The organism is Modicisalibacter sp. MOD 31.J (genome assembly GCF_020147985.1).
Lineage (GTDB): Bacteria > Pseudomonadota > Gammaproteobacteria > Pseudomonadales > Halomonadaceae > Modicisalibacter > Modicisalibacter coralii.
Genome location: NZ_JAGXFF010000004.1, coordinates 441042 through 497129 on the forward strand (window position 1 = coordinate 441042; position 56088 = coordinate 497129).

General features: G+C 67.2%; 52 protein-coding genes and 5 tRNA genes (2 of these 57 running past the window's edge). 24 read left to right on the forward strand and 33 right to left on the reverse strand.

What is annotated here, in order from left to right:
* On the reverse strand, window positions 1-303 hold the 5' portion of the coding sequence (locus KGR00_RS15975; RefSeq protein ID WP_267899203.1) for an integration host factor subunit beta. Its footprint begins 54 nt before the window's first position; only the first 303 of its 357 coding nucleotides appear in the window; its start codon is at window positions 301-303; its stop codon lies off the left edge, out of view.
* 179 nt (window positions 304-482) lie between these two features.
* Between KGR00_RS15975 and KGR00_RS15980 the strand changes: the two genes are divergently transcribed.
* Both KGR00_RS15980 and KGR00_RS15985 read left to right on the forward strand, forming a co-directional pair.
* Window positions 483-761, forward strand: a complete 279-nt coding sequence (locus KGR00_RS15980) for a succinate dehydrogenase assembly factor 2 (protein ID WP_129138847.1) — start codon at window positions 483-485, stop codon at window positions 759-761.
* A gap of 19 nt (window positions 762-780) precedes the next feature.
* Window positions 781-1119 (forward strand): hypothetical protein, encoded by a 339-nt coding sequence (locus KGR00_RS15985; RefSeq protein WP_224419636.1) that lies wholly within the window; start codon window positions 781-783, stop codon window positions 1117-1119.
* Here KGR00_RS15985 and nadB read toward each other — a convergent pair.
* The 8 genes from nadB to uvrY form a co-directional block, all read right to left on the reverse strand.
* Window positions 1090-2670 (reverse strand): L-aspartate oxidase, encoded by a 1581-nt coding sequence (nadB, locus tag KGR00_RS15990; protein ID WP_224419637.1) that lies wholly within the window; start codon window positions 2668-2670, stop codon window positions 1090-1092. The two genes, KGR00_RS15985 and nadB, sit on opposite strands and share 30 nt — an antisense overlap.
* A complete protein-coding gene (locus KGR00_RS15995; protein WP_224419638.1) occupies window positions 2657-3838 on the reverse strand; it encodes an FUSC family protein in 1182 nt (393 codons plus the stop codon). The genes nadB and KGR00_RS15995 overlap by 14 nt, the downstream gene beginning before the upstream one ends.
* 143 nt (window positions 3839-3981) lie before the next feature.
* Window positions 3982-4068: transfer RNA gene (locus tag KGR00_RS16000), tRNA-Leu, on the reverse strand.
* Window positions 4069-4100: 32 nt separating this feature from the next.
* Window positions 4101-4174: transfer RNA gene (locus tag KGR00_RS16005), tRNA-Cys, on the reverse strand.
* A 220-nt stretch (window positions 4175-4394) separates the two neighbouring features.
* Window positions 4395-4469, reverse strand: a tRNA-Gly gene (locus KGR00_RS16010).
* 58 nt (window positions 4470-4527) lie between these two features.
* The gene (pgsA, locus tag KGR00_RS16015) at window positions 4528-5076 is read right to left on the reverse strand and encodes a CDP-diacylglycerol--glycerol-3-phosphate 3-phosphatidyltransferase (protein WP_129138843.1); all 549 of its coding nucleotides are present in this window, start codon (window positions 5074-5076) and stop codon (window positions 4528-4530) included.
* A 61-nt stretch (window positions 5077-5137) separates the two neighbouring features.
* Complete coding sequence (gene uvrC / locus KGR00_RS16020) at window positions 5138-6952, reverse strand: excinuclease ABC subunit UvrC (RefSeq protein WP_129138842.1); 1815 nt, start codon at window positions 6950-6952, stop codon at window positions 5138-5140.
* 67 nt (window positions 6953-7019) lie between these two features.
* On the reverse strand, window positions 7020-7667 hold the full coding sequence (gene uvrY, locus KGR00_RS16025) for a UvrY/SirA/GacA family response regulator transcription factor (RefSeq protein WP_129138841.1): 648 nt from the start codon (window positions 7665-7667) through the stop codon (window positions 7020-7022).
* 201 nt (window positions 7668-7868) lie between these two features.
* Here uvrY and KGR00_RS16030 point away from each other — a divergent pair.
* Both KGR00_RS16030 and KGR00_RS16035 read left to right on the forward strand, forming a co-directional pair.
* Window positions 7869-7944, forward strand: a tRNA-Ala gene (locus KGR00_RS16030).
* Between the two features lie 237 nt (window positions 7945-8181).
* Window positions 8182-8439 carry a hypothetical protein gene (locus tag KGR00_RS16035; RefSeq protein WP_129138840.1) on the forward strand — a complete coding sequence of 86 codons (258 nt, stop codon included), beginning with the start codon at window positions 8182-8184 and terminating at the stop codon, window positions 8437-8439.
* Between the two features lie 153 nt (window positions 8440-8592).
* Here KGR00_RS16035 and KGR00_RS16040 read toward each other — a convergent pair whose 3' ends face one another.
* The 3 genes from KGR00_RS16040 to KGR00_RS16050 form a co-directional block, all read right to left on the reverse strand.
* Window positions 8593-10458 (reverse strand): TRAP transporter large permease subunit, encoded by a 1866-nt coding sequence (locus KGR00_RS16040; RefSeq protein ID WP_129138839.1) that lies wholly within the window; start codon window positions 10456-10458, stop codon window positions 8593-8595.
* A gap of 78 nt (window positions 10459-10536) precedes the next feature.
* Window positions 10537-11529, reverse strand: coding sequence for a TRAP transporter substrate-binding protein (locus tag KGR00_RS16045; protein ID WP_224419639.1), 993 nt, complete (start codon window positions 11527-11529; stop codon window positions 10537-10539).
* 88 nt (window positions 11530-11617) lie between these two features.
* The gene (locus KGR00_RS16050; RefSeq protein ID WP_224419640.1) at window positions 11618-12382 is read right to left on the reverse strand and encodes an SDR family oxidoreductase; all 765 of its coding nucleotides are present in this window, start codon (window positions 12380-12382) and stop codon (window positions 11618-11620) included.
* Between the two features lie 302 nt (window positions 12383-12684).
* Here KGR00_RS16050 and KGR00_RS16055 point away from each other — a divergent pair, with 302 nt between their 5' ends.
* Together KGR00_RS16055 and KGR00_RS16060 are read left to right on the forward strand one after the other, a co-directional pair.
* Window positions 12685-13401 (forward strand): GntR family transcriptional regulator, encoded by a 717-nt coding sequence (locus KGR00_RS16055; RefSeq protein ID WP_129138836.1) that lies wholly within the window; start codon window positions 12685-12687, stop codon window positions 13399-13401.
* A gap of 113 nt (window positions 13402-13514) precedes the next feature.
* Complete coding sequence (locus tag KGR00_RS16060; protein ID WP_162500813.1) at window positions 13515-13691, forward strand: hypothetical protein; 177 nt, start codon at window positions 13515-13517, stop codon at window positions 13689-13691.
* A gap of 270 nt (window positions 13692-13961) precedes the next feature.
* On the opposite strand, the gene KGR00_RS16065 is transcribed toward KGR00_RS16060, so the two are convergent.
* From KGR00_RS16065 to bioB, 8 genes are all read right to left on the reverse strand, one after another.
* On the reverse strand, window positions 13962-14252 hold the full coding sequence (locus KGR00_RS16065; protein ID WP_224419641.1) for a hypothetical protein: 291 nt from the start codon (window positions 14250-14252) through the stop codon (window positions 13962-13964).
* Between the two features lie 357 nt (window positions 14253-14609).
* Complete coding sequence (locus KGR00_RS16070; RefSeq protein ID WP_224419642.1) at window positions 14610-16325, reverse strand: PilZ domain-containing protein; 1716 nt, start codon at window positions 16323-16325, stop codon at window positions 14610-14612.
* Between the two features lie 427 nt (window positions 16326-16752).
* A tRNA-Leu gene (locus KGR00_RS16075) sits at window positions 16753-16837 on the reverse strand.
* A 45-nt stretch (window positions 16838-16882) separates the two neighbouring features.
* Window positions 16883-17566: a dethiobiotin synthase gene (gene bioD, locus KGR00_RS16080; protein ID WP_224419643.1), complete on the reverse strand. Its 684-nt coding sequence runs from the start codon at window positions 17564-17566 to the stop codon at window positions 16883-16885.
* Entirely contained in the window at window positions 17563-18375 is an 813-nt protein-coding gene (locus tag KGR00_RS16085) for a methyltransferase domain-containing protein (protein WP_224419644.1), read from the reverse strand. Before KGR00_RS16085 ends, bioD begins: the two co-directional genes overlap by 4 nt.
* Window positions 18372-19088, reverse strand: a complete 717-nt coding sequence (locus KGR00_RS16090) for an alpha/beta fold hydrolase (protein ID WP_224419645.1) — start codon at window positions 19086-19088, stop codon at window positions 18372-18374. Before KGR00_RS16090 ends, KGR00_RS16085 begins: the two co-directional genes overlap by 4 nt.
* On the reverse strand, window positions 19085-20263 hold the full coding sequence (gene bioF, locus KGR00_RS16095; RefSeq protein ID WP_224419646.1) for an 8-amino-7-oxononanoate synthase: 1179 nt from the start codon (window positions 20261-20263) through the stop codon (window positions 19085-19087). Before bioF ends, KGR00_RS16090 begins: the two co-directional genes overlap by 4 nt.
* A gap of 2 nt (window positions 20264-20265) precedes the next feature.
* Window positions 20266-21360 (reverse strand): biotin synthase BioB, encoded by a 1095-nt coding sequence (bioB, locus tag KGR00_RS16100; protein ID WP_224419647.1) that lies wholly within the window; start codon window positions 21358-21360, stop codon window positions 20266-20268.
* Window positions 21361-21457: 97 nt separating this feature from the next.
* Between bioB and KGR00_RS16105 the strand changes: the two genes are divergently transcribed.
* The 4 genes from KGR00_RS16105 to KGR00_RS16120 all read left to right on the forward strand — a co-directional run bounded on the left by KGR00_RS16105 (window position 21458) and on the right by KGR00_RS16120 (window position 25324).
* A complete protein-coding gene (locus tag KGR00_RS16105) occupies window positions 21458-22138 on the forward strand; it encodes a ComF family protein (protein WP_224419648.1) in 681 nt (226 codons plus the stop codon).
* Window positions 22139-22193: 55 nt separating this feature from the next.
* Window positions 22194-23177 carry a serine/threonine protein kinase gene (locus KGR00_RS16110; RefSeq protein ID WP_224419893.1) on the forward strand — a complete coding sequence of 328 codons (984 nt, stop codon included), beginning with the start codon at window positions 22194-22196 and terminating at the stop codon, window positions 23175-23177.
* 88 nt (window positions 23178-23265) lie between these two features.
* Window positions 23266-23817 carry a DUF4190 domain-containing protein gene (locus tag KGR00_RS16115; RefSeq protein WP_224419649.1) on the forward strand — a complete coding sequence of 184 codons (552 nt, stop codon included), beginning with the start codon at window positions 23266-23268 and terminating at the stop codon, window positions 23815-23817.
* A 49-nt stretch (window positions 23818-23866) separates the two neighbouring features.
* The gene (locus KGR00_RS16120) at window positions 23867-25324 is read left to right on the forward strand and encodes an NAD-dependent succinate-semialdehyde dehydrogenase (protein ID WP_129138764.1); all 1458 of its coding nucleotides are present in this window, start codon (window positions 23867-23869) and stop codon (window positions 25322-25324) included.
* A 172-nt stretch (window positions 25325-25496) separates the two neighbouring features.
* Here KGR00_RS16120 and purH read toward each other — a convergent pair whose 3' ends face one another.
* The 7 genes from purH to dsbD all read right to left on the reverse strand — a co-directional run bounded on the left by purH (window position 25497) and on the right by dsbD (window position 33848).
* Window positions 25497-27089 carry a bifunctional phosphoribosylaminoimidazolecarboxamide formyltransferase/IMP cyclohydrolase gene (gene purH, locus KGR00_RS16125; RefSeq protein WP_224419650.1) on the reverse strand — a complete coding sequence of 531 codons (1593 nt, stop codon included), beginning with the start codon at window positions 27087-27089 and terminating at the stop codon, window positions 25497-25499.
* A 92-nt stretch (window positions 27090-27181) separates the two neighbouring features.
* On the reverse strand, window positions 27182-27481 hold the full coding sequence (gene fis / locus KGR00_RS16130; RefSeq protein ID WP_224419651.1) for a DNA-binding transcriptional regulator Fis: 300 nt from the start codon (window positions 27479-27481) through the stop codon (window positions 27182-27184).
* Window positions 27478-28500, reverse strand: coding sequence for a tRNA dihydrouridine synthase DusB (gene dusB / locus KGR00_RS16135; protein WP_129138761.1), 1023 nt, complete (start codon window positions 28498-28500; stop codon window positions 27478-27480). Before dusB ends, fis begins: the two co-directional genes overlap by 4 nt.
* Before the next feature lie 115 nt (window positions 28501-28615).
* On the reverse strand, window positions 28616-29521 hold the full coding sequence (prmA, locus tag KGR00_RS16140) for a 50S ribosomal protein L11 methyltransferase (protein WP_224419652.1): 906 nt from the start codon (window positions 29519-29521) through the stop codon (window positions 28616-28618).
* Between the two features lie 25 nt (window positions 29522-29546).
* On the reverse strand, window positions 29547-30887 hold the full coding sequence (gene accC / locus KGR00_RS16145) for an acetyl-CoA carboxylase biotin carboxylase subunit (protein WP_129138759.1): 1341 nt from the start codon (window positions 30885-30887) through the stop codon (window positions 29547-29549).
* Between the two features lie 28 nt (window positions 30888-30915).
* A complete protein-coding gene (gene accB / locus KGR00_RS16150; protein WP_129138758.1) occupies window positions 30916-31395 on the reverse strand; it encodes an acetyl-CoA carboxylase biotin carboxyl carrier protein in 480 nt (159 codons plus the stop codon).
* 518 nt (window positions 31396-31913) lie between these two features.
* Window positions 31914-33848: a protein-disulfide reductase DsbD gene (gene dsbD, locus KGR00_RS16155; protein ID WP_224419653.1), complete on the reverse strand. Its 1935-nt coding sequence runs from the start codon at window positions 33846-33848 to the stop codon at window positions 31914-31916.
* Between the two features lie 141 nt (window positions 33849-33989).
* Between dsbD and KGR00_RS16160 the strand changes: the two genes are divergently transcribed.
* Window positions 33990-35345, forward strand: a complete 1356-nt coding sequence (locus KGR00_RS16160) for a DUF2333 family protein (RefSeq protein WP_224419654.1) — start codon at window positions 33990-33992, stop codon at window positions 35343-35345.
* A gap of 289 nt (window positions 35346-35634) precedes the next feature.
* On the opposite strand, the gene ppa is transcribed toward KGR00_RS16160, so the two are convergent.
* Together ppa and KGR00_RS16170 are read right to left on the reverse strand one after the other, a co-directional pair.
* Window positions 35635-36165 carry an inorganic diphosphatase gene (gene ppa, locus KGR00_RS16165; RefSeq protein ID WP_129138756.1) on the reverse strand — a complete coding sequence of 177 codons (531 nt, stop codon included), beginning with the start codon at window positions 36163-36165 and terminating at the stop codon, window positions 35635-35637.
* A gap of 199 nt (window positions 36166-36364) precedes the next feature.
* Complete coding sequence (locus KGR00_RS16170; RefSeq protein ID WP_224424453.1) at window positions 36365-37219, reverse strand: outer membrane protein OmpK; 855 nt, start codon at window positions 37217-37219, stop codon at window positions 36365-36367.
* A gap of 367 nt (window positions 37220-37586) precedes the next feature.
* On the opposite strand from KGR00_RS16170, the gene KGR00_RS16175 reads away from it, so the two are divergent.
* Window positions 37587-39308 (forward strand): bifunctional protein-serine/threonine kinase/phosphatase, encoded by a 1722-nt coding sequence (locus tag KGR00_RS16175; protein WP_129138754.1) that lies wholly within the window; start codon window positions 37587-37589, stop codon window positions 39306-39308.
* 99 nt (window positions 39309-39407) lie between these two features.
* On the opposite strand, the gene KGR00_RS16180 is transcribed toward KGR00_RS16175, so the two are convergent.
* Window positions 39408-40667, reverse strand: coding sequence for a 6-phosphofructokinase (locus tag KGR00_RS16180; RefSeq protein ID WP_129138753.1), 1260 nt, complete (start codon window positions 40665-40667; stop codon window positions 39408-39410).
* 198 nt (window positions 40668-40865) lie between these two features.
* Between KGR00_RS16180 and mpl the strand changes: the two genes are divergently transcribed.
* The 3 genes from mpl (at window position 40866) to KGR00_RS16195 (ending at window position 43597) form a co-directional block, all read left to right on the forward strand.
* On the forward strand, window positions 40866-42233 hold the full coding sequence (gene mpl / locus KGR00_RS16185; protein ID WP_224419656.1) for a UDP-N-acetylmuramate:L-alanyl-gamma-D-glutamyl-meso-diaminopimelate ligase: 1368 nt from the start codon (window positions 40866-40868) through the stop codon (window positions 42231-42233).
* Entirely contained in the window at window positions 42226-42849 is a 624-nt protein-coding gene (locus KGR00_RS16190; RefSeq protein WP_224419657.1) for a flavin prenyltransferase UbiX, read from the forward strand. Before mpl ends, KGR00_RS16190 begins: the two co-directional genes overlap by 8 nt.
* 124 nt (window positions 42850-42973) lie before the next feature.
* Window positions 42974-43597 (forward strand): LysE family translocator, encoded by a 624-nt coding sequence (locus KGR00_RS16195; protein WP_203234779.1) that lies wholly within the window; start codon window positions 42974-42976, stop codon window positions 43595-43597.
* Between the two features lie 14 nt (window positions 43598-43611).
* Here the strand turns inward: KGR00_RS16195 and KGR00_RS16200 are convergent, their stop codons facing one another.
* Genes KGR00_RS16200 through KGR00_RS16210 form a run of 3 tightly spaced genes read right to left on the reverse strand, consistent with a single transcriptional unit; the run spans window position 43612 to window position 46820 of the window.
* A complete protein-coding gene (locus KGR00_RS16200; RefSeq protein ID WP_224419658.1) occupies window positions 43612-45018 on the reverse strand; it encodes a bifunctional DedA family/phosphatase PAP2 family protein in 1407 nt (468 codons plus the stop codon).
* Complete coding sequence (locus tag KGR00_RS16205) at window positions 45015-45959, reverse strand: diguanylate cyclase (protein ID WP_129138749.1); 945 nt, start codon at window positions 45957-45959, stop codon at window positions 45015-45017. The genes KGR00_RS16200 and KGR00_RS16205 overlap by 4 nt, the downstream gene beginning before the upstream one ends.
* The gene (locus KGR00_RS16210; protein ID WP_224419659.1) at window positions 45960-46820 is read right to left on the reverse strand and encodes a hypothetical protein; all 861 of its coding nucleotides are present in this window, start codon (window positions 46818-46820) and stop codon (window positions 45960-45962) included.
* A gap of 157 nt (window positions 46821-46977) precedes the next feature.
* Between KGR00_RS16210 and KGR00_RS16215 the strand changes: the two genes are divergently transcribed.
* The 9 genes in view from KGR00_RS16215 to KGR00_RS16255 are tightly spaced (at most 54 nt apart) and all read left to right on the forward strand, a layout consistent with a single transcriptional unit that may run on beyond the window.
* Window positions 46978-48255, forward strand: a complete 1278-nt coding sequence (locus KGR00_RS16215) for a glutamate-5-semialdehyde dehydrogenase (protein WP_224419660.1) — start codon at window positions 46978-46980, stop codon at window positions 48253-48255.
* The gene (gene nadD, locus KGR00_RS16220) at window positions 48236-48907 is read left to right on the forward strand and encodes a nicotinate-nucleotide adenylyltransferase (RefSeq protein ID WP_129138746.1); all 672 of its coding nucleotides are present in this window, start codon (window positions 48236-48238) and stop codon (window positions 48905-48907) included. Before KGR00_RS16215 ends, nadD begins: the two co-directional genes overlap by 20 nt.
* Before the next feature lie 54 nt (window positions 48908-48961).
* Window positions 48962-49324, forward strand: coding sequence for a ribosome silencing factor (gene rsfS / locus KGR00_RS16225; protein ID WP_129138745.1), 363 nt, complete (start codon window positions 48962-48964; stop codon window positions 49322-49324).
* On the forward strand, window positions 49321-49788 hold the full coding sequence (rlmH, locus tag KGR00_RS16230) for a 23S rRNA (pseudouridine(1915)-N(3))-methyltransferase RlmH (protein WP_224419661.1): 468 nt from the start codon (window positions 49321-49323) through the stop codon (window positions 49786-49788). Before rsfS ends, rlmH begins: the two co-directional genes overlap by 4 nt.
* A 54-nt stretch (window positions 49789-49842) precedes the next feature.
* Complete coding sequence (mrdA, locus tag KGR00_RS16235; RefSeq protein ID WP_224419662.1) at window positions 49843-51735, forward strand: penicillin-binding protein 2; 1893 nt, start codon at window positions 49843-49845, stop codon at window positions 51733-51735.
* Window positions 51722-52867 carry a rod shape-determining protein RodA gene (rodA, locus tag KGR00_RS16240; protein WP_129138742.1) on the forward strand — a complete coding sequence of 382 codons (1146 nt, stop codon included), beginning with the start codon at window positions 51722-51724 and terminating at the stop codon, window positions 52865-52867. The genes mrdA and rodA overlap by 14 nt, the downstream gene beginning before the upstream one ends.
* Before the next feature lie 32 nt (window positions 52868-52899).
* Window positions 52900-53931: a lytic murein transglycosylase B gene (mltB, locus tag KGR00_RS16245; protein WP_224419663.1), complete on the forward strand. Its 1032-nt coding sequence runs from the start codon at window positions 52900-52902 to the stop codon at window positions 53929-53931.
* Window positions 53928-54977 (forward strand): septal ring lytic transglycosylase RlpA family protein, encoded by a 1050-nt coding sequence (locus KGR00_RS16250; protein ID WP_224419664.1) that lies wholly within the window; start codon window positions 53928-53930, stop codon window positions 54975-54977. Before mltB ends, KGR00_RS16250 begins: the two co-directional genes overlap by 4 nt.
* Window positions 54978-55019: 42 nt before the next feature.
* A protein-coding gene (locus tag KGR00_RS16255) for a D-alanyl-D-alanine carboxypeptidase family protein (RefSeq protein ID WP_224419665.1) crosses the window boundary here: on the forward strand, window positions 55020-56088 show its 5' portion. Its footprint extends 164 nt past the window's final position; only the first 1069 of its 1233 coding nucleotides appear in the window; its start codon is at window positions 55020-55022; its stop codon lies off the right edge, out of view.

The following is a 56088-nucleotide window of genomic DNA, read 5'->3' on the forward strand; positions in this document are numbered from 1 at the left end:
CTTGAAATGTGGCACGAACTTGCCATCCAGGTCGACCGGGTCGCCGGTCTTGGGGTTGCGACCGACACGCGGCTCACGGTAATGCAGCGAAAAGCTGCCGAAGCCGCGAATCTCGACACGACCGCCGTCCGCCAGGGCATTGGTGATGTCGTCGAGGATCAGCCGCACGGCAGATTCGACTTCCTTGATCGACAATTCGGGCTGTCGCATGGCGATCTGTTCAATCAACTCTGATTTGGTCATCGGTCGTCTCCACACGAGGCCTGCCGGCGGCAGGGCGCGTCTTCTTGTTTTTGTCAGCATACTTGGCAAATCGTGAGAAAACAACGCACTAGGTTGGGGAGCCGCGCTGCCATCGGGAAAGGCGACAAGCGCTGACCGAGCGCGCCAGCGCCGGCCGTGCCCCGACCGGGTCCGTGTCGTCGGCTTCCGGGCTCGGGTATACTGCCGGCTCGTCAATTCGAGTCATGCGAGGTTCCCCGGTGAGTGAAGATTCCACGCTCAAACGTCTCTACTGGCACTCCCGTCGCGGCATGTGGGAGCTCGACCTGCTGCTGGTGCCGTTTCTCGAGCATCGTTATGCCTCGCTGGACGCGGCCGACCAGGCGGCGTATCGGGAATTGATCGACCAGGAGGATCAGGATCTGTTCATCTGGTTGATGCGTCGCGAGTGGCCCTCGGACGACGCCCTGCGGCGTATCGTCAAGTTGATCGTCGAGTATGCGGAAACGACCGATAACGATCAGTATCGCACCCTCTAGATGGGGGCGCGGCCTCTCCGTGGCCTTGGGAGCGGCCGTCGTTTCTCTGCTGATCGCCTTCGCGCCCGGGTGGCTGTGGATGCTCAGCCTGGCCGCTCTGGTGACGGGGCTGGCCGTCGAATGGCGCGGCGAGACCCCGATCCAGCTGCGCTGGGTCCCCGGTGCCGCCCCCGGCTGGCAGCGCCGGCGGGACGGCGAGTGGCGTTCGGCGAGTGTCGATGGCTTCTACCTGGGGCCCTGGCTGGCCGGCCTGCGTATCGACGGGCAGTGCCGCTGGGTCTGGCCCGACAGCGCGGGCCCTCGGCAGCGCTGGCATCTGCGGCGGCTGTTACTCTGGCGGGGCGAGGCGGGAGCGTGAGGCCCGCGCCGGGCCGGGTTGCCGGTCCGGGCAGTCGCGGTTGTAGTGCAGTCCGCGCGATTCACGACGCCGGCGTGCGGCCTGCATCAGCAGGATCGCCAGCCGGGTGGCGTGGTGCAGGCGTGCCGATTCGACGCTGGGTCGCTGGCGTCGCCAGAACGGGGCGTAACGCTCGGCCAGTGCCTCCAGCGCCCGGAGCCCTTCGTCCATGCCGGCATCGTGGCGCACGATGCCGGCATGGGCGCTCATGAGGCTGCGCAGTTCCTGCAGTCCTGCGTTGGCCTCGGCAGGGGGCATCGGTGCCTCGCCGCCGGCGCGGTGGGTCGCCGGGTCGCCGGCGATCTCCCGTGACGTGTCCTCGCGCAGCGCGCGCGCCGCCGCGCGGGCGAATACCAGGCATTCGAGCAGCGAGTTGCTGGCCATGCGGTTGGCGCCGTGCAGGCCGGTGCAGGCGACTTCGCCGATCGCGTACAGATGGGGCACGTCGCTGGCACCGTTGAGGTCGGTGGCGACGCCGCCGCAACTGTAGTGAGCCGCGGGAACCACGGGAATCGGCTGACGGGTGATATCGAGTCCGCGGGACTGGCAGTGGGCCTGGATGGTCGGGAAATGATGGGCGATCTGCGCGGCGGGCAGGTGGGTGACGTCCAGCAATACGTGGGAGGCGCGGGTGCGCTGCATCTCCGCATGGATCGCGCGGGCGACCACGTCGCGCGGCGCGAGTTCGGCGCGGCTGTCGTAGTCGGTCATGAAGGCCCGCCCGTGGATGTCGCGCAGCCGTCCGCCCTCGCCGCGTACCGCCTCGCTGATCAGGAAGGGGGCGCCCGCTGGGTCATAGAGGCAGGTGGGGTGGAACTGCTGGAATTCCAGGTTCATCAGGGTGGCGCCGAGCGCGGCGGCCATGGCCATGCCTTCGCCACAGGCCGGCGCGGGGCTGGTGGTGTGCCGGAACAGGCCGCTGGCCCCGCCGGTGGCAAGCACCACGTCACGGGCGGCGAGCGTGACCGGATTGCCCGCGGCGTCGAGGCACAGGGCGCCACAGCAGGCACGCTGCGCGTCGGCGAGCAGCTCGATGGCCTGCAGGTCGTCGCGCACCTGGATGCGCGGGTCGCCGAAGACGCGCTCGAGCAGTGTCTCGATCAGTGCCTGTCCGGTGGCGTCGGCGGCGTGGATGATGCGCCGGGTACCGTGCCCGCCTTCGCGCGTCAGGTGAAAGGGGTAGGGGGCGTCCGGCGTGGGGTCCGGGGTGAAGGGCACGCCGAGCGCTACCAGCCATTCGATCGCCGCGGTGCTGTGGGTGACGGTGAAACGCACCGCCTCCTCGTCGCACAGGCCGTCACCGGCGATCAGGGTGTCCTGGACATGGTCCTCCACCGCATCCCGCGGGTCGAGAACCGCGGCTATTCCGCCCTGGGCCCAGCGGCTGGCGCCGATGTCGTCCTGCACCGGTCGGAGCAGGGTGACCTGCCGATGATCGGCGAGTTCGAGGGCCAGGGTCAGGCCGGCGACGCCGCCGCCGACGACGAGAACATCGTGCTCACTGCGAGTCATGGCGTTCGTTTCTTCCTCCGTGGTTCTCGTGGGGCGTATCGGCGTTGCCGATGGCCAGGCGGCGGGCATCGCTGATCAGGGTATGACGACTGGCGCGTCGCCGCAGGCGACGGCTGGGCAGGCGCCGCAGCCGGGCCAGGCGCAGGCTCATCTCGCGGGTCAGGCGTGCCAGCTCGCGATTGAGCCACAGATAGCCGCTGGGGCTGAACAGCATGCGACCATCCGCGCCGCGGGCGGTCGTCGCCTGGTCGGCATAGCGTTGCGGGTCGAAGCGGGTCACGCTGACCCGGATCGCCTGGCCGGTGCGGACCTGGAAGGCCAGCGTGCCCAGCCCGCGGGCCAGGCGGTGCTGCTCGTCACGCAGGCCGTCCATGGCGTCGATGCGGTCGTGGCCCTCGCGGGTGGTCCAGTGAGTTTCCAGCAAAAGCTCGACGGTGGAAAGCATTCGCCGCTGCAGGGACAGGATGTCCTCCAGGGCATCACGGCGCAATCGCCGCTCGCGGTGAATGGCGTCGACCAGGCTGCGCTGCTTGACCAGTTGCGCGGTCGTCGTCTTCAGCAGTTCGCGGGTGTCCAGGTCGTTGTCGGCGGAGGCGCTGCTGGTGTGAGCGTGATAGAGCCGCGCCAGCTTGTCGAGATTGTCGGCGAGCAGAAAGCGAAAGGTGTCGGTGGCCTTCTGGGGCAGCACCAGCAGCGTGACGCCGATGCCGATGAGGGTGCCGAGCAGGACGTTGGCCGCCCGCCACAGTGCCACGCTCAGGTCGTTGTCGCCGCTGCCGACCACCAGCAGCAGCGAGATGCCGAACATCAGCGCGCTGTAACCGTAGCGGGTGGCGAAGGTGGCGTGGGTGGCGACGGCGATGCTGATCAGGGTCCAGGCGGGGACGACGCCGGGTGACGGTTCCGGGATCAGAATCAGGAGGATGCCCCAGAGCGCGCCCAGCACCGTGCCCAGCAGGCGCTGCAGCCCCTTGTCGAGAACGCCGCCGATGTGCGGCAGATTGCCCATGACCATGAGACTGCTGACCAGCGCCCAGCTGCCGTGGGGCAGGGCCAGGCTGCGGATCAGTGCATAAGTGATCACCAGCGCCAGGCTGGTGCGCAGAACGTGCAGCCGGTGGCGATGAAAGTAGTTGAAATAGGGGTCGCGCAGGCGTGGCAGTTTCATCGGACGCGGCCTTGTCGAGTGCCGAACGGGCTCGCTGGGGGTGGCGTATTCGCCCCGAGGGAGCATGCCATGAAACCGCAAGCGGCAGGGGGCGTTGCGTGATGAGTCGGTTGCCGCATGGAGGCCGGTGGAATCGAGGTGCCTGGTGCCCGGAGCCGGGCTCGAACCGGCACGGTGTTACCACCGAGGGATTTTAAGTCCCTTGCGTCTACCAATTTCGCCATCCGGGCAGGAAGGAAGGTGCCGGTTTCAGGCGGGGAAATGGAGGCTGGAGTCGGAATCGAACCGGCGTACACGGAGTTGCAGTCCGCTGCATAACCACTCTGCCATCCAGCCATATCGAACATTTCGATAATTGGAGCGGGAAACGGGATTTGATCGGGTGGCGTTCCACCGGGCTGGCGCTCCAGCTCGCGACCCTCGTTTTCCAACTCCTGATTCGAACGATAGTCCGAATCGAAGTCTGGAGCGGGAAACAGGATTCGATCGGACTGGCGCTCCAGCTCGCGACCCTCTTTTCCAACTCCTGATCCGAACAATAATCCGAATCGAAGTCTGGAGCGGGAAACGAGATTCGAACTCGCGACCCTCGCCTTGGCAAGGCGATGCTCTACCACTGAGCTATTCCCGCTCGACTCGAGTGCGCATTATACGGATAAGTGCGTGACTGTCAAACGTTTATGGTCCGCTCACAGCGAGCGGGTGAGGTGCGGCCAGGCGGCGCGCAGGTATTGGATCATCGACCACAAGGTCAGGATCGCGGCCAGGTAGAGCGTGACGACGCCCAGGTCGGAGAGCCAGGTACCCGGCGGCGAGGCCAGCAGCAGCAGCAGGGCGACCATCTGCAGGGTGGTCTTGATCTTGCCGATCCAGGAGACGGCGACGCTGGCTCGCTTGCCCATTTCCGCCATCCATTCGCGCAGGGCCGAGATCACGATCTCGCGGCCGATGATCACCAGGGCGGGCAGTGTCAGCCAGGCCGAGTCGAAGCGCTCGATCAGCAGGGCCAGGGCCACGGCGACCATCACCTTGTCGGCCACCGGGTCGAGGAAGGCGCCGAAAGGCGTGCTCTGATCCCAGCGGCGGGCCAGGTAGCCGTCCAGCCAGTCGGTGACGGCGGCCAGGGCGAACAGGGCGGCGGTGACCAGAAAGCTCCAGGCATAGGGCAGGTAGAAGAGGATCACCAGCAGCGGGATGAACACGATACGGGCCATGGTCAGGATATTGGGGATGTTCATCGCTCAGCAGGGGTCCCTTGCCGGTTTACGTAAAGCTGCATTCTACCCGCGCGATGGGGCTTCATCCATGCAGCGCCTGATGGATCGACGCCGCCAGGCTGGCGCTGATGCCGGGCACGCGAGCGAGTTCCTCGCGGGTGGCGCGGCGCACCCCCTGCAAGCCGCCGAAGAAGCGCAGCAGTTCGCGGCGGCGCTTGGGGCCGACGCCCGGGATGTCCTGCAGCGTCGAGGTGCGACGCGCCTTGTCGCGACGCTGGCGGTGGCCGGTGATGGCGAATCGGTGCGCCTCGTCGCGCACGTGCTGGATCAGGTGCAGGGCCGGCGAGCTGCCCTCGAGGGTCAGGCTGCGATCGACCGTCTCGAGGAACAGCGTCTCGAGGCCCGGCTTGCGGGTAGTGCCCTTGGCGACACCGATCAGGCGCACGCCGGCCACGTCGAGCGACTCGAAGACCTCGCGGGCCATGTTGAGCTGGCCCTTGCCGCCATCGACGAGCAGGATGTCGGGGCATTTGCCCTCGCCTTTCTGCAGACGCTTGAAGCGCCGCTCCAGGGCCTGGCGCATCGCCGCGTAGTCGTCGCCGGCAGCCACGCCCTCGATGTTGAAACGGCGGTAGTCCGATTTCACCGGACCGTCGTGATCGAAGACCACGCAGGAGGCGACGGTCGCCTCGCCATGGCTGTGACTGATGTCGAAACACTCGATGCGCTCGGGCGGCGCGTCCATGGCCAGGGCTTCCTGCAACGACTCGAAGCGCCGCGACAACTGGCTGCGATTGGCCAGCTCGGTGGCCAGGTGCTGTTCGGCGTTGGTACGGGCCAGCTGCAGCCACTGGGCGCGATGACCACGCACCTGGTGGGCGATGCGCAACCGTCGGCCGGCCTTCTCGGCGAGCGCCGACTGCAACAGGGCGACATCGGGCAGCGCATGACTGGTCAGCACCTCCTGGGGCAACTCGCGTTCCTGACCGAGATAGTACTGGCTGACGAATTCGCCGAGCAGCTCGGCCTCGCCGAGGTCGAGGCCATTGTCGGGGGCGAAGTGACGGGCCCCCAGTACCCGCCCCTGGCGCACGGTGAGCAGACTGATGCACAGGCCGCCCGGTCGCTGGGCGAGAGCGAAGACGTCGGCCTCGCCGCTGCCGGTATCGACGATCTGGCGCTCCTGCAGGCGGCGCAGCTGCTGGATCTGGTCGCGCAGGCGTGCCGCTTCCTCGAAGTTCAACGCACGGCTCGCCGCCTCCATGGCGGCGGTCAACTGCGCGGTGACCTGCTCGCTCTTGCCTTCGAGACACAGCACGGCGTGCTCCAGGTCGCGGCGGTACTCGGCCTCGCTGATGTAATCGACGCAGGGGGCACTGCAGCGATTGATCTGGTACTGCAGGCAGGGGCGCGTGCGGTGAGCGAAGACGCTGTCCTCGCAGTTGCGGATGCGAAAGATCTTCTGCATCAGCGCCAGGCTCTCTCGGACCGCGACGGAACTCGGGAAAGGCCCGAGATAGCGGCCGTCGTTGCGCTTGTGGCGCACCCGCTTGAACTCCAGGGCGGGGTAGGGGTGGCGGTCGCTGGCGAAGACGTAGGGGTATGACTTGTCGTCGCGCAGCAGGATGTTGTAGGGCGGGCGCTGCTCCTTGATCAGCGTCTGCTCGAGCAGCAGCGCCTCGGTCTCGCTGCGTGTGATGGTGACCTGGATATCGGCGATCCGCGCGACCAGCGCCTGGGTCTTGGCATTGAGCGCGCCGCGGAAGTAGCTGGCCAGACGGGCCTTGAGCCGCTTGGCCTTGCCGACGTAGAGAATGTTCTCCTCGGCATCGAGCATCCGATAGACGCCCGGCGCTTCGCTGACCGTCTTGAGAAAGTGCTTGGCGTCGAAACTCATGGGCCGTTCGATTGACTGGAAAAGGCCCCGAGGATAGCAAATTCACCGGCGGGTGGCGTCGGACGAATCAGCCCGGCGCCGGATAGTCCTCGATCAGGCCGAAGCGCAGTCCCAGGTGAGTCAGCTCGACGTCCGACTGGACACCGAGCTTCTCGAAGATGCGATAGCGGTAGGTGTTCACCGTCTTGGGACTGAGAAACAGGCTGTCCGAGATTTCGCTGACCTTGTGGCAGTTGACGATCATCATCGCCACCTGCAACTCGCGGCTGGAGAGTTGATCGAAGGGGTTTTCCTGACTGTCGAGCTTCGCCAGAACCAGTCGCTGGGCGATGTCGGGACTGATGTAACGCTGGCCGGCATGGACGCAATGAATCGCCCTGACCATCTCGTCGAGTTCGGTGCCCTTGCTGATGAAACCGCTGGCCCCGGCGTCGAGAAGACGCTGGGCGAAGGTGTCCTCGAGGTAGGCAGTGAGTACGATCACCTTGATGTCGGACATGCCCCGGGCGATCTTGCGGGTTGCCTCCAGGCCACCGATCCCGGGCATGCGGATGTCCATGAGGACGAGATCGGGACGGGTGTTTCGCGCCTGGCTGATGGCTTCTTCGCCGTCGGCGGCTTCGCCGACGACGCGCAAGCCTTCCTCCGCGTCCAGCATGCGCGCGATGCTGGTGCGAACGAGGTGATGGTCGTCTGCGACTAGAACCCTGATCAAGTGCTCGCTCCTGGCATCTTTTTCTTTCTGGCGTAGTGAGTGCGAGAATCCGTTATCGGTTCCGGCGCGGTCAGTTTACTGTTTTCTGATATGGGGACGCCAGCCACCGGGTCTAACGCGAGTACTTGACGGGGAAAGGGTGGTCGCGTACTATTCGTGCCGTTGCCAAGCAGGCCGACACGGCAGGCAGGTAACGCGATTGGGGCCTTAGCTCAGCTGGGAGAGCGCAACACTGGCAGTGTTGAGGTCAGCGGTTCGATCCCGCTAGGCTCCACCAAGATTCTCGAAAAGCCGTCCGGCATTGCCGGGCGGCTTTTTCGTTGTGTGCTGCCGGTCGATTCCTCCAGTTGGATCCCGTCGTCGCCACGGCGTCGCTCTCCGATCGTGCGTCGCCGCCCTTGTATAAGTTCACGGATGTCTTATGCTAGAGACTCGTTAGTCGCCGAAGGAGTCGGCGCGACGGGATACTCGGGCCAGGGTGGCTCGAGATCGCTCAATCTGGCAGGAGGCCATCATGTTCAATCGTACCCGGCAAGTCACGTGCCCGCATTGTCAAGAAGCCAATTTCTGGACCGGTAATCCGGGGCTCACCGACGAGCTCTATTGCCGCGCCTGCGAAGGCTTCGTCACCCTCTACGACGACTACATTCGCAACGCCATCCATGCCGAGGCGGAGCGAGTGCTCGCGCAGTTCACCGAGGCGAGCACCGCCGCGGACGTCGCTCATCTCAAGCAGGTGCTGGCCGAGCCCGAGCAACGGCTGAGCGCCTAGGCGCCCTCGTCAGGCCCGGCGGCCTGATGCGCGCCCTCGGGCGCCGCGTCCTGCTGGTCGTGCTGATGGAGAAGAGACAAAAAGGCCGGTCTGCCCGAAGGGGGCAGGCCGGCCTTTTTTCGTCGCCGCTAGCGTGAGCCCTTTGCCGGGCTCTTATTCCATCAGCTCCCAGATGCCCAGGGTGAGTCCCGGAAAGAGGCACAGCAGCAGCACGACCCCCATCGCGGCGGCGATGAACGGCGTCACGGCGCGGAACACCGCGGAGGGCGAGACCTTGGCGATCTGCGAGGAGATGAACACCAGCAGCCCCACCGGCGGCGAGACACCGCCCAGTTGCAGAGTGATGATCATGATGATGCCGAGCTGGACCGGATCGACGCCGGCGTTGGTCATCATCGGCAGGAACAGCGGGGCGATGATCAGCATCGCCGGGGTCAGGTCGAGGAACATCCCGGCGGCGGCCAGTACCAGCAGCAGGATGACGAACAGGCCGAACTGGCCGTCGGCGATGCTGCCTGCCCAGGCGACGATGGTCTGGGGCACCTGTTCGGCGATCAGGATCCAGGCGAAGGGCACCGAGGCGGCGATCAGAAAGCCCACCAGTGCGGCGTCGGTGCCGCATTCCGCGAAGGCACGATAGAAGCGGCCCCAGCCGTAGGCGCGGAACACCCACTTGCCGAGCACGAAGGTCCAGATCAGCGCCACGACACCGGCCTCGGTGGCGGTGATGACGCCGAAGCGGATGCCGCCGAGGACGCCGACGGTGATCACCAGCACCGGCAGGGCGCGCAGGAAGGTGCGCCAGATCTCGCTACCGGGCGCCCTTGCCGTGGCCGTCTGGTAATGGCGACGTACCGAGATCAGGTAGGCCACCCCCATCAGGGCGCCGGCGCAGAGGATCGCCGGCAGGATGCCGGCCATGAACAGCCGGGCGATGGACACGTTGGCCACCGAGGCGTACACCAGCATGGCGATGGCCGGCGGCACGACGTTGGGCAGGATCGCCGAGGAGGCGGTGACGGCGCACGAGAACGCCGGCGAATAGCCGCGCCGGACCATCTCGGGAACCAGGATCTTGGTGCTGCTGGCGGCGTCGGCGCTCGACGAGCCGGAAATGCCGCCGACCATCAGGCTGTTGAGCACGTTGACGTGGGCCAGGCCGCCGCGCAGGTGGCCGACCAGGCTGGAGGCGAAGTCGATCAGACGTGTGGACAGCCCGCCCAGGTTGAGCAGATAGCCGGTCGACAGGAAGAACGGAATCGCCAGCAGGATGAACTTGGTCGACCCCGTCACCATGTTTTGGACCACCGCCGGCGCCGGCAGAATGAACGAGGCCGAGCTGGCCAGAAAGACGCCGAACATCAGCGAGAACGACACTGGCACGCCGACGCTCAAGGCGACGAAGAAGGCCACCAGCATGATCAGGCTGGGCGAGAGGCCCTGAAGCGGACCCAGCAGGCCGTGGTCCATGCCCAGATAGAGCAGGCCGGCCAGCACCAGCGCCAGGAGGTTGCGCAAGAGCACCCGCAGGGTCCCGGCGTCGCGGGCCAGCAGGAAGACCAGGCTGATCACGCCGAACAGCGGAATGACGGCGTACTTGTAGGCCTTGGGCCATTCGAGGCTGGCGCTGACGCCGCCGACCAGGGTGGCGAGCTGATAGCCGCCGAACACCATCATCAGCACCGTCAGGGCCATGATCAGGCTCTGCGCGAAGCCGAGCGAGCCCGACAGCCAGCCTGGCAGATTCTGCGGCAGGAAGTCGGCGGCGACGTGACGCTGGTAGCGGATGCCCAGCGCTGCACCGAGGAAGATCAGCCAGGTGAACGACCACACCGCGAATTCGGCCGTCCAGGAAAAGGCATCGTTGAACACGTAGCGCGAGACCACGCCGGCGAACACATCCAGTGTCATCGCCAGAAGGTCGACGAAGATCAGCAGGCGCACCGCCGACTCCAGACCGGTCGCGATACGGCCGATCCCCAGCGACGGCAGGGCGAGAGAAAGACGAAAGGCGGACATCCGGTAGGCTCCAGAATGGCAATGCCATTGGAAGGGAAACGCAGGGGCCCCGTCGTCATGACGGGGCCGTCGACTGGCTCAGTCGGCGTTCTCGATCAGCGAGACCAGTGCCTTGCCGTCGGGAATCTTCTCGATGTACTCCGCCTTGACCGGTTGCATGGCCTTCTTCCAGGGGCCCTTGTCGTCGATCTCGATGACGGTGGCACCATCCTCTTCGGTCTTGGCCAGTGCCGCCTGGTCATCCTTCTGGCGCATCGCCGGCAGTTTTTCCTGCACCTCGTGAGCGGCCTCGGTGATCGCCTGCTGGTACTCCTCGGGCAGGCGCTGCCACCAGCTCTGCGACACCACCCAGGTGCCCATCGCGTAGACGTGGCCGGTCTTCACGTAGTAGGGCGCGACTTCGTAGAAGCGGTTGGTCAGATAGTTGGTCGCGGTGTTGTCGAAGAAGTCGATCACCCCGGTCTGCATCGAGTTGTAGATCTCGGGCGCGGGGATCGGCGTCGGATTGGCGCCGGCGGCGCGCCACATGGCGACGTGCAGCGGGCTCTGGATGACGCGCATCTTCTTGCCCTGAATGTCTTCCACCGAGTGGATCGGGAAGCTGCTCATCAACTGGCGGATACCGTTGACCGAGAACCCCAGCAGGTGGAAGTTCTGTTCCGCGAACTTGGGTGCCAGCTCGTCGGTGAGGGGCTGGTTGATCGCCACGGCCTGTTCGTCGCTGTTGATCAGATAGGGCAGGTCGAGGACCTGAACCTCGGGCACCCAGGAGGTCAGCACCGAACTGGTGATGATGCCCATCTGCACGGAGCCCAGGCGGATGCCTTCCGCGGACTCGTTCTCGCCGCCGAGCACGCTGTTGGGAAACAGCTTGATGTCGACATCCTCGTGGGTCTTTTCGCGCACCAGGTCGGCGAACTGCTTGGCGGCCACGTACTTGGTGTTGCCTTCCGGAACATCGAGCGACAGCTTGGCGTTGTAGTCGGCGGCCAGTGCGCTGCCGCCGAAGGTCATGGCCGCCCCGAGCAGTGTCAGTGCAGGGAGCTGGCGAAGGCGTTGCTTGATCGACATGTCGTGAACCTCTTGTGTTGTTCGTCCGGTCGTCGGTGGAGGGTTGTCGTTGTGGGTGGGGCCGCCGTGGTCGGTCGGCGCGAGTCGCTCAGAGGACGGCGAGCATGCCGCCGTCGACGTAGATGATCTGCCCGTTGACGTAGCTCGAGGCGGGCGAGGCGAGATAGACCGCCGTGCCGACCAGGTCGTCGGGCGTGCCCCAACGCCGGGACGGCGTGCGGCCGATGATCCAGTCGTTGAACGCCTTGTCGTCGACCAGCGGCTGGGTCATCTCGGTGATCATGTAGCCGGGACCGATGGCGTTGGCCTGGATGCCGTGTTCCGCCCACTCGGCCGCCATCGACTGGGTCAAGAGACGAATGCCGCCCTTGGCGGCGGTATAGGGCGCCACCGTGGGGCGGGCCACCGAGCTCATCAGCGAGCCGATGTTGATCACCTTGCCGCCCTGGCCACGCTCGATCAGGCGACGGGCAACCTGACGGCCGACGAGAAAGGCACTGGAGAGATTGGTATCGATGACCTTCTGCCACTCGTCTCGTTCGAGGTCGACCATCGGCTTGCGCAACTGCATGCCGGCATTGTTGACCAGGATGTCGATCGGAAGGCCGTTCTCTTCCAGTGCGTCCAGTGCCTCGGCGATGCCACTTTCGTCGGTGACATCGAAGGACGTAATGGCCGCTTCGTGACCGGCATCGCGTAGCGATTGCTGTGCCTTCTCGAGTTTTTCGGCGTCGCGCCCATGCAAGACGATGCGCGCCCCGGCCTCGGCCAGTCCCCGCGCCATGGCATGGCCCAGGCCGCCCGAGGAGCCCGTGACGAGGGCCGTCTTTCCGGAAAGGTCGAATAGGTTCATCGGTCGTTTCTCCTCCTGAGTGGGGCCGATTCTTGAAATGTTGTGGTGTACTGGCACCCCGTCCGAAGGGCGTTCACGCCGCAAGTCATGTCTGGCTTCGCAGGCCATTCCGCGCCGGGATGGCGCGATTATCCGGCGGATTCGGACAGCACACAGCCGGGATGATTGGCTGACGATGTGTCGTGAATTAGGGGGCTCGACTCAAGCGCCTGTTAAGAAATATATTGGTCAATACCTTGATATACCATGATACTTATGGCTAATGCGTAAGCGCACTTCACCAGTGAAGAATTGTTAAGACCATGAAAACAGAGTCATCAGGACTGTCTCAGGGCGAGCTGGCCTACGAACGGCTGGAGACCCTGATTGCCCATCTGGAGCTGAAACCGGGCGCCTTCATGACCATGGCCGACCTGCAGGAGCGGGTGGAACTGGGGCGCACGCCGGTGCTGGAGGCGATCAGAAAGTTGTCGGACGACACGCTGCTGGAAGTGCGTGCCGGGCGTGGGGTGCGGGTGACGCCCATCGATCTGGTTCGCGAACGCCGCCTGCTCGAAATCCGCCGGCACCTCGAGTGTTTCGTCGTCGGCCTGGCGATCGACAATGCCAGTGGGCTGGTTCGCAACCAGATGCACTATCTGGCGCGTGCGCTGCGGGAGGTCGAGGCCAGCCAGGACATGCGCCAGTTCAACGAACTCGACAAGCGCATGGACCGATTGTTGCTCGATGCCTGTGCCGAACCCTTCGTCGAGCGCTCGTTGCGGCCCCTGCACACGATCTTTCGGCGGCTGGGCTTTCTCTATCAGAGCCACCTGGGCACCGACGACAGCGTGCACGACAACGTGCAACTGCATGTCCATATTCTCGAGGCGATCATTGCCCGTGACAGCGAGACGGCCGTTACCGCCACGCAGCGGTTGATGGACTTCATGGACGACATGTTCGCGCCGCTGGAAAGGCAACTGGAGCCTTACCATTTCGACGTGAGCATCGAGCCGCTGACCCATGACCTGAGTTGAGCCTCTCGAGCGTCCCGCGATAGCCGTAGTCTATGGGGGCGATGAAGCGAAGGGGTTAACGAAAGGGCTGGAATCGGCTATATTGATAGCAAGCTAATAGATAGGAGGCTGTCATGCCGTATCTCAACAAGGTTCTCTCGCCGATTGCCGCCGTGGTGCTCTCGGCCCTGATGCCGTTGACCGCCGTGGCGGAAAAGGATGAACGTCAGTTGATCGACGGGACGATAACCGGGGTCAGCAGCTATCACCTGGGGCAGGGTGGAAACGCGCATCCCGAACGCGAGGCCTGACCCGCTGGGTGGCCTGCCGGTAACCGGGCCCCGGCAGCATCCACTGTCACGTTTCCACGCAACGGGTAAAAGCGGCGGCACTCAGGGAAACGCTGCATAAATGCCTGCGCGAGCGAATCGCTTCGTTGCGTGGTACTCGAAAACTCGCCTAACTTCATGTTATGCCTCATTTTCTGCGTTCCATGCGCCTCGCGCTTCATCCCGCTCGTCGATTTATTCAGCATTTCCTCAGCCGGCGAGGAAGTCGGGTGACAAACGAAGGGGCGAGCCTCAATCCCAGTCCGCCCACGCCACCGGCGCCGAGTCGTTGTCCCACCAGGCGCATCGCAGGAATACCCCGATCGGGGCGCCCGCATAGATGGCCAGCGCCGGCTCGTATCGCGCCTCTAGCTGGTCGTGGCTGACGCGCTCGAAATGCAGTTCGTCACTGTCGCTGCGCAGGAAGCACGCATTCACGCAGGCTTGATCCGGGGCTCCGACGGGGCCGCCCGCGGTGTCGCTTGTCACTTCCTTGTAGCCGGCATTGAGCATGGCCACGAAGCCCAGTTCCAGATCCGTCACGTCTGCCTCCCGCGGTCCTGTCGTTGTCCGTCCGTATCGGGCGAGCCCTCGATGCTTGTACGGCAACAACGCGGCACCCCTCAATACGCCAAACGTTCAATCAATGACTGCCATCGGCGTTTTATGGGTGAGGCGGGCTTCAGGCCCTGGCTCGCCAAAACGTACCCATGAGTTGCCATTCCGTCTTCCATGCGATCGAGCCCCCTGCTGCTAAGGAAACGCTGCATAAATGCCTGCGCGAGCGAATCGCTTCGTTGCGTGGTACTCGAAAACTCGCCTAACTTCATGTTATGTCTCGTTTTCTCCGTTCCATGCGCCTCGCGCTTCATCTCGCTCGTCGATTTATTCAGCTTTTCCCTAACGGGAAATATCGTAGTCGGCAGGATTGACGATGCTTTCGAGCTTGCCGATCTGGCCGAAGTCGTTTTGGGTCAGGTTGATATCCAGCGAGGTATCGGAGAAGTGCAAGTTCTTGACGACGTGTACCTTATTAGGCAAGCCCTTGAGGTCGACATCGACGATCCAGGCCAGAAAGCCCTGCGAATACCGGGCCAGCATGCCGATCGGATAGAGCCCGTAGGTCTGGATGTACTCGACCAACATCGACCGTTCGTAACACTGCGAATGTTCGTTGACCCAGCGGTAGGCATCGATCGGCGGCTGGGGCGGCGCCCCGTTACGGGGATGGGTCAGCTTGTCGATGATCTTGACGACGGCCATATAGCGGGCTTCATCAGAAAGCGCGTCACCGCGCTTGCCGGCCGGATAGCCGCTACCGTCCAGGCGTTCGTTGGCGTTGACAATCACGTCAAGGCAGATGCTACCCGGCTGCCAGTCTATCTCGTCGAACTTTGCGAGCAGCGCCGTGACATGCCCCCGCAGTATCTCCTTCTGCGTCGGAGTCATGCAGACCTTGAGCGAGGGCAGGTCGCGGTTGAGCAGCAGCGACTTGCCCATGACGTGCAGCAAGGAGCCGACTATGGCCCCGCGCGCCTTGTGGGCAAGCGCAGGGCTAGCCAGCATGTAATCGGCCAGGCGGACGCTGGTCACCAGGGTGTGACGGACCCAGTCTGGGGCGCTCGTCAGGTAGGAGAGCGCATAGAGGAGCTGCTTGCGCTCCTTGGACAACAGATAGAGAAGCGTATCCGCACAATCGTAGATAATCTCCTGAGGGAAGTCGCGATGGTTTTTCAGGAACATCAACGACAATTGTAGCCGTCTGGCGACTTCGCGAACCCCCTGAACCATGGGCGGTAGCTTGGTAGCCTTGAGATGCTCCCGACGCTCTTTCTGAAGCATCTGGCGCGTCTTCCCGCTGGCAATGAAAAGCGCCGAAGTGGCGATCTCGAGAGGCTTGAGACCGGTTCGACGGGCAGACTCGCGTTCGCACTCGTTGACAAAGTGACTGAGGTCCTTCTGCAGCTCGGGAGATATGTCGAGAAATTCGATGCCCACCGCGGCTTGCAACCCTCCACCTAGCGGGCGCATGTGGCGTACCCTTGCATGGCTGGTGAAGGATTGACAGTTGGGGAATTCGATATGCACCTCGGCCAGGTCCTGGCCGACGGAGAGCGCCGTGCTGTCCTCGATGGCAACTTCCAGCAGGCATCCACCGATCGACAAGTTCTTGACGCTGCCCGCGAGGGACATTCCTCCTTCATAGACGACGATATTGGCCTTGGCTTTCATGCCGAGAACGAAGGGGATGCGCACACTACCCCGGGCTTCCTTCACGAAGATCGAGTTGGGTAGTTGGCAACTCAGTCGATAGGTGTCACCCGATTTCTTGGAGGCCGATGCCTGAATCCGTTCCAGGCTGAGAGTCTCGGGTTCATCTTCCTCCTTCATTATTTCGATGTCGATATTGATCTTGCCGTTCCAGACGAAGCGCTCGAGCTTGTCCTGATCGAAATGTGCTTCTATAAGAAGCTTACCAGTGGCGGCGTCGACTTCCAGAATGGTGGCCGGGAGAGTCTGTGGTTCGTATTTTGACAAGATATAGACATTATGTCCCTTGTTGAGGATCGTTTCGATGGCATAGGCAAAATTATTGTATCCGGTCAAAAATGGCATGGGCATTCCCCCGTGTGACCCATCGGCTCTCATGTTTTTATTGTAGTTTCCTGGAATATCCATTCGGTGGAAGTCTAAGTCAATATTGGTTTTTTTTGCTGTTTTGCTAAGTCATTGAGCGCCTTTTCTTTTTGCTTTGTGTGGTTTTGTAAGGTCAATTGATAGGGGGTGAAATATTAACTGGCGAAGTTTATGCGGGGATTACACTATGGCGACGATATTCAGCGTTGCAGTGACCAGCAGCAGAAAGAACGCCCGATCGAACAAGAGGCATCCAGATGGGATGGGGCTGGCAGGTGACTGGCAGGTGAAGAGTGCGGCCAATATGGGGCGCGGAAAAGCTGACCAAGGCATGCCAAGAACTGACCATGGTTAGCCGATGCCGGCTATGTCTTGTTCGGCAATATATTGATTTTGAACGGGTTTTTGGTGCGGATGGGGAGACTCGAACTCCCACGCCTCTCGGCACTAGAACCTAAATCTAGCGTGTCTACCAATTCCACCACATCCGCAGGGGGGCAGGAAACGCCCGTATTCTACGGACGTGACCGAACAAGTCAATCGAGATCCTTGGGCAGCCTCAGGTAGGCGGCTGCCCGCTCGGGCGTGGCGTGCTGGCCCAGCCAGGGCACGATGCCCAGGCAGGGGGCGTCGAGCCACGCCGCGAGCGTGTCCAGCGTGCCCTCGTGACCGTTGAAATTCGCGTCGACCTGATTGGCGACCCAGCCGGCCAGGTAAAGGCCATCGGCGCGAACCGCCTCCTGCGTCAGCCGGGCGTGACTGATGCAGCCCAGGCGCACCCCGACCACCAGAATCACCGGCAGGTCGAGTGCGCGGGCCAGGTCGGCGAGGTCCTGAGTCTCGTTGAGTGGCACCCGCCAACCGCCGGCACCCTCGATCAGCGTCAGGTCGCGTCCGGCCGCCAGCGCCTGGGCCATCAATGATACCAGTGTCTCCAGATCCGGCACGTTGCCGGCCCGTGCCGCGGCCAGGTGCGGGGCGATGGCGGGTTCGAAGGCGTAGGGATTGACCTGCGCATAGCTCACCGCGGGCTCGCTCTGGCGCTGGAGCATCAGCGCATCGCGGTTGCGCAGGCCGTCCGGTGTCATCTCGCAGCCCGAAGCGACCGGCTTGAGACCCAGCGTGCGCCGGCCGCGCTCCTTGGCGCGGGCCAGCAGGGCGGCGGCGACCAGGGTCTTGCCGGCGTCGGTGTCGGTGCCGGTGACGAAGTAGCGATTCATGGCGTTGTCTCTGGTGGCCGGACGAGTTCGAGTGTCAGGCGGTGGTAGGTCACGGGCAGCCCCGCTGAGTTGCGCAGCGTCTCGAAGCGCGCCTCGGCCCGGCTGATGTCGCCGCGACGCAGGCGGGGGCCGCTACGGGCGACCTGGGCGCCGACACCCTTTATCGAGTCCATGACCGCGGGCAGGTCGGGATAGTGGAAGCATTGGTGAGCCGCGTCGACGGCGACGTCGAAACCCGCGTTACGGGCCAGGGCGCGATAGGTGCCGGTGTCGATGAAGGGCTCCAGCGCCGCCGGGCAGCCGGGCTGCGACCAGGCGTGAGCGACCTCGGCGAGGGTATCGGGGCCGAGGGTGTTGATCAGTGCCCGCCCGCCGGGGGCGAGCACGCGGTGGAGTTCCTCGAAGAGTGCCGGCAGGTTCCGGCACCACTGGACGGCCAGGTTGGAAAAGACCAGGTCAATGCCGGCACTGGCCAGCGGCAATCGGGTGGCGTCGGCGCACAGCCAGTGGCCCTGGCTGCCGTGGGACCGGCGCGCCTGTTCGAGCATGGCCGGAGCCAGATCGACGCCGAGCGCGGTGGTCGCATAGCGCTCGGACAGCCGCCGCGTCCAGTCGCCGGGGCCGCAGCCCAGGTCGAGTATGTGCGTGGCCCGCGCGGGGAGGCGTCGCCAGAGATGCTCGCCGAGGCGGTGCTGGACCACGGCGCGACGGCGATAGTACGGTGCCGCCCGGTCGAAGGCCCGCGCCACGCGACGCTGCCAGACGGCATCGTGAGGCGCCGAGACGGGCGTGACGCTGACGGTGTTCATGTCAGCTCCGAGGGCTGTACGCGATCGGCCAGGCTGGCGAGCCGCGCGGCCAGGGCATCCGGGGCGCCGAGTTGCGGGCAGTGCCCGGCGTCGGCGAGCCGTTCGATATCGACCTCCCGAGGCAGCAGCGGGTCGTGTTCGCCGGTGAGCCGGTGAAGCGGGCATGGCGCCGAGGCCAATGGCGGGGTCAGGTCGAGACCGGCGAGCTGATCCAGCCCCGCGGCCAGTGTCGCCGTATCCGCTGGTGGCTGGCCGCCGAGCAGGGCCGACAGGGACTGCCATTGCTGGCCCGGCCGTGGCTCGCCGCGGGTCTGCCAGCGCAGGAAATGGCGCCAGGTAGTCTCGGGGCGGCGTTGGAAGGCACTCCGGAACTGGTCGAGCTGGTCGCGGGAGACGCCGCCCGGGCGGGCATCGGTGAAGCGACCGGTGGTGCCGAGCAGGATCAGGCGGCGTGGCGGCGGCAGGTGATCGAGCAGGGCACCGGCCAGCAGCCCGCCCAGCGACCAGCCGACCCAGACGGCGTCGCGGGGCAGGTCGTCACGCATCGCCTCGGCGAGGGCAGCGTGATCCTGCGGGTCGTCGAGGGCCGGCCGGTGGCGATAACCCGGCCAGTCCGGCGCGCTGACGTGCACGCTCGACGGCCAGTGGGGAGCGAGGGGTTGCCAGATGCGCGCGTCGATCCCCCAGCCGGCGAGCAGAACCAGTCTCGTCATGAAGCCACCTCTTGCGGTTCGCGGCTGGCCAGTTCCGCCAGCGCCTCGAGCAGGGCGTCGAGTTCGTGGCGCTCGTGGGTGGCACTCAAGGTGATGCGCAGCCGCGCCTGATGGCGGGGCACCGTCGGCGGGCGAATCGCGCCGACCAGGAAGCCTCGCCGCCGCAGAGCGTCACGCCAGCGCAGCGTGCGGATGCAGTCGCCGAGCAGCAGCGGCTGGATGGGCGTGTCCGAGGCCATCAGCGGCAGGCCCAGCGCGGCGGCGCCCTGGCGCCAGTAGGCGATGTGGTCGTGCAGTCGCCGGCGGCGCTCGGGCTCCTCGGCGAGAATGTCGAGCGCGCGCAGCGTGGCACAGGCGACCCCCGGTGGCTGCGCGGTGGTATAGATGTAGGGGCGGGCGAACTGGATCAGGGCGTCGATCAGCGTCGCGTCACCGGCGACGAAGGCCCCCGCGCTGCCCAGCGCCTTGCCCAGGGTGCCGGTCAGCACGGGCACCCTCGTACTGTCGTGCTTGTGGCCCACGCAGCCGTCGCCGTGGTCGCCGAGCACGCCGATGCCGTGGGCGTCGTCGATGGCCAGGCAGGCGCCGTGGCATCGTGCGATCTCGGCCAGCCCGGCGATGTCGGCGACGTCGCCGTCCATGCTGAACACGCCGTCGCTGACGATCAGTCGTGGCGTCTCGGCGTTGACTCGCTCCAGCAGGCGTTCGAGGTCGCCGAGATCGCCATGATGGAAGCGCCGCGAGCGTGCCCCGGCGAGCCGTGCGCCATCGAGCAGCGAGGCGTGATTGAGCCGGTCCTGAAGCAGTGTCGTGCCCTCGCCGAGCACCTGGAGCACGGCCAGATTGGCCATGTAGCCGGTCGAGAACAGCAGCGCCCGCGGACGCCCGACCAGCGCCGCCAGCCGCTCTTCCAGGGCGTGGTGAGGCGCGAGGTGGCCGCTGACCAGGTGCGAGGCGCGTCCGCCGGCGCCGTGACGCCGGGCCCCCTCGGCCTGGGCCTCGGCCAGCCGCGGGTCGCGGGCCAGGCCCAAGTAGTCGTTGCCGGCGAAGTCGCGCAGGCACGTGTCGTCGTCGCTCGGGGAGCCCGCGCCCCGCGCCTCGACGATGGCGCGCTCACGCCATAGCCCGGCACGGCGTTGCTCGGCGAGGCGTCGCTCGAGGGGCTCGTGCCACATGCCTAGCCGACCCGGGCGGGGGCGGACCGGGGCACTGCCGCATCGTGGTAGAGGGGGGCGGCGGTGGCGTTTGCGGTGTCGGCCAGGGCGGCATCGGTGCGTGCCGCCAGGCGGTGTTCGTCGGCGAGCGTGGTCTCGCGGGTTTCCGGGGCCAGCCCGAGCCGGTCGAACAGTCGGCGGTCGCGATCGACCTGGGGGTTGTCGGTGGTCAGCAGCTTGTCGCCGTAGAAGATCGAGTTGGCACCGGCGAGAAAGGCCAGCGCCTGGGTCGAATCGCTCATCGTCTCGCGCCCGGCGGACAGGCGCACGTGGCTGTAGGGCATGAGGATGCGGGCCACGGCGATGGCGCGCACGAAGACCAGCGGGTCGAGATCCTCGGCATCTTCCAGTGGCGTGCCGGGCACCTTGACCAGTTGATTGATGGGTACCGATTCGGGATGCGGCTCGAGATTGGCGAGCTGCTGCAGAAGCCCGGCACGATCGCGGGGCCCTTCGCCCAGCCCGAGGATGCCGCCGCTGCAGACCTTCATGCCGGCCTGGCGCACGTTGGCCAGGGTCTCCAGGCGATCGGCGTAGGTGCGGGTGGTGATGATCTCGCCGTAGAATTCCGGCGAGGTATCCAGATTGTGGTTGTAGTAATCGAGCCCGGCCTCGGCGAGCCGGTCGGCCTGGTCGTCGTCGAGCATGCCCAGCGTCATGCAGGTCTCCAGCCCCAGGGCCTTGACCCGCCGGACCATTTCCAGCACCACGTCGAGGTCGCGTTCACGCGGGCGGCGCCAGGCGGCACCCATGCAGAAGCGGCTGGCCCCGGCGTCGCGGGCGGCACGCGCCTGCTCGACCACTTCCTCGATCTCGAGGAGTTTCTCCTTGTCGAGCCGGGTGTTGTAGTGTCCCGACTGAGGGCAGTACTTGCAGTCCTCCGGGCAGGCGCCGGTCTTGATCGACAGCAGCGTCGAGACCTGCACGGTATTGGGCGTGAAGCACTGTCGATGGATCCGCTGGGCCTGCCACAGCAGGTCGTTGAAGGGCAGGGCGAACAGCGCCTCGATCTCGTCGAGGGTCCAGTCGTGGCGAACGGCGGGGGCGGTCACGGGCATGGCGGGGTCGTCGCGATTGGTGAACGTTATGGAAACCGGAAGGTTAACCTCTTGGGCTGGACGCTTGTCAACTAAAGCTTTTCTAAAAGTTGACAAGTTGCTGCGCCAGACACTTCCCGGGCCCTGTGCCTTCTGCCTCGGCCCGTGCCCGCCGGAGACGCCCTGGTGCCCGGCCTGCCTGAGAGCGCTGCCGTGGAATCGCCATGCCTGCCGGCAGTGCGCCGAGCCGCTGCCGGAACATGCCGCCCCGCTGTGCGGGCACTGCCTGAAGGCCCCGCCGGCCTTCGGCGAGGCGCGGGTCGCGCTGCGCTACGAGCACGAAGTGGCTGCCTTGGTACATCGCTTCAAGTTCTCGGCCGAGCCGCGCGCCGGGACCCTGCTGGTGGCGCTGATGGTCGAGTCGTTGGTCGGGCTCGAGCGGGCGGACATGCCGACGTTGCTGGTGGCGTTGCCGCGGCATCGTCAGCGTGCCCGGGAGACGGGCTTCGATACCGCTCCCTGGCTGGCGGCACGCCTGTCCCGGCAGTTGGGGATCCCCTGGTATTGTGCCCGCCGCGTGAAAGCCACCCCGACACAGCGCGGCCTGGACCGCCGGGCCCGACAGCGCAACCTGCGCGGGGCGTTCGCCGTCGACCGACGTCTGCCCGCGCACCTGGCCCTGGTCGACGACGTGATGACCACCGGCGCCTCGCTGGATGCCCTGGCGCGCGTCTGTCGCGATGCCGGGGCGCAACGCATCGAGGCCTGGGCGGCGGCCCGCACCCCGTTGATCGGGTGACGCCGAGGTCGGGCGATCTGCTAGCATGCGGGCATCGCTTGCCAAGGACGCGCTCATGGTCTCCGACCCGCACCCGTTCGATACGCTCTCCCCGCAACGCATCGTCGCCGCCGTCGAGTCGCTGGGGTTCTTCCTGCCCGGCGAACCCTTCGCGCTGAACAGCTACGAGAACCGGGTCTTTCTGCTTCACGACGACGAGCGACGCCGCTGGGTGGTCAAGTTCTACCGGCCCGGGCGCTGGAGCGATGCACAGATCCACGAGGAACACGCGCTGCTCTTCGAACTGGCTGAGGCAGACGTGCCGGTGGCCGCCCCCTGGCGCGATGCGCGCGGCGAGAGCCTCCACCATTTCGAGGGCTTCCGGCTGGCGCTGTTCCCCCACGTCCCCGGCCAGGCCCCGGAGCTCGAGAACCCGGCGCATCTGTTCGCGCTGGGCGAGCTGATCGGGCGTGTGCATGCGGTCTCCCGTCGCGCTGCCTTCCGTGAGCGCCCGGTGGTGGAGCCGGTCGCCATGGCGGCCCGCAGTCGCGAGCAGGTGCTCGCCGGTGGCTGGCTGAACCGCCGCCAGCGTCAGGCCTATCTGCGTATCAACGAGGCGCTGGAAAAGGCCCTGGCACGGGATACCTGGTCGGGCGATGCCGCCATCCGCGTCCACGGCGACTGTCACCTGGGCAACATTCTCGGCCGCGACGAGCACTTCGCGCTGGTCGATTTCGACGACTGCTGCATGGCGCCGGCCGTGCAGGATCTGTGGATGATGCTCACCGCCCAGAGCGAGCCTGAGTGGCAGATGCAGCTTTCGGAACTGCTCGAAGGTTACGAGCAATACCACGACTTCGACCGCCGCCAGCTCGGCTGGATCGAGGCCCTGCGCACGCTGCGCCTGATTCGCCACAGCGCCTGGCTGGTGGCGCGCTGGGAAGACCCGGCGTTTCCGCGCGCCTTCCCCTGGGTGGCCAGCGAGGATTACTGGGATCAGCATATCCGCACCCTGGAGCAGCAGCGTCTGGCCCTGGAGTCGCCGCGCTGGCTCGCCTGATGCGGCCGGCGGACACCGGCGGCCCTTGTTGGTGTCGTCGCGGCGAAACGCTTAGCATGGAACCCTAGCCATCGGGTGGGAGGGAGCCTTGGACGGCGACATCATCGCCTTCGACGACACGACCCAGGCGGGCGTCATCGAGACCCCGAAAGGGCAGCGCTTCACGTTCGGGCTGCCGGAATGGCGCGGTCGCGGCCTGCCGGGCCCGGGTATCGCGGTGCGTTTCGACGTCCGCGAGGCCCGTGCCGTGCAGGTCATGAACCGTCCCGAGCCCCAGCAGCGGGCCCGACCGCGGGCCTCCGTCCCCGCGGCCGGGGCGAGTACCACGCCGACCTCGGCCCCGCGCTACGCGCATCCGGCCGTGGTCGCCGTCGGCGTCGCGATCCTCGGCCTGTTCTTCGATCGTCTCGCCCCGGCGTTCGCCCTCGTCGCGGGCCTCTCCGCCCTGCTCGGCCTGTGGCAGATTCGTCGTGCGCCACGGCGTTACAAGGGCCGTGGCCTGTGCTGGGGCGCGCTCACCCTCGCCATCGTCGTGGCTGCGCTATCCTTGCTGGTGGAAGCGCCGACGGCGGCGCCGGGCAGGCCAGTGTCATTCGATCAGTCGCAAACCCACGTCGTGCCCGGTGCCAGTCCCGGGTGACAGTCCGGGGCGCTCGTCCGTGCGGGCGCCCCTATGGAAGGAGAACACCATGGAATCTCTGCAGGACAGCCCGCTGTTTCGCCCCTTCGCCTATATCGACGGCAGTTGGGTGGCGGCCGATAGCGGCGAGCAGATCGAGGTCGACAACCCGGCGACGGGCGAGACCATCGGCAGGATGCCGCGCATGGGCCGTGCCGAGACCCAGCGTGCCATCGAGGCCGCCGATGCCGCGCTGCCCGCCTGGCGCGCGCATACCGCCCAGGAGCGTGCCGACATCCTGATGAAGTGGTACGACCTGATGCTGGAGCATCAGGACGAGCTGGCGCGCATCATGACCCTCGAGCAGGGCAAGCCGCTCAAGGAGGCGGCCGGCGAGATCGTCTACGCGGCGAGCTTTCTGCGCTGGTTCGCCGAGGAGGCGCGGCGAATCTACGGCGAGACCGTGCCGGCGGCCAAGAGCAACCAGCGCATTCTGGTCACCAAGCAGCCCGTGGGCGTGGTCGGGGCGATCACGCCCTGGAATTTTCCGGCGGCGATGATCACCCGCAAGGTCGGCGCGGCACTGGCGGCGGGGTGCACGACGGTGGTCAAGCCGGCCAGCCAGACGCCGTTCTCGGCCACCGCCATGGCGTTGCTCGCCGAGCGCGCCGGCGTGCCGCGCGGGGTGTTCAACGTGGTTTCCGGCTCCGCCGGCGAGATCGCCGGCACCCTGACCGAGTCGCCGCTGGTGCGCAAGATCACCTTCACCGGCTCGACCGAGGTGGGCCGTAAGCTGATGCAGCAGGCTGCCGAGCACATCCAGAAGATCTCGCTGGAACTGGGCGGCAATGCGCCGTTCATCGTCTTCGAGGATGCCGACCTCGACGCCGCGGTGGAGGGCGCCATGGCCTCCAAGTTCCGCAACGCCGGCCAGACCTGTGTGTGCGTCAACCGCTTCCTTGTGCAGTCGAGTGTGGTCAACGCCTTCTGCGAGAAGATGGCCGCGGCGATGAACAGCGACCTGCATGTCGGCGATGGCACCCAGGAGGGCGTCAACATCGGCCCGCTGATCGATCAGAACGCCGTGGAGAAGGTCAGCACGCACATCCGCGACGCCGTCGACAAGGGCGCGGAACTGCTGCTGGGCGGCCATCCGCACCCGCTGGGCGGCAACTTCTTCACCCCGACGCTGGTCAACCAGGCCAACGGCGACATGCGGGTCGCGTCCGAGGAGACCTTCGGGCCGTTGGCCGCGGTCTTCCCCTTCGACGACGAGGAAGACGCCGTGGCGATGGCCAACGACACGCCGTTCGGCCTGGCTGCCTACTTCTACTCCCGCGATCTGGGCCAGGTCTGGCGCGTCGGCGAGGCGCTGGAGTACGGCATCGTCGGCGTCAATACCGGGCTGATCTCCAACGCCGCCGCGCCCTTCGGCGGGGTCAAGGAGTCCGGCCTGGGCCGTGAGGGTGGCCATCAGGGCCTCGAGGAGTTCCTCGAGACCAAGTATCTGTGCATCGATCTGGGCTGACCGGGCTTCGCCCGGAGCTGTAAGCCTTAAGCGGCGTGAGAAACGAAAAACCCCATCGGTCATGACCGATAGGGTTTTTCGATGAGTGCCGCCACTACGCTGTGCTTACAGCTTACAGCTTACAGCTTACAGCTTACAGCTTACAGCTTACAGCTCGCCGCAGGCGCCTGCGTCAGTGGCGGAAGTGACGCATCCCGGTAAACACCATGGCGATCCCCGCCTCGTTGGCGGCGTCGATCACTTCCTGGTCGCGCATCGAGCCGCCGGGCTGGATGACCGCGGTGATGCCGGCCTCGGCGGCGGCGTCGATGCCGTCGCGGAAGGGGAAGAAGGCGTCCGAGGCCATCACCGAGCCGGGGACCTCGAGGCCTTCGTCGGCGGCCTTGATGCCGGCGATGCGGGCCGAGTAGACGCGGCTCATCTGGCCGGCGCCGACGCCGATGGTCCGGCCGTGGCTGGCGTAGACGATGGCGTTGGACTTGACGTACTTGGCGACCTTCCAGGCGAACGCCAGGTCGCGCATTTCCTGCTCGCTGGGCGCGCGCTCGGTTACCACCTGCAGCTCGTCGCGGCCGACCATGCCCAGGTCGCGATCCTGGACCAGCAGCCCGCCGGTGACGCGCTTGAAGTCGTGGGCATGCTCGCGCTCGCCGGGCCAGCTATCGCCGACGTCGAGCAGGCGCACGTTCTTCTTCTCGGCGACGATGGCGGCGGCCTCGTCGCTGATCCCGGGAGCGATGATCACCTCGACGAACTGGCGGTCGACGATCGCCCGGGCGGTGTCGGCGTCCAGTGGGCGGTTGAAGGCGATGATGCCGCCGAAGGCGCTGGTCGGGTCGGTGGCGAAGGCCTTGTCGTAGGCCGCCAGAGGAGTGTCGGCCACGGCCACGCCGCAGGGGTTGGCGTGCTTGACGATCACGCAGGCGGTATCGGTGAAGGCCTTGACGCACTCGAAGGCGGCATCGGTGTCGGCGACGTTGTTGTAGGAAAGCTCCTTGCCCTGACGCTGGACCGCCGTGGCCACGCTCGCCTCGCTGGCGTCGGCCTCGACGTAGAAGGCGGCACGCTGATGCGGGTTCTCGCCGTAGCGCATCGACTGCTTCTTCTGGAACTGCACATTGTAGGTGCGCGGGAAGCCGGGTTCGCCGCCCGCGACGCGCTGGCCCAGGTAGTCGGCGATCGCCGCATCGTAACCGGCGGTATGCTCGAACGCCTTCACCGCCAGATCGAAGCGCAGGGCGTCGCTCACCGCGCCCTGGTTGGCGGCCATCTCGTCGAGCACCCGGGCGTAGTCGCCGGCATCGACGACGATGCTGGTGTAGGCGTGATTCTTGGCGCAGGCACGGACCATGGTCGGGCCGCCGATGTCGATGTTCTCGATGGCGTCTTCCAGGGTGCAGTCGGGCCGGGCGACGGTCTGGGCGAACGGGTAGAGGTTGACCACCACCATGTCGATGGGCGCGATGTCATGCTCGGCCATCACCGCGTCGTCCTGACCGCGGCGACCCAGAATCCCGCCGTGGATCCTGGGGTGCAGGGTCTTGACCCGGCCGTCCATGATTTCCGGGAAGCCGGTGTGCTCGGAGACCTCGTCGACCGCGACGTCGTTCTCCCTGAGCAGCCGGTAGGTCCCGCCGGTGGAGAGCAGGGCGACGCCCTGGTCGGCGAGACGCCGGGCGAAATCGACGATGCCGGTCTTGTCCGAGACGCTGATCAGGGCGCGGCGCACCGGCAGGGGGCGGGGCTGGGAGGGTTGTTCGGCCATGGCTGTCACTCTTGAAGGGGGTCGCACTGGGCGACAGATTGCGGTCGTGAAAATGACGCCGGGGAATCAAGAGACTCCCCGGTACGATCGGTTCAGATGAGGTCGTAGTGCTTGAGCTTCTTGCGCAGGGTGCCGCGATTCAGGCCCAGCATGTCGGCGGCGCGGGTCTGGTTGCCGCCGGCGTACTCGAGCACGGCGCTGAGCAAGGGGGCTTCGACCTCGGCCATGACCATGGCGTAGAGGTCGGTCACCGTTTCGCCCTCGAGATGGGCGAAGTAGCGATGTATGGCGTCGTCGACGGCCTCGCGCAGCGTCTGCCCGCGGGGCAGACTGGTGGCGAGCGGCTCCTCGTACGCCGTTTGTTCGGGGGTAATGGCTTGCCTGCTGGTCATGCTGCGCTGATTCCATCGGTTGCCGGCTCGGGGGCCTGGCGGAACAGTTCATCCACGAAACGCTTCTGCGCATCCGGTGTCTCGAGAACGTTGAAACGCTTGCGCAGAGCCTTGGCATCGTCCCGGTCGCCCAGATACCAGCCGATATGCTTGCGCGCGATCCTCACGCCCATGACATCGCCGTAAAAGCCGTGCAGGGCATCGAGATGGCCGCCCATGACGGCGCGCTGCTCGGCGCTGCACGGCATGGCCAGGGTCTCTCCGGTGCGCAGGAAGTGGTCGATCTGGCGAAAGATCCAGGGGTTGCCCTGGGCGCCGCGGCCGACCATCACGGCATCCGCACCAGTATAGTCGAGAACCTCGGCGGCCTTGTGCGGGGAATCGACGTCGCCGTTGGCGAAGACCGGGATGCCGACCGCGGCCTTGATCGCGGCAATGGTGTCGTATTCGGCACGCCCGCCATAACGCTGCTCGCGGGTGCGCCCGTGGACTGCCAGCGCACGGATGCCGGCCTCTTCGGCCAGGCGTGCCACGCGCTCGCCGTTGCGGGTCCGGTCGCACCAGCCGGTACGAATCTTCAGGGTCACCGGGACGTCCACCGCGGCGACCACCGCCTCGAGGATCTCCGCGACCAGTCGTTCGTCGCGCAGCAGCGCCGAGCCGGCGGCCTTGTTGCACACCTTCTTGGCCGGGCAGCCCATGTTGATGTCGATGATCTGGGCGCCGCGTTCGGCGTTGAGCCGCGCCGCCTCGGCGAGCATTCGGGCGTCGCCGCCGGCGATCTGCACGCTGCGTGGCCCGGGCTCGCCGCGATGATCGAGGCGCTGGCGCGACTTGCGGGTGTGCCACAGGCTGGGGTCGGCGGTGACCATCTCGGAGACCACCAGGCCGGCGCCGAGCCGGCGGCAGAGCTGACGGAACGGCCGGTCGGTGACCCCGGCCATGGGCGCCAGAATGACCCGGTTGGGCAACCGGTAGGGGCCAATAGCGGGTGGTTCGACGCTGGCGGTGGCTGGCATCGTGATCGGGGTCTCGGCAAAGGGGCCGCCTATGATACTCACCTGCCGGCGCAGATTGAAGGCCGCGTTGCCAACGTCGTCGTGACCGCGGGCAACGCGACCGGCCGTCGAGGCGTCAGCGGCGGCCGGTGAGCAGCACCCAGCCGTCGCGAGTGCGGGGTTCGTCCATGGTCAGCCCCTCGGCGCGGTAAGCGTCGAGCACCTCGTCGGCCTGGTGCTCGAGGATGCCCGACAGGGCCAGGCGGCCGCCGGGCGCGACATGGCCGGCGATGGTCGAGGCCAGCTCGACGAGCGGGCCGGCGAGGATGTTGGCGAGCACGATCGCGAAGCGCTCCGCGGGCACCGCCTCGGGCAAATGCAGTGCCAGAGCGTCCTCGTCGATGGCGTTGCGCTCGGCATTGTCGCGGCTCGCCAGCAGCGCCTGGGGGTCGATGTCACTGCCCGTCGCGGCGCTTGCGCCCAGCTTGAGGGCGGCGATCGCCAGGATGCCCGAGCCGCAGCCGACGTCGAGCACCCGGCGACCGTCGAGTTCTCCGTCGACGCTCAGCCCATCGAGCCAGCCCAGGCACAGCGCGGTGGTGGGGTGGGTGCCGGTGCCGAAGGCCAGTCCCGGATCGAGGCGCAGGTTGACGGCATCGGCGTCCGGCGCCTCGTGCCAGCTGGGCACGATCCACAGCCGCTCGCCCATGCGCAACGGCTCGAAGCCGTCCATCCACTCGCGCTCCCAGTCGCGGTCGGCGAGCAGTTCGTACTCGACCTCGGGGCAGGGCTCGTCGCCCATCTCCATCGCCCAGCCCTGGCGAACGCGCTCGAGCATCGCCTCGATACCCTCGAGATCGTCGTAGAGCCCGGTGAGCACGGTCTCCTGCCACAGCGGCGTGCTGCCACGCTCGGGCTCGAAGACCGGATCGTCGTGGGCGTCCTGAAGGGTGATCGCCTGGGCACCCTCGGCGAGCAGCAGGTCCTCGAGTGTCTCGGCCTGTGCCGGTGCGATGCGTGCCTTGAGTTGCAGCCAGGGCATGGAACTCTCCTTGGGGGCAGCCGGCTTAGCCGCCGAGTTTCTTTTCCAGGTAGTGGATGTTGACGCCGCCCTGCTGGAAGGCGCTGTCGCGAACCAAGTCCTTCTGCAGGTCGATGTTGGTCTTGATGCCTTCCACCAGCAGTTCGTCGAGGGCGTTGCGCATGCGCGTCAGGGCGTTGGTGCGGTCGGCGCCCCAGGTGATCAGCTTGCCGATCAGCGAGTCGTAGTAGGGCGGTACGCTGTAGCCGGTATACAGGTGCGAGTCCATGCGCACGCCGAGACCGCCGGGCGCGTGGTAAAGGTCGACCTTGCCCGGGGAGGGCATGAAGGTGCGGGCATCCTCGGCGTTGATCCGGCACTCGAAGGCGTGGCCCTTGACCTCGATGTCCGACTGACGGATCGACAGCGGCTGGCCCGAGGCGATCAGCAGTTGCTGCTTGACGATGTCGACGCCGGTGACCATCTCGGTGACCGGGTGCTCGACCTGCACGCGGGTGTTCATCTCGATGAAGAAGAACTGGCCCTTCTCGTAGAGGAATTCGAAGGTGCCGGCGCCGCGGTAGCCGATCTCGAGACAGGCGTCGGTACACGCCTTGAGCACCTGGGCGCGCGCCTCGGGGTCGATCTGCGGGGCCGGGGCTTCCTCGAGCACCTTCTGGTGACGGCGCTGCAGCGAGCAGTCGCGGTCGTAGAGATGGATGGCGTTGCCCTGGCCGTCGGCGAGCACCTGGACCTCGACGTGGCGCGGCTGCTCGAGGAATTTCTCCATGTACACGGTGCCGTCGCCGAAGGCGTTCTTGGCTTCGGTCTGGGTCACGCTGACCGCGGAGAGCAGGTTGGACTCGGTATGCACCACACGCATGCCGCGCCCGCCGCCGCCGGCCGCCGCCTTGATGATCACCGGGTAGCCGATGCGTCGCGCCGTGGCCAGCATCGCCTCGTCGTCGTCGGGCAGCGGGCCGTCGGAGCCGGGCACGGTGGGCACGCCGGCCTTCTTCATCGCCTCGATGGCGCTGACCTTGTCGCCCATCAGGCGAATGGTCTCGGCGCGCGGGCCGACGAAGACGAAGCCCGAGCGCTCGACCTGTTCGGCGAAGTTGGCGTTCTCGGAGAGAAAGCCGTAGCCGGGATGGATGGCGCTGGCGTCGGTGACCTCGGCGGCGCTGATCAGCGCCGGGATGTTGAGATAGGACTGGGCCGAGGAGGCCGGGCCGATGCACACGGCCTCGTCGGCCAGGCGTACGTGCATCAGTTCACGGTCGGCCTTGGAGTGAACCGCCACGGTGCGGATGCCCAGCTCCTTGCAGGCGCGCAGGATGCGCAGGGCGATCTCGCCGCGGTTGGCGATGAGTACCTTTTCCAACATGATGTGATCCGCCAAGTTGTCGAATGAATCAGGAGATGAGCAGCATCGGCTGGTCGAATTCGACCGGCTCGCCGTCCTCGACCAGGATCGCCTCGATCACGCCGTCCTTGTCGGCCTCGATCTGGTTCATCATCTTCATGGCTTCGACGATACAGATGGTTTCGCCCTTCTTGACGCTCTGGCCGACTTCGACGAACGGCTTGGCGCCGGGGGCCGGGGCACGGTAGAAGGTGCCGACCATCGGCGAGGTCACGGCATGGCCGGTGGGCTGGGCGGGCGCCGGGGCCTCGGCGTCGCTCTCGGCGGGCGCGGCATGGCCGCCGGTCGGGGCGGGATACGCCGCCGGGGCATGGCCCCAGTGGGCCGGCGGCATCGTCGGCTGCGCTGCCGGTGCGCCGTTGGGATGACGGCTGATGCGAACCGATTCCTCGCCTTCCTGAATCTCGATCTCGCTGATGTTGGATTCCTCGAGCAGCTCGATCAGTTTCTTGACCTTGCGAATATCCATGTCGGGTTCTCTCGATGGTGAGTGAGTCTGGGCGTTGGTGAATGCCGGTGCTGGACGAATCGGTGCCGGGCGGTGTGCGCTGGCCGTCCGGCGTCGGCGGCCACGTATCCGGCCAGCGTGTTCGCGGCCACGTTGTAAAGACGGGCGTGGCGATAACGGGATTCGCGAACGGGCAGGGGAGCGGAGGCTTCGACGAACGGGATGGCGGCGCCGCTCAGGGCGATGCGCTCACGCGGCAAGCGCGTGCCGGCGTGCCGATCGGTGGCGTCGCGTGCGATGGAGCCAGGGTCGTCGGGGTCTCGGGGCCCCGGAAGGTCGGGGCCGTGGAGTGCCAGGAGTCGAGCCATGGCGAGGTCCTTGAAAGGCGCTGTTAACCTGTTCGAAATTTGCTCAGATCACCGCAGGTTGTTGCACGATCCCGCATCTGCACGTCAATTAAGCCGGTGTCGGCGGAGTTTGCCGAAAAACGCCGGCCATGTCCAGCCAGCCGTGAACAGCGTTTCTGATCGCCCCGGACGTCACGACGCCGGGGTGGCTTTCGGGGCGGATCCGGCCAGGCGGCGAAGGTGGCGGGAGAGTGCCTCGGCATCGACTTCGCCCTGGATCCTGGCCGATCCGAGTTCCCTGCCGTCGCGGAAGAAGAGCAGGCCCGGGGGGCCGAACAGGCCGAAGCGGTCGAGCAGGGCCCGGGTCTCGGGGCCGGTGTCGGTGACGTCGGCGCGAATCCGGTGATAGTCGGCGAGTCGGGCGGCCACGCTCGGGGCCGGGAAGACCTCGCGTTCCATGATCCGGCAGGATATGCACCAGTCGGCGGTGACGTCGACGAAGGCGGGCTGGCCGAGCCTGGCGGCACGGTCGAGTTCGCGCTCGAGGCCGGCGAGATCGGTCACTCGCACGAAGGCCAGGTCGTTGGCGGCGCTCCTCGCGCCGGCGCCGTCCTGCCGGGCCAGGGGGCGTAGCGGGTCGCTGCCGCCCTGGGCCGCGCCGAGGATCAGCGCCAGCCCCCAGCCCAGCAGCAACAGGCCGGCCAACTGACGCAGGCGGGGCCAGCCCGGGGGCTGCCCGGGGGTCAGGGCCCCCAGGGCCAGTGCCGTGCCCATGGCCAGCGCGCTCCACAGCAGCAGGGTCAGCGGCCCCGGCAGCAAGCGCTCGACCAGCCAGATCGCCACGCCCAGCAGCAGCAGGCCGAAGGCGGTCTTGATGCCGTTCATCCAGGCACCGGCCCGGGGCAGAAAGGTGCCGCCGAAGGCCCCGACCAGCAACAGCGGCACGCCCATGCCCAGCCCCAGCGCGAGCAACGCCAGGCCGCCCAGCAGGGCATCGCCGGTGGAGGCCATGAAGACCATCGCCCCGGCCAGCGGCGCGGAGACGCAGGGCGAGACCACTACCACCGACAGCGCGCCGGCGAGCGCCAGGCCCAGCGGACCGCTGCGCTGCAGACGCTGCTGCCAGCCGTCGACGCGCTGGGCCAGTCCCGGCGCCAGACGCAGCTCGAAGGTGCCGAACATCGCCAGGGCGAAGAGCACGAACAGCGCGGCGAAGGGCACCAGCACCCAGGGCGATTGCAGACGGGCCTGCAGATTGAGCCCGGCACCGAACAGGCCCATGAGGACGCCGACCAGGGCGTAGGTCACCGCCATGCCGGCGACATAGCTGCCCGACAGGGCCAGTGCGCGGCCGCGGCTCGCGCCGCGTCCGACGATGATCGCGGCGAGGATCGGCAGCATCGGCAGGACGCAGGGCGTGAAGGTCAGCCCCACGCCGGCGAGGAAGAACAGCCCCAGCACCGTCGGCACCGATGCCTGGCGCAACAGGGCGCTGAAGTGGCCATCCTCGCTGCGGGGGCTGTCGCTGGCGGCAGCGGCCGCTACGCTGGAACGAGAGGCGGCGTCGTTGCTCATCGAGGCGGTGCTGCCGGTCGATGGGGCCGGTTGCGCCGACAAGGGCAGGGTGGCGTCGTCGACCGCCGCGGCGAAGCGGCCCGGGGGCGAGCCGGGGAGCGCCTCGAGGGTGAGCGTCTCCGGCGGGTAGCAGAGCCCGGCGTCGGCGCAGCCCTGGAAGGTGATCCGGGCGGAGACCGCCGTGTCGTCGGCGACATCGCCGTCGAGGGGGATGGTGAGGACCACCTGGTGATAGAAGACGTGGGCATCGCCGAGGTAGTCGTCGTGCTTGAACTTGCCCGCCGGCAGACGCGGTTCGCCGAACGTTACCTCCGGGGTGGCGCTGGCCACGGCGAAACGGTGGCGGTAGAGATAGTAGCCATCGGCGTTGGCAAAGCCCACGTAGAGGGTGTCGTCGTCACGCCAGGCGCTGGCCTGGAAGGCCTGGTGAACCGGCAGAAAGGTCTCGGCGTCGCCAGGCGATGCGTTGTCGTCGAACAAGCCGGCCTGGGCGGGGAGGGCGAGCAGCAGCAAGAGCAGCAGCGAGAGTGACAACGACAACCGATGACGCATCGAACGAGATTCCTCGGGCACGTGCCGCTTGCGAGAGCGAGCGGGGCGTTGAGTGGCTGGCGATGAGCGCCAGACGGAGCATGATAGGATACTCTGCGAGTCGGCCCAATTCTCAATCGTCACGCCCAAGGACGTCTGGACATGGCTTTATTTCGCAACCGCAAGCGTCGCACCGAGGTACTCGAGCGCCCGGAGTACGGCTGGATCTGGAAGCCGCTGCTGGTGCTGGTGGTGCTCTATCTGATCGTCTGTCTGGGGCTGGGGATCTGGTGGAGCCGGCGTCCCGCCGATATCGACATCGCCCAGGTGGTGGCGGTTCAGGAGGCAGGCAACGAAACGGCACCGGCGGCGCGCGGGGCGGTCATGGTCGCGACCCTGGCGGCCACCGTCGAGACGCTGCTCGACAAGCCGGGCGGCTTCCTGCACAACGATGTCTTTCCGCCGGGCGTCTGGCTCGACAACATGCCGAGCTGGGAATACGGCGTGCTGGAGCAGACGCGAACCCTGACCCGGGCGCTGCCGGCGCTGAATGGTGGGCCGTCGCCGGCGTTGAAGACCATCCAGGCCGAGTTGGGTACCGATAGCGAGGACTGGCTCTACCCGGCGGCGGAGCGCAGCTATGCCAAGGCGTTGGGCGCACTGCAGGGCCTGCAGGGTAACCTGGGTCACGACGGCAGTGGCTTCGTCGCCGAGGGTGACGGGCTGGCCGACTGGCTGCTCCAGGTCTCTCAGCGTTTCCGGCGCGAGACGCAGCACCTGCTGGCCAACGCCGACGATCCCGAAGCGCTGCGGGAACTGGGCGTGGACGAAGACGACCTGCCCGAGTCGACGCCCTGGTTCCGCATCGACGATACCTTCTATGAGGCACGCGGCGAGGCCTGGGCGCTCACCCAACTGCTCAGGGCGGCCCGGCGCGACTATGCCGACCTGTTCGCCAAGGCCGACGCCGACGGCCATCTCGAGCGTCTGATCGCCGAGCTGGAGCTGGCCCAGCGGCGTGTCTGGAGCCCGGTGATCCTCAACGGATCGGGCTTCGGGATCTTCGCCAACCACTCGCTGGTGCTCGCCAATCACACCAAGGTCGTCGCCGACCTGTCGCGGGATCTTGCCGGTCAGTTGCGTGGCGTACAGGTGCCATCCACTTCGGCCCCGGCCTCGGCGTCCCCGGCCGATACGGGGCAGGGCAGCGAGCAACCGTCGACCGCAAGCCAGTCTGCCGCCGGCCAGACGGCCGATGGCCAGACGGCCGATGGCCAGTCTGCCGAGGGTCGGGCGACCGATGGCGAGGGTCAGGCGGCCGATGGCCAGTCCGCCGAGAGTCAGCCCGGGGCGTCGTCGGCCGAATCGGCGGCAGCCGGCCAGGCCGAAGCGGACGAGACGACGCAGGGCCAGGCGTCCGCGGACGACTCGGGCGGCCACGCTCAGGCGCCCCAAGGCGCCCAGGCGACAGACGCCGCGAGTGACGACGCTCAGGAAGAGGCTGCCGCGTCCCACTGACGCGGCGAGGGACCCCGATACGCAACGGGCCGCCCCGAGGGGCGGCCCGTTGACGTAGGCGGAGTGGCCGGCTTAAACGTCTTTCACAACCGGTAGGTGGCGTGGGCTTCTCCGGCGGCAGGACGTCGCGAGGGCGCTGTAAACCCCTCCCTGGGCGCTACCTTTGCTATCTGACCGCCATGGATGGCGGGAATGCCGGAATGGAAAGGAACATTTTCCGGCCATGGCAAAGGACCCTCGCTTTGTCCTGCCCCCGGCGCCCATCATCAGAGGGTTCGTAAATGCGTTCTCACTGCTTTTCGTAGGCGGCCACGGCCTTTTCGATCGCCTTGCGGGCGGCATCGGCGTTGTCCCAGGATTCCACCTTGACCCACTTGCCCTTCTCGAGGTCCTTGTAGTTCTCGAAGAAATGGGCGATCTGCTGGCGCAGCAGCTCGGGCAGGTCGGTGACTTCCTCGACCTCGTCATAGAGAGCGGTGAGCTTGCCGTGCGGGACGCAGACCAGCTTGGCGTCTTCGCCGGCCTCGTCGGTCATGTTCAGCACGCCGACCGGACGAGCGCGGATCACGCTGCCGGGCTGCACCGGATGCGGTGTCACCACCAGGGCGTCGAGCGGGTCGCCGTCGTCGGCCAGGGTGTGGGGGATGAAGCCGTAGTTGGCCGGGTAGAACATCGGCGTGGCCATGAATCGATCGACGACCAGCGCATCCATGTCCTTGTCGATCTCGTACTTGATCGGCGCATGGTTGGCCGGGATCTCGATCGCCACGTAGACGTCGTTGGGCAGATCCTTGCCGGCGGGAATCTGGTTGAAGCTCATCGTCGAATCCTTGCGGTTGGCTTGATGAAGGGAAGCTGGCCGGATTATACGAACTGTCCCCGGCGAATGCCATGCCGCGGGCAGCGTCGGTGGCCGGACGGACGACGGCACGAGGTCGGCGAGGCGATCGGGGAAACGCGGCGGGGCGCGCCAGGAGGCCGCCACGTCGGGCTCGACGCGGCGGCCGGGTCGCGAGGTGTCAGAACATATAGTTGATGCTGAAGTAGTGCCCGGGGCCGGACGTGTCCTGATTGACCCCGGAGGCCTCCGAGCCGTCCTCGTAGAAGGCCATGTTGTTGTAGATCTTCAGACCGTAGCCGATGGCGAAGCGCTGGTTGTGATAGTAGATGCCGTTGAACCATTCCAGGCTGTTGCTGCTGCGCCCCGGCTGGCTGCCGACGGTATCGGCGCCGAACTTGTAGTCGAGATAGCCCTGGTAGGCCATGAAGTCGCCGTTGCCGAAGGTGTAGAAGGGCTTGAACCAGTCGGTCGAGGCCATGTAGCCGTCCCAGGAGCCTTCGTCGGGACCGCCATAGTTCTCGCGTACGTAGCGCGCCGTCAGGTTGAGCCCCATGGTGCCGAACCAGGGGACATCGATATCGGAGCCCAGGCCCACGTAGTGTTCCCACAGTCCGCCGGCCGGACCGTTGTCGCCGATGTTGGTGACGGTGGCGATATACCACTCCTGGACCGGGCCCACGGAAAGGTCGTGGCCGGTGATGCCGTCCAGCGAAAAGCGCGGGGCGAGCTTGGCGAAGACGTTGTCGCCTTCCGACTGGTCGTCGCTGCTGTCGTCGAGCACGTCGAAGAAGTCGACGTAGCCGTAGAGATCGACGATCCCGGAGCGGCCGCCGAATTCCATCTCGAGGTAGGTGTCCTGTGCGTTGCGGAAGGGGAGCCTGTTGTCCTCGCTGTGCATCAGGTTGAAGCTCAACCACTTGCTGTCGTTGTCGTGCAGGCCGCCGGAGTAATCGGCGGCCATGGCGGTGCCGCTGACCGCCGTGGCGGCGGTGATCAGAAGCGTCGAGGCGATGGTCGTCTTGCTCGTCATCATGAGGTCTCTGTGTCGTTCGTGGCTGTTGTGGGGTTGTTGTGGCGAACGGCAGGTAGCCGGGCGCAGCTTTGTTAATAAAATAACATTTTAAATGTGATTAAAATAACAAACTGGTGTGACTGTCAATAGCGAGCCGAGGCGAGTTTCGCCGAAAAAATCGACTCAACGAGCTGTCCGCCGTGTTTCCAAAAACACAAAAGGGATGAGGTTGTCGGTGGAAACAAAACCCTGAGGGAATGATGACGGGATGCCGACGGGGGCGGCTCCGCGGCGTGGACGCACGCTGCGCTGCGGCGATGGTGGCATGGCCGATGACCGGCGAGCGTGTATGATGGAGCGCCGCGGGAACAGCAAGGAGAATGATCGGTTGGCGGAACAAGCGTTGTCCCTGAGTTACGGTCAGGCCTTCGTGGCCCCTGAGCGACGGCGTCACCGGAGTTCGATGTCGGTGCTCGTTCCCGAGGACGAGTCGACCCTGGGTAGCAAGGGCGCCTGCGCCCTGATCAGCGATTCCATCTGGCGCAACGCGATCGCCAAGCAGGCCGGCGATCTGAGCGTGCGCGGGTTTCTCACCGACTACTATTCGACCCCCGGGCACTGGGACGTCAAGACCTCGGCGACCCGGGTGCTGCGGGCACTGAACAGCTGGAGCTACAGCCAGAGCAGCTACATCGAGGGCGGCAGCTACGTCAGCTCGCTGTCGGCGATCGTCTTCCGCGGGCGGGACGCCCACGTCTTCCACCTGGGCGATACGCTGGTCTTCCGGCTGCGAGGCGCCGAATTCGAGCAGCTCTCCCGCGATCACATCACCGATCTCGGCGGCTACCGCTATCCCTCGCGCGCGCTGGGCCTCGACGGCAATCTCGACATCGACTATGCCAAGCTGCCCCTCAAGCAGGGCGATCTGTTCCTGTTCACCACGCGTGCGGTTCGCGGGACGCTGATGCCGTCGGACTATGTCCAGTTGATCCGTGCCGACGTCAGCGACCTGGATGCCGCCTGCGAACGCCTGGCCGCCGCCGCCCAGCAGCGCGCGGGGGAGCGGGGCTACGGGGCCGACCAGTTCTGCTTTCAGCTGGTGCGCATCGACCGGCTGTCGGAGAACATCGAGGAACAGCCCGAGCGGGTGTTCGGCCACCTGCCCGTGCCGCCGGAACTCGGCGTCGGCGATCGTCTGGACGGCCTGGAAGTACTCGAGGTGCTGTCGCGGACCGCCAAGTCGCGGATCTATCGGGTTCGCGACGAGCGCAGCGGGCGCCTCATGGCGCTCAAGACGCCGAGCCCCGAACTGTCGAACCGCAACGTCTACCTCGAGCATTTCCTGCTCGAGCAGTGGGTGGTGGATCGGGTCAACTCCCCGTTCATCGCGCGCATGGTCGAACTGCCGCGCCCCCACCGTTACCTCTACTACCTGACCGAGCCGGTGCACGGCGAGACGCTGAGCGAGTGGGCGCGCCGCCATCCGCAGGCCAGCCTGGCGCAACGGCTCGACATCGCCCGGCAACTGGCCAAGGCGGTCCAGGCGCTGCACCGTCGCGACGTGCTGCACCAGCAGATCCGGCCCGACACCGTGCTGGTCGATTCCCATGGCCAGGTGGTGCTGACCGCCTTCGGCGCCTGCTTCCGTCGCGATGGCGATGAGCACAAGGCCCGCGAGCTGGCGCGGGAGCTGGGGCTCAGCGAGCACAGTGCCCCGGAGTATGCCCTCGATACCGAGGTTGGTCGGCGCAGCGACCAGTATTCGCTGGCCTCGACCATCTACTGGCTGCTCACCGGTCGGGCGCCCTACGCCCAGGCGCCGCACCAGTTGCGCAGCCACACCGGCCTCGAGCAGATGCGCTATCGCAGCGCCCGGCTCGACAATCCGCAAGTGCCTGAGGCGCTCGACGAGGCTCTGCGCCGCGCGCTCGATCCACAGCGTCCGTTGCGTTTTCGCCGCCTGTCGGAGTTTCTGGTCGCGCTGCGCGATCCCCGCCGGCGTCAGGCCGCCGAGGGCAGCGGCAGAGCGCTGCGCGAGCCGGCCAATCTGTGGCAGGGGATTGCCGGGATTCTATTGTTGCTGCTGGTGCTTTCCTGGCTGTTGAAATGATCCGCTACGGGCTACGAGCCAACCGCACCGCAAACCAAGACGCCCCGCTGAGTAGCGGGGCGTCTTGTGACTTGCGGGCGGTCGCTTCGTGGCCGGGCGTTACAGCGTGAATTCGGGCAACTTGCGCGCGACCTTGGCCAGCTTCAGGGCGGCCATCTTGGGCAGGCCGTTCTCGAACGGCGGGAAGTCCTCGCCCTGGATCAGCGGCGACAGATAGCGACGGCAGGCGGGGGTAATGCCGAAGCCGTCCTCGCGGATGAAGTCGCGGGGCATGAACTTTTCCTTGTTGGCGACCTCGGCGAGCGGGGCGGCCTCGATGCGCCATTCGTAGGGATCGTCGCCGACGCGCTTGATCGCCGGCATCATGGCGTTCTTGCCGGCCAGCGCCAGTTCCACGGCCTCCTTGCCCACCGCATAGGCCTGGTCGACGTCGGTCTTCGAGGCCAGGTGACGCGCGGCGCGCTGCAGGTAGTCGGCGACCGCCCAGTGATACTTGTAGCCCAGGTCCTGCTTGACCATGCCGGCCAGGGTGGGGGCCACGCCGCCCAGCTGGCGGTGGCCGAAGGCGTCGGTGTTGCCGGCATCGGCGAGGAAGGTGCCGTCGTCGTAGCGGGCGCCTTCGGAGACCACGATCACGCAATAGCCGTACTGCTTGACCGCCGTCTGCACGCGCTGCATGACCTCGGTACGCCGGAAGGGGATCTCGGGGAAGATCACCAGATGCGGCGGCTCGCCTTCGCCTTCGCCGGCCAGCGCGCCGGCGGCGGCGATCCAGCCGGCGTGACGCCCCATCACCTCGAGCACGAAGACCTTGGTCGAGGTGGCGCACATCGAGGCGATGTCCAGCGCCGTTTCGCGGGTCGAGGTGGCGATGTACTTGGCCACGCTGCCGAAGCCCGGCGAGTTGTCGGTGATCGGCAGGTCGTTGTCGACCGTCTTGGGCACATGGATGGCGGTGAGCGGATAGCCCATCTTCTCGGAGAGCTGCGAGACCTTGAGACAGGTGTCGGCACTGTCGCCGCCGCCGTTGTAGAAGAAGTAGCGGATGTCGTGGGCCTTGAAGACCTCGATCAGCCGCTCGTACTGGGTGCGGTGGGTCTCGATGTCCTTGAGCTTGTAGCGGCAGGAGCCGAAGGCGCCGCCCGGGGTGTGGCGAAGCGCGGCGATGGCTTCCTCGGATTCCTGGGAAACGTCGATCAGGTCCTCGGTCAGGGCGCCAATGATGCCGTTGTGTCCTGCATACACCTTGCCGATCCGGTCGCTGTGACGGCGGCACGCTTCGACCACGCCGCAGGCGCTGGCGTTGATGACGGCGGTGACGCCACCGGACTGGGCGTAGAAGGCATTGTGCTGGGCCATGGGGCTTCCTTTGCTCCTGCTTTGCGATCGTTGAGCGTTGAAGAGGGGACGACCGTGCATCATAGCCGATAGCGCCGCGTGCTGCACGGCAGCGGGGCGTATGGCGCCTGTCACTGCCGGCATGCTAGGCTCACGCGCCGATGCCCCGCACAGCCCCACGCGAGGCGTCTTCTTCTCTTGGTCGGCGGGAGGCCCCTGATGCACGTGCATATCCTCGGAATCTGCGGCACCTTCATGGGCAGCCTGGCGCTGCTGGCCCGGGAGTGCGGGTTCACGGTCAGCGGTTCCGATGCCAACGTCTACCCGCCGATGAGCACCCAGCTCGAGGCCGCCGGCATCGCGCTCCAGGAGGGGTACGCGGCGGGCAACCTCGAGCCGCGTCCGGACCTGGTGGTGGTCGGCAACGCCCTGTCGCGGGGCAACCCCGAGGTCGAGGCGTTGCTCAATGCGCGCCTGCCGTACGTCTCGGGGCCCCAGTGGCTGGCCGAGCACGTCCTGCCGGGACGGCGTGTGCTGGCCGTGGCGGGCACTCATGGCAAGACCACCACCGCCAGCCTGCTGGCCTGGCTGCTCGAGTCCGCCGGCCTGGCGCCGGGCTTTCTGATCGGTGGCGTGCCCCGCAATTTCGGCGTGTCGGCGCGTCTCGGCGAGTCCGCCGCGCCCTTCGTGGTCGAGGCCGACGAATACGATACCGCCTTCTTCGACAAGCGCTCCAAGTTCGTGCATTACCGCCCCGACGTCGCCGTACTCAACAACCTGGAGTTCGATCACGCCGACATCTTCAGTGATCTGGCGGCGATCGAGCGCCAGTTCCATCATCTGGTGCGCACCGTGCCCGGCGACGGCCGCTTGCTGGTCGCCGACGGCGAACCGGCCCTCGATCGCGTCCTGGCGATGGGCTGCTGGAGCACGACCGAGCGCTTCGGTGCGGCCGACGACAGTGCCTGGCGCCTGGTGCTGGAGCGCGATGACGCGAGTCGCTTTCGGGTGATTCACGGCGCCGAGGATGCGGTGGTCGACTGGCCGTTGACCGGCGAGCACAACGCCCGCAATGCCCTGGCGGCCCTGGCCGCGGCGGCCACCTGCGGGGTCGATCTGGCCCGGGGCTGCGCGGCGCTGGCGCGTTTCCAGTCGCCGCGCCGGCGTCAGGAGGTGCGCGGCGAGGTCGCCGGCATCCAGGTGATCGACGATTTCGCCCACCACCCCACGGCGATCGCCACCACGCTGCGCGGCCTGCGTGCCGCCACGCCGCGGGGGCGGTTGCTGGCGGTGATCGAGCCTCGCTCCAATACCATGCGTCTGGGCACGCTCAAGGCGCGTCTGGGCGAGAGCGTGGCCGCGGCGGATGCGGTCTGGTGGTATCAGCCGCCGGGGCTGGACTGGTCGCTCGACGAGGTGATCGCCGCGTCGCCGGTGCCGGCCCGACGTGCCGAGGATATCGAGGCGCTGGTCGAGGCGCTGGTCGACGCGGCGAGGCCCGGTGATCGCCTGGTGGTGATGTCCAACGGCGGCTTCGGCGGCATCCACGAGAAGCTGCTGGCGGCCCTGGAGGCACGTCATGGCTGAGCGGGAAGGCGTCTTCGAACCGCCGGTGACCGTGGCGCTGACCGGCGCCTCCGGGGCCCAGTACGGCCTGCGCCTGATCGAGTGCCTGACCGCCGCCGGGCATGAAGTGTGGGTGATGGTCTCCAAGGCGGCGCACATGGTGATCGCCACCGAGACCGACGAGCAGCTGCCTGCCCAGCCGGGCCGTCTCGCCGAGGCCCTGATCGCGCGCAGCGGTGCCCGGCCGGGCCAGATCCGCTGCTTCGGCCGCGAGGACTGGCTGGCGCCGGTGGCGTCAGGCTCCGGCGCGCCGAGCGCGATGGTCATCTGCCCGTGTTCCACGGGCACGCTCTCGGCGGTGGCCACCGGGGCCAGCAACAACCTGATCGAACGCGCCGCCGACGTTGCCCTCAAGGAGCGGCGGCAATTGATCCTGGTGCCGCGCGAGGCGCCGCTGTCGGCGGTCCACCTCGAGCACATGCTCGCCTTGAGCCGGCTGGGCGCGGTGGTGCTGCCGGCGGCGCCCGGCTTCTATCATCGGCCGACGAGCGTCGAGGCCCTCGTCGACTTCATCGTCGCGCGGATTCTCAACCAGTTGGGGATCGCGCACACGCTGATGCCGCGCTGGGGCGAATGAGCGGTCGGGCCGGAGCGCGGCCGTCCGAGGCTCGCCGGCTCCGTGCGGCGCCCGCGGCTGCGCACGATACGTGGGCGCTCGAGCGTTCATCCGTTAGCAACCGAGACCTAGGGGAGAGTCCTGCATGATCAACCTGTCGCTGTTGTCGGTGTTCGTGCCGACCTTCTTCATGGTGTCGCTGACGCCGGGCATGTGCATGACGCTGTCGATGGTACTGGGCATGACCGTGGGCGTGCGTCGTGCGCTGTGGATGATGCTCGGCGAGCTCGCCGGCGTCGGACTGGTGGCGGTCGCCGCGGGTGCCGGCGTGGCCACGTTGATGCTGCGCGAGCCGGCGCTGTTCGCGGTGTTCAAGTGGCTGGGCGGGGCCTACCTGGCCTATCTGGGCGTGCAGATGTGGCGCTCCCGCGGGCGCATGGCGATCCCCTCGGAGCCCCGCGAACGGCGCGACGTGTCGCGCTGGCAACTGCTCTCGCAGGGGTTCGTCACCGCTGTGGCCAACCCCAAGGGCTGGGCCTTCTTCATCGCCCTGCTGCCGCCGTTTCTGGATGCCGATTTGCCGCTGGCCGTGCAACTGCTCTGGCTGGTGGGCATCATCCTGTCGATCGAGCTTTGCTGCCTGCTGCTCTACGCCACCGGCGGGCGCACGGCGAGCCATCTGCTCAGCCGCAGCGGCAACGTGCGCCTGCTCAATCGCATCGCCGGGACCCTGATGATCGGCGTGGGCGCCTGGCTGGCGCTGGGCTGAGGCGACGATCCGCCTCAGGCATGGGGCAGCCACAAGAGTCGCGCCGTCAGCAGCGCCAGCGAGGCGAGCAGCAGGCTCGCCCAGGGCGGGCGGGGTGGCGTGATCGTGGCGAAACGGTGGTAGCTCAGGCGCACCACGGCGCACAGGGTCAGTCCGAGCAGGGCGCCGCCGACCAGGTCGCTCAGCCAGTGCACGCCGATCACCAGCCGTGACAGGGCCATGGGCACGCAGATCAGGATGGCCGTCCAGTACGCCGGTGCGCGATAACGCCGGGGCAGGGCGTCGGCGACGAAGGCTGCCGCCAGGCCGTAGAGGACCACGGCCGTCGAGGTATGGGCGCTGGGGTAGGAGAAGGAGCCGCTGAGGTAGTCGGGAACGTCGGGGCGAGCGCGTCCGGCGAGATGCTTGAACAGGGTATTGACCAGCGCGATGCCGCCCAGGGCGCCGATGACGTGCAGACCCAGGGCGTAGAGGCGCCGGCGGGCCATCCAGAGCAGCCAGGGCGCGACCAGGGCGATGACGCCATAGGCATCGCCGACCTTGGCCAGGCCTTCGGCGAGCCGGGTCAGCCAGGGCGAATCCAGCGTGTTCAGCAGGCCCTGCAGCTGATGATCCATGGGCAGCGGGCCATTCTGGTCGAGCACCCACAGCGTCCAGCCCGACAGCCCGGCGAGGCTCGTCAGCAGCAGGACCAGCGAGGCCAGCGGCAGGGCGGCCTCGGGACGCGAGGCGGTCAGCGCCTGCCACAGGCGACGACCCCGCGGGTGGCGACTGGCCAGCGCTGCCAGCTTGCGATGCAGCCAGCCCTCGTGGGCCAGCTGCTGGCGCACCAGCGAGAAGGCCACCACCAGGGCCACCACCAGCAGGCCGAGCAGGATCAGCCAGCGGCGGCCGTCGGCGGGCAGGTACAGCAGGTGTTGCCAGGTCCGACCCAGCAGGTAGCCGGGCAGCACGTAGGCGGGCGCCCAGAGAATCGCCGAGCCCAGGTTGGACCACAGGAAGGTGCTCGGACGCATGTGCATCATGCCGGCGATCAGCGGCACGATGGGGCGTACCGGACCGACGAAGCGGCCGATCAGCACCGACATCACCCCGTAACGCTGGAAGAACTGCGCGCCGCGCGACAGCCACTGCGGGTGGTTGCGGAACGGCCACAGCAAGGGCACGCGCTGGCGCTGATGGTAGCCGAGCAGGAAGCTGGCGCCGTCGCCGATCACCGCGCCGATGCCCGCGCCCAGCAGCAGCAGCGTGAGCGACAGGTCGTGGTGGCCGGCCAGCGAGGCGGCGGCGGTGATCAGCACCACGCCGGGTACCACCAGGCCGATCACCGCCAGGGATTCGACCAGCGAGACGAGGGCGACGATCAGGTACAGCCAGCTGGGTGAAGGCGTCAGGGCGGTCATCCAGTCGGTAGCGGTCAAGGCGTGGGCTCCATCAGTTTCAGGCCGGTGGTCATCAGGCGTTGTTCGAAGTGCTCCGGCGTTTCGCCGGGCAGCAGGGGGCAGCTACGGATGCGCGACTGGATGGGGCCGGTCTCGGCGAATACCTCGCGGCTCAGGGCGTGGAGTAGCCGCTCGCGCACGATCAGCGTACCCGCCTCGCCGGTATCCGGCAGCAGCAGCCAGAACAGCGAGGTCTGCGCGCGGCCCAGCAGGTCGTGCTGGCGGCAGTTGGCCTGGATGGTCAGGCAGGCGCGGGTGAGCAGGGCGTGCAGCAGCGCGCCGCCGAACTGTTCGTCGGCCATTTCCAGTTGCGGCAGGTGGATCACCAGTACCTCGAGGGGGCATTTCAGCGCCCGGCTGCGCTCGACCTCCGCTGCCAGGCGGCTGTGCAATGCCTGCCGGGAGAGCGCCTGGCACTGGGGATCGCGGGTCTCGCCGGCGCGCAGGTGCCAATGGCGCGAGTGAATCAGCCAGGCGGGCAGGGCGGTCAGCCCGACCAGGGCAAGGTAGACCAGGGTGGCATGCCAGAGTGGCAGTGCCGAGACGATCAGCAGCAGCCAGACCGGGGCCAGGAAGAGATTGAGCAGCAGGGCCGGGGCCAGCGGCAGCAGCAGGAAGGTCGCCACCGGCGGTGCCCCCAGCCAGATCAGCGAGTGGGTCTCGTGGCGGGCGAGATCCACGGCGATCAGCAGATAGCAGCTGATCAACGCCGAGTAGGTCAGCAGGCGCCGGAAGCCCGGGTTGACCAGGCGCACGAACAGCGCGCCGGCGAGCAGCATGGCGAGCAGCGCCGGCAGCAGGATGTCGTCGTAGTGCCCCATCAGGTAGTGCCACAGGGCGTGCCCGGCGATCAGCAGCAGGGCGCTGAGGTAGACGATGAAGAAAAGCCGGTCGTGCCAACGGGAATTCGCAAGCGCCATTCAGGCCGTCTCCTCGAGGGTCACCAGGGCGCGTTGCTGGCCGGCCAGGGCTTCCAGCTGAGCGTTCAGCGAAACGCCCGGCACCAGCGACACGCAGCGGGTACGCACGCCCGGCGGAAGCGCGGCGAGCAGGGCGCCGCGACGTGACTGAACCTCGCCGGCATCACGACTGATCAGCAGCAGCGCCAGGGTCGCCCGGTCGATCCGGTAGCCATGTTCGTAACGGCGCGTCTGACCGATCAGCGCCCGCGCCACGCCGCGCTGGCGTGACGGCGGGGTGCGCAGGAGCACGAGCATGCCGCGGGAGCCCTCGCGCTGGGTGCGCACGGTTTCCAGGGCGAGGTCGTGGTCGAGCTGACGCCGCGAATGCAGGTCGAGGCCGGACAACTGCGCGCCGGGGCTGCCCTCGTCGCGCCACAGCCCGCGCAGGCTCAGGCCGTGAGCGACCCCCAGCAGTCCCAGGGTGGCCAGCAGCAGCCCGGCGAGCAGCGCTTCCTCGACGCCCAGCAGACTGTGAACGTGCCAGAAGCTGAGTGCCGCCAGGCCGACGTTGAGCCAGCGCAGGACCCCGTGCTGGGGCAGGGCCAGCACCGCCGCCCAGGCCCACAGCCACAGCAGGTAGCGTTGCGGGGCCGCGAACAGGGCCAGGGTGATCAGCCCCCCGAGCAGCAAGGGCAGGCCGGCGCGCGGCAGCCGGTGGCGGCGCTGGCCGAGATACAGGTCGGCCACCAGCAGCAGCGCACCGAGTGCCAGGCCGACACGCAGCGTCGTGCTCTCGGCGTCGGCGGCCAGCAGCAACAAAACGGCGGCGGTCGCCCAGGGCATCAGTCGGTAGGGTCCCGCTTTGAACTTGCGCTCCATGGTGGCTTAGTATTGATCTCCGTTTCGAATAGCCGACACTGTACGATACCCGCCCCCTCGGCGACGACTCGTATCGCGCGATTCCTCATCAAGTCAGTACGTTCGCCGCGATACGCGCTGCGCGACACGGCGACCGATTATGGAGAGATTTCCGGGCATGTCACGACATACAGCGATCACCGACGTGGACTCCTACATGCGTCAGCTCGGCGTGGCCGCTCGCCAGGCCAGCGCCGGGCTGCGTCGCGCGCCGACTGCGGCGAAGAACGCCGCCCTGCTGGCCATGGCCCGCCACGTCGAGGCGTCGCGGGAATCCCTGCTGGCGGCCAATGCCCGGGATCTCGAGCGCGGCCGGGCCGCGGGGCTGGACGCGGCGCTGCTCGATCGTCTGGCGCTCAGCGAATCGCGCCTGGCCGGCATGGTCGACGGGCTTCGACAGGTCGCCGCGCTGCCCGACCCGGTGGGCGAGATCGATGGCCTGCGCGCGCGTCCCAGTGGCATCCAGGTCGGCCAGATGCGGGTGCCGCTGGGCGTGATCGGGATCATCTACGAGTCGCGGCCCAACGTGACGATGGAGGCCGCCAGCCTGTGCCTGAAATCCGGCAATGCCTGCATCCTGCGCGGCGGTTCCGAGGCCAGCGAGAGCAACGCGGCGATCGCCGAGTGCATCGCCGCCGGGCTGGCCGAGGCGGGGCTGCCCGAGGCCGCCGTCCAGGTGGTGGCGACCACCGATCGCGCCGCGGTGGGCCGGTTGATCGCCATGCCCGAGTACGTCGACGTGATCATTCCGCGCGGCGGCAAGTCGCTGATCGAACGCATCTCCCGCGAGGCGCGGGTGCCGGTGATCAAGCACCTCGACGGGGTCTGTCACGTCTATGTCGATGCCACCGCCGACCTGACCAAGGCACTGGCGATCGCGGTCAATGCCAAGACGCAGCGTTACGGCACCTGCAATACCCTGGAAACGCTGCTGATCGACGCGCCGGTGGCCGATGCGCTGCTGCCGCAACTGGCGGCGGCCTATGCCGAGCATGGTGTCGAGCTGCGCGGTTGCCCGCGTACCCGTGAACGGCTCCCCGACGTGGCGCCCGCCACCGAGGCCGACTGGCAGGCCGAGTATCTGGCGCCGGTGCTGGCGATCCGCGTGGTCGAGGGCATCGACGAGGCGATGGCCCATATCGAGACCTACGGTTCGCACCACACCGACGCCATCGTCAGCGAGTCCTATTCGCTGACCCGGCGCTTTCTCACCGAGGTCGACTCCAGTTCGGTGATGGTCAATGCCTCGACGCGTTTCGCCGACGGCTTCGAGTACGGGCTGGGCGCGGAGATCGGCATCTCCACCGACAAGCTGCACGCCCGCGGCCCGGTGGGTCTCGAGGGGCTGACCACGTGCAAGTACGTGGTGCTCGGCGATGGCCAGATCCGTGAGTGATCCGGCCGACCCGGCACCCCGTATCGCCATGCTGGGCGGGACCTTCGACCCCGTGCATCTCGGTCACCTGCGCAGCGCCGTGGAACTCCACGAGGCGCTGGCGCTCGATCGGGTGCATCTGGTGCCGGCCCATGTCCCGCCGCATCGCGAGGCGCCGGGTATCGATGCCGAACAGCGTCTGGCCATGCTCGACGCGGGCATCGGCGCCACGCCGGGGCTGGTCGCCGACGACCGCGAGCTGCATCGCCAGGGCCCCTCCTACAGCAGCGACACCCTGGCCTCGCTGCGCCGCGACTACGGCGACGCGGCACGGCTGGTGATGGCGATCGGCTTCGACGCCTTTCTCAAGCTCCACCACTGGCATGCCCCCGGGCGGCTGTTCGAGCTGGCTCACGTGGTGGTGATCGATCGCCCCGGCCACCGGGAGCCCCTGCCCGAGGCGCTGGAGGCGCTGGTCGCCGAGCGTCGTGTGGCCGATGCCGAGACGCTGTTCCGGCGGCCGGCCGGCGGGCTTCTGCACCTGCGCCTGCCCAGTCGCATGGCGATCTCGGCGACCGACCTCCGTGCGCGGCTCGCCGAGGGTCGCAGTGTGCGCTACCTGCTGCCCGAGGCGGTCGAGGCCTACATTCATTCACATCATCTTTACCGATAGCGGGAACTGTCGGGGTAGAATGGAGTCTGACCCGACTGTTGCCGACGAGGAGCTATGCAGATCGACGCATTGAAGACACTGGCGGTGGACGCCCTTGAGGAGCTCAAGGGTCAGGACATCGCCGCACTCGACGTCTCGGCGCTGACCAGCGTCACCGACGTCATGCTGGTGGCCAGCGGGACCTCTTCCCGACACGTTTCCGCGCTGGCCGACAACGTGGTCGAGCGGGCGAAGGAAGCGGGCGTCCGTGCGCTGGGGGTCGAGGGCAAGAGCGGCTCCGAATGGGTGCTGATCGACCTGGGCGACGTGGTGGTTCACGTGATGATGCCCGAGACCCGCCGCCTCTACGATCTGGAGCGGCTCTGGGCCGACATGCCCGCGGACGGCGAGGAGGAGGTCCGCGGGGGCCGGGCGTGAAGGTACGCCTGGTCGCGGTGGGCACCCGGATGCCCGACTGGGTCGAGCGCGGCGTCGAGGAGTATCGCAAGCGGTTGCCCCGTGACTTCGCCCTCGAGATCGTCGAGATCGCTCCCGGCGCGCGCGGCAAGAATGCCGATGTGGCGCGTGCCGTGGCCCTGGAGGGGCAACGCATGCGCGATCGCCTGCGCGGCGATGAACTGTGCGTGGCCCTCGAGGTGGGCGGTCAGGCGTGGTCGACCGAGCGGCTCGCCCGCGAGGCCGATCAGTGGCGCCACTCGGGACGCGACGTGGCACTGCTGGTCGGCGGCCCGGACGGGCTCGAGCCGGGGCTGTCGGCCGGCGCCGAGCGGCGCTGGTCGCTGTCGCCGCTGACCCTGCCGCATCCCATGGTGCGTCTGATCCTCGCCGAGCAGCTCTATCGCGCCTGGACCTTGCTGGTCGGCCATCCTTATCACCGTTGACGACATTCCCGATGCCCCGACACCCCCTCGCGCCCGGCCCGGCCCAGTTTCCCGATGCGTAAGCCCCGCGATACCCTGAAGAATCCCGAGCAGGAGGTGCGGTTGTTTCGCAACCGTTCGCTGCTCGCGGCCTTGCTGGTGATCCTGATGTCGGGCGCGCTGGTCGCCCGGCTGGTCTATCTGCAGGTGTTCCAGCACGAGGTCTACACCACCCGCTCCGAGAACAATCGCGTGCGCGTCGAGCCCCTGCCGCCGACCCGCGGGTTGATCTACGACCGCAACGGCCGGCTGGTGGCGGAGAACCGGCCGACCTACAACCTGACCATCGTTCCCGAGCGGGTCGACGACCTGGATGCCACCCTGGACCTGCTGGTCGACATCCTCGACCTGCCGGCCAAGGAGGCGAGCGTCTTCCGCGAGCGCGCCTATCAGCGTCAGCGGCCCTATCAGCCGGCGCTGCTGATGAGCGAGCTCAACGAAAAGCAGATCGCGCGGCTGGCGGTCAACCGCTACCGTCTGCCCGGGGTCGAGGTCGAGGCGCAACTGCTGCGCTACTACCCGGATCCACTGATCATGTCGCATGTCATCGGCTACGTGGGGCGCATCAACGCCGAGGAGCTGGCCGATCTGGATCGCGGCGAGTATTCGGGGACGCACTTCATCGGCAAGACCGGCGTCGAGAAGCAGTACGAGTCGGTGCTGCACGGCAAGGCCGGCCTGCGTCAGGTCGAGACCAATGCCCGCGGGCGGGTCCTCAAGGAGCTCGGGCGTACCGATCCGGCGCCGGGGAAGGACATCACCCTGACCATCGACGAGCGCCTCCAGCAGCTGGCCTACGACCTGCTCGACGACCGCCGCGGGGCGATCGTCGCCATCCAGCCGAAGACCGGCGACATCCTCGCCATGGCCTCGTCGCCGGGGTTCGACTCCAACCTGTTCGTCACCGGGATCAGCTACGACGACTACAAGGGGCTGCGCGACGACCACGACCTGCCGCTCTACAACCGGGCGATCCGCGGCCAGTATCCGCCGGCCTCGACGGTCAAGCCCTACATGGCCCTGGCCGGGCTCTACAACCACGTGATCACCCCGGAAAAGACCATCTACGACCCCGGCTACTACAAGCTGCCGGAGCATGACCGGCGTTATCACAACTGGCTGCGCTGGGGCCACGGGCGGGTCGACATGCACCGTGCCATCGAGGTTTCCAACGACACCTACTTCTTCACGCTCGCCCACGAGCTGGGTATCGATCGGTTGTCCGACTTCATGCACCGCTTCGGCTTCGGCGAGGACACCAGCTACGACGTCTACGGCGCCTCGAGCGGTCTGATGCCCTCCCGCGAGTGGAAACGCGAGCGCCGCGGGCAGGTCTGGTTCCCCGGCGAGACCCTGTCGGTGGGGATCGGCCAGGGCTACTGGCTGGCCACCCCGCTGCAGATGGCCACCGCGGTATCGGTGCTCGCCAACCGCGGCCATTGGGTGACGCCGCACCTGGCCAAGCGTATCGGCGACGAGACGGTCGATCCGCCGCCGGCCAAGGAGGACATCGAACTCGACGACGGCTGGTGGACGCTGGTGCGCAACGCCATGGGCGACGTGATGAGCGGCAGCGAGGGCACGGCGCGTCGCGTGGGGGCCGGGCTCGAGTACCGCATGGCCGGCAAGTCGGGCACGGCCCAGGTCTTCACCCTCGACAACGACGAACGCTACAACGCCGACGAGCTCGAGGAACGCTTGCACGACCACGCCCTGTTCACCGCCTTCGCGCCGATCGACGACCCGCAGATCGCCGTCGCCGTGGTGATCGAGAACGCCGGCGGGGGCAGTTCCCATGCCGCGCCGCTGGCGCGCGAGATCACCGATGCCTGGCTGCTGCCCGACGATGACGCGCTCGACGAGGCGGCCGCCGAAATTCGCCAGCGAGGATCGCATGCGACTCCGTGACACCGCCATGCTCCACTACCCGCGCAACGCCAGTGTCCGGCGGCGCAGCACGCTGTGGACGCGCATTCACATCGATCCCTGGCTGTGCGGCATTCTGCTGGTGCTGCTGGGGGCGGGACTGGTGGTGCTCTACAGTGCCAGCGGCCAGCGGCTGGCGGTCGTCGAGGCGCAGGCGCTGCGCCTGGGCGTCGCGCTGACGGTGATGGTGGTACTGGCCCAGCTGTCGCCCAAGACCCTCTGCCGCTGGTCGCCGGTGCTCTACGGGGCGGGGCTGGCGATGCTGATCGCCGTCGAGGTGATGGGCGACATCGGCATGGGAGCCCAGCGCTGGCTGGTGATTCCCGGGGTGATCCGCTTCCAGCCGTCCGAACTGATGAAGCTGGCGATGCCGATGATGGTCGCCGCCTACCTGCAGCGCCAGGCGCTGCCGCCCCGGGTGCGCGACATCCTGGTATGTGCCGTGATCATGGCCGTGCCGGTGGTGCTGATCGCCAAGCAGCCGGACCTGGGCACGTCGCTGCTGGTGGCCTGTGCCGGGGTGTTCGTGGTGCTGCTGGCCGGGCTCTCCTGGCGCCTGATCGCCTTTCTGGTCGTGCTGGCCGCGGCGGCGATGCCGCTTTTGTGGTTCAACATGCACGATTACCAGCGTCAGCGCGTACTGACCTTTCTCAACCCGGAAAGCGACCCGCTGGGCGCGGGCTGGAACATCATCCAGTCGACCACGGCCATCGGCAGCGGGGGCGTCTTCGGCAAGGGCTGGACCCAGGGCACCCAGTCGCAGCTGGAATTCCTGCCCGAGCGACACACCGACTTCATCGTCGCGGTGCTCGGCGAGGAGTTCGGGCTGATCGGCATGCTGGTGGTGCTGACGCTCTATCTGCTGATCATCGGCCGCGGTCTGCTGATGGCCAATGGCGCTCACGACACCTACGGTCGGCTGGTGGGCGGCAGCATCGTCCTGACCTTTTTCATCTACGTGTTCGTCAACATCGGCATGGTCAGCGGTATCCTGCCGATCGTCGGCGTGCCGCTGCCGCTGGTCAGCTACGGCGGGACCTCCAGCGTGACGTTGCTGGCCGGTTTCGGTATTCTCATGGCGATTCACAGCCACCGGCGTCTGCTGCCGCGCTAGCCGCTGCGGAGCGAAACAGGGAGTTGAAGACGATGGGGTTTCCCGCTCGCCAACCGAGCCGTTTCCGGCTGGGCCTGTTGGGCTGCATCATGGCACTCGGCACCACGTCGGCCTGGGCCGACTCGGCGTTCGATCCCGCCAGCCACCCGGACGTGGCGGCCTGGGTCGACGCCCGGGTGGCCGCCGGCACCGACCGCGACTGGCTGGTCAAGGCCCTGGACGAGGCCGGCTATAGCCAGGACGTGCTCGATGCCATGGCCAGGGCGCCCGAGCACCGCATGACCTGGGGCGAGTATCGCGACATCTTCATCCAGCCCGAGCGGGTCGAGGCCGGCGCAGCCTTCATCGAGGCCCACCGCGACGCCTTCGCGCGCGCCCGGGCGCAGTACGGGGTGGCCCCCGAGGTGATCGCCGCGATCATCGGCGTGGAAACCTACTACGGCCGTCATACCGGCACCCATCGGGTACTCGATTCCCTGGCCACGCTGGCGTTTCACCATCCGTCGCGCGGCGACTTCTTCCGCGGCGAACTGGCGGCCTTCATCGACCTGACCCGCGAGCAGGGCATCGATCCCGCCACGCTCGAGGGGTCCTACGCGGGGGCGATGGGCTACCCGCAGTTCATCCCCACCAGCTATCAGGCCTACGCCGTGGACTTCGACGCCGACGGCAAGCGCGATCTGTGGCACGATCCCGTGGATGCCATCGGCAGCGTGGGCAACTACTTCGCGCGTCATGGCTGGCAGGCGGGCGGGGCGGTCGTCAGCGCGGCCTCGGGCCCGGCCACGCCGCCGGACGGCGTCACCTTCAATCAGGCGCGCGAGCCCTATGTGCGCATCGACGCGCTGGCCGCCAAGGGCATCACCCCCGCCGGGAGCACCGGCCTGGACGGTGCGCAGCGGGTCGTGCCGCTGGCGCTCGAGGGAGACGACGGCCGTGTCGACTACCGGCTCGGTCACGAGAACTTCTACGTCATCACCCGCTACAATCACAGCTATCTCTACGCCATGGCCGTGACCACCCTGGCCGACCGCATTCGCGACGCGCGGGAGGCGTCGTCGTGAGGCCGCTCTGGTGGCTGCTGCTGGCGGGACTGCTGGTGCTGGGTGGTTGCGCCTCGGGGGGTGGCGGGGACGGCGGTCGCTACGCCATGTCCCGTGATGCCTACCCGGACAATCCGCCCGATGTCGCCGACGTGCCCGACGCGGTGCCCAGGGTCGAACCGCTGGCCGCCAGCGGCAACCGTTCGACCTATCGGGTCTGGGGCAAGACCTACCATGTGCTGCCCAGTGCCGAGGGCTACGAGGCGGAGGGCACCGCGTCCTGGTACGGCGAGAAGTTCCAGGGCTATGACACCGCCAGCGGCGAGTCCTACGACATGTACAAGATGTCGGCGGCGCATCGTTCCCTGCCGTTGCCGACCTATGCCCGGGTCACCAATACCGACAACGGGCGCTCGGTGATCGTCAAGGTCAACGACCGAGGCCCGTTTCACGGCAATCGCCTGATCGATCTATCCTATGCGGCGGCCGCCCGGCTGGGTATCCTGCGCACCGGGACCGGGCACGTCCGGGTCGAGGCGATCGATCCGGTCGCCTGGCAGGCCCGGCACCGCTCGGGGAGCGAGACCTCGACGTCGCGCTCCCTGGCCTCGCGTCAGGCGTCGTCGACCGATACCCGGGGGCGGCGTGATGCGGCGCCCGCTGCCGACTCGGCGGCGTCGACCCAGGCGCTGGCCACGCGAAGCGCGCCGACGGCGACGGCCATGCCGGCCTCCGGGGCGTCGGGGGCCCGCGCAGAGAACACGACGGCGTCCCGGGTTGCCGAGACCGGCACGTCCGCTACCGGCACGTCCGCCACCGACCCCGTGGCCGGGGACGGAGGGGCATTCTATCTGCAGGTGGCCGCGCTGAACTCGGCCACCAACGCCCGGAAATTGCGCGAACGCCTGCAATCGCGACTCGACCGGCCGGTACGCATCGACAGCGACGCCCGGCTGCACCGGGTTCAGGTCGGCCCCGTGGCCGATCGTTCAGCGCTGGAGGCGCTGCGCCAGCAGTTGCGCGACGTCGGTTATGCCCAGACCTTCGCCGTCACTGCCGGCAACTGATCCGTGTCTTCATTCTTGAAACAAGCAACGAGAAACACCGTCATGAGACTGTCCACTCTTTCTTCTCGCTCCTGGCAGGGACTGGCCGCCGCCGTCACCACGCTCTGCATCGCGTTGGTCCAGCCCGCCATGGCCGAGGATCAGCAAGCCTCGCAGCCCAAGCCGGATTCGTCGATGCAGCAGAGCCTGCCCGAACCGATGATTCCCTCACCGCCCAGTCTCAATGCCTCCTCGTGGATTCTGCTCGACGCCAATAGCGGCGAGGTACTGGTCGAACACAACGCCGACCAGCGCCTGCCGCCGGCGAGTCTCACCAAGATGATGACCGCCTATATCGTCGAGAAGGAGATCAACGACGGCAACATCGCCGACGACGACATGGTCACGATCAGCGAGCATGCCTGGCGCACCGGCGGCTCGCGGATGTTCGTGCGCGAAGGCACCCAGGTCAGCGTCAACGACCTGCTGCACGGCGTGGTCATCCAGTCCGGCAACGATGCCAGCGTGGCGCTGGCCGAGTACGTGGCCGGGTCCGAGCCATCGTTCGTCGACCTGATGAACCAGCAGGCGCAGCGCATGGGGCTCAAGAACACCCATTTCGCCAACGCCACCGGCCTGCCGCACGACGATCACTACTCCTCGGCGCGGGACCTGGCGAACATCGCCCGGCACATCATCCAGGACTTCCCCGATCACTACGAGATGTACTCGGAGAAGTACTTCACCTACAACGGCATCCGTCAGCCCAATCGCAACCGGCTGCTGTGGCGCGATCCGTCGGTGGACGGGCTCAAGACCGGCCACACCGACGCCGCGGGGTTCTGTCTGGTGTCGTCCGCCAAGCAGGACGACATGCGCCTGATCTCGGTGGTGATGGGCACCAATTCCGACGAGGCGCGCGCTCAGGAATCGCAGAAACTGCTCAGCTACGGCTTCCGGTTCTTCGACACCTTCAAGCTCTACCAGCGTGGCGCGGTACTCAACCAGCCGCGGATCTGGGGCGGCGCCCAGGATACCCTCAAGCTCGGTGTCACCGATGCCCTGTATCTGACCGTGCCCAAGGGGCGCCGCGACGAGATGACCGCCAAGCTGAACATTCCCGAGACCATCA

Excerpts from the sequence above, each read along its gene's own strand:
- nadB (WP_224419637.1), bottom strand. The coding sequence starts at position 2,670 with ATGACTCGCAGTGAGCACGATGTTCTCGTCGTCGGCGGCGGCGTCGCC.
- KGR00_RS15995 (WP_224419638.1), bottom strand. The coding sequence starts at position 3,838 with ATGAAACTGCCACGCCTGCGCGACCCCTATTTCAACTACTTTCATCGC.
- pgsA (WP_129138843.1), bottom strand. The coding sequence starts at position 5,076 with ATGAACATCCCCAATATCCTGACCATGGCCCGTATCGTGTTCATCCCG.
- uvrC (WP_129138842.1), bottom strand. The coding sequence starts at position 6,952 with ATGAGTTTCGACGCCAAGCACTTTCTCAAGACGGTCAGCGAAGCGCCG.
- KGR00_RS16035 (WP_129138840.1), top strand. The coding sequence starts at position 8,182 with ATGTTCAATCGTACCCGGCAAGTCACGTGCCCGCATTGTCAAGAAGCC.
- KGR00_RS16040 (WP_129138839.1), bottom strand. The coding sequence starts at position 10,458 with ATGTCCGCCTTTCGTCTTTCTCTCGCCCTGCCGTCGCTGGGGATCGGC.
- KGR00_RS16045 (WP_224419639.1), bottom strand. The coding sequence starts at position 11,529 with ATGTCGATCAAGCAACGCCTTCGCCAGCTCCCTGCACTGACACTGCTC.
- KGR00_RS16050 (WP_224419640.1), bottom strand. The coding sequence starts at position 12,382 with ATGAACCTATTCGACCTTTCCGGAAAGACGGCCCTCGTCACGGGCTCC.
- KGR00_RS16055 (WP_129138836.1), top strand. The coding sequence starts at position 12,685 with ATGAAAACAGAGTCATCAGGACTGTCTCAGGGCGAGCTGGCCTACGAA.
- KGR00_RS16060 (WP_162500813.1), top strand. The coding sequence starts at position 13,515 with ATGCCGTATCTCAACAAGGTTCTCTCGCCGATTGCCGCCGTGGTGCTC.
- KGR00_RS16070 (WP_224419642.1), bottom strand. The coding sequence starts at position 16,325 with ATGCCATTTTTGACCGGATACAATAATTTTGCCTATGCCATCGAAACG.
- bioD (WP_224419643.1), bottom strand. The coding sequence starts at position 17,566 with ATGAATCGCTACTTCGTCACCGGCACCGACACCGACGCCGGCAAGACC.
- KGR00_RS16085 (WP_224419644.1), bottom strand. The coding sequence starts at position 18,375 with ATGAACACCGTCAGCGTCACGCCCGTCTCGGCGCCTCACGATGCCGTC.
- KGR00_RS16090 (WP_224419645.1), bottom strand. The coding sequence starts at position 19,088 with ATGACGAGACTGGTTCTGCTCGCCGGCTGGGGGATCGACGCGCGCATC.
- bioF (WP_224419646.1), bottom strand. The coding sequence starts at position 20,263 with ATGTGGCACGAGCCCCTCGAGCGACGCCTCGCCGAGCAACGCCGTGCC.
- bioB (WP_224419647.1), bottom strand. The coding sequence starts at position 21,360 with ATGCCCGTGACCGCCCCCGCCGTTCGCCACGACTGGACCCTCGACGAG.
- KGR00_RS16110 (WP_224419893.1), top strand. The coding sequence starts at position 22,194 with ATGGTCTCCGACCCGCACCCGTTCGATACGCTCTCCCCGCAACGCATC.
- KGR00_RS16120 (WP_129138764.1), top strand. The coding sequence starts at position 23,867 with ATGGAATCTCTGCAGGACAGCCCGCTGTTTCGCCCCTTCGCCTATATC.
- purH (WP_224419650.1), bottom strand. The coding sequence starts at position 27,089 with ATGGCCGAACAACCCTCCCAGCCCCGCCCCCTGCCGGTGCGCCGCGCC.
- fis (WP_224419651.1), bottom strand. The coding sequence starts at position 27,481 with ATGACCAGCAGGCAAGCCATTACCCCCGAACAAACGGCGTACGAGGAG.
- dusB (WP_129138761.1), bottom strand. The coding sequence starts at position 28,500 with ATGCCAGCCACCGCCAGCGTCGAACCACCCGCTATTGGCCCCTACCGG.
- prmA (WP_224419652.1), bottom strand. The coding sequence starts at position 29,521 with ATGCCCTGGCTGCAACTCAAGGCACGCATCGCACCGGCACAGGCCGAG.
- accC (WP_129138759.1), bottom strand. The coding sequence starts at position 30,887 with ATGTTGGAAAAGGTACTCATCGCCAACCGCGGCGAGATCGCCCTGCGC.
- accB (WP_129138758.1), bottom strand. The coding sequence starts at position 31,395 with ATGGATATTCGCAAGGTCAAGAAACTGATCGAGCTGCTCGAGGAATCC.
- dsbD (WP_224419653.1), bottom strand. The coding sequence starts at position 33,848 with ATGCGTCATCGGTTGTCGTTGTCACTCTCGCTGCTGCTCTTGCTGCTG.
- KGR00_RS16160 (WP_224419654.1), top strand. The coding sequence starts at position 33,990 with ATGGCTTTATTTCGCAACCGCAAGCGTCGCACCGAGGTACTCGAGCGC.
- ppa (WP_129138756.1), bottom strand. The coding sequence starts at position 36,165 with ATGAGCTTCAACCAGATTCCCGCCGGCAAGGATCTGCCCAACGACGTC.
- KGR00_RS16170 (WP_224424453.1), bottom strand. The coding sequence starts at position 37,219 with ATGATGACGAGCAAGACGACCATCGCCTCGACGCTTCTGATCACCGCC.
- KGR00_RS16180 (WP_129138753.1), bottom strand. The coding sequence starts at position 40,667 with ATGGCCCAGCACAATGCCTTCTACGCCCAGTCCGGTGGCGTCACCGCC.
- mpl (WP_224419656.1), top strand. The coding sequence starts at position 40,866 with ATGCACGTGCATATCCTCGGAATCTGCGGCACCTTCATGGGCAGCCTG.
- KGR00_RS16190 (WP_224419657.1), top strand. The coding sequence starts at position 42,226 with ATGGCTGAGCGGGAAGGCGTCTTCGAACCGCCGGTGACCGTGGCGCTG.
- KGR00_RS16195 (WP_203234779.1), top strand. The coding sequence starts at position 42,974 with ATGATCAACCTGTCGCTGTTGTCGGTGTTCGTGCCGACCTTCTTCATG.
- KGR00_RS16205 (WP_129138749.1), bottom strand. The coding sequence starts at position 45,959 with ATGGCGCTTGCGAATTCCCGTTGGCACGACCGGCTTTTCTTCATCGTC.
- KGR00_RS16210 (WP_224419659.1), bottom strand. The coding sequence starts at position 46,820 with ATGGAGCGCAAGTTCAAAGCGGGACCCTACCGACTGATGCCCTGGGCG.
- KGR00_RS16215 (WP_224419660.1), top strand. The coding sequence starts at position 46,978 with ATGTCACGACATACAGCGATCACCGACGTGGACTCCTACATGCGTCAG.
- nadD (WP_129138746.1), top strand. The coding sequence starts at position 48,236 with ATGGCCAGATCCGTGAGTGATCCGGCCGACCCGGCACCCCGTATCGCC.
- rsfS (WP_129138745.1), top strand. The coding sequence starts at position 48,962 with ATGCAGATCGACGCATTGAAGACACTGGCGGTGGACGCCCTTGAGGAG.
- mrdA (WP_224419662.1), top strand. The coding sequence starts at position 49,843 with ATGCGTAAGCCCCGCGATACCCTGAAGAATCCCGAGCAGGAGGTGCGG.
- rodA (WP_129138742.1), top strand. The coding sequence starts at position 51,722 with ATGCGACTCCGTGACACCGCCATGCTCCACTACCCGCGCAACGCCAGT.
- mltB (WP_224419663.1), top strand. The coding sequence starts at position 52,900 with ATGGGGTTTCCCGCTCGCCAACCGAGCCGTTTCCGGCTGGGCCTGTTG.